Here is a 56,522-nt window from a genome sequence, read left to right on the forward strand (position 1 = left end):
CAAACAGTCGGCGGCGTCAAACCACATTAGTCAAGAACGCGGCGCACTGCGATCATCGGGCGCCTTGCCGAAAGGGGGTCTTTGACCTAAATCCCGCCTCAACAGTTTCAAAAAACCGCTCCGGGAGCCGTTATGCAGATTGAAGATATTTGGCCGACCGAAATTCGCCTCAAGAAGGATCGCCGCGGACTGGTCGTCGCGTTCGATACCGGCGAGACCTTTGACCTTTCGTCAGAGTATTTGCGGGTGATGTCGCCCTCGGCCGAGGTGCAGGGGCATTCGCCCGACGAGCGCAAGACCGTGCCGGGCAAGATCAACGTCGAGATCATGAAGCTCGAGCCGGTCGGCAACTACGCCATCAAGATCGATTTCGACGACATGCACGACACCGGCATCTACTCTTGGCAGACGCTCGCCGAGCTGGGTCGCCAGCACGATGCCCTGTGGGCGCGCTATCTGAGCGAGCTGCAGCAGCAGGGCATGTCGCGCGAGCCGGCTCCGGTACCCGGCGCCTGACCGCATCCACTCAGGAACACCTACAAACAAAAACGCCGGCGCGAGGGATCGCGCCGGCGTTTTCGTATTTGTGATGGTTCGCCCTATTTGCGGACGACGACGACCTTGGCGCCAACCTCGACGCGCTTGTAGAGGTCGATCACATCGTCATTGGCCATACGGATGCAGCCGGACGAAACGGCGGTGCCGATGGTCCAGGGCTCGTTCGAACCGTGAATGCGGTAGATGGTCGAGCCGATATACATGGCGCGCGCGCCGAGCGGGTTGTTCGGACCACCTTCCATGTAGTGCGGCAGGCCCGGCTGGCGTTTGCGCATTGCCGGCGGCGGGGTCCAGCCCGGCCACTCGGCCTTGCGGGACACGCGGTGGGTGCCCGACCACTGGAAGCCCGGACGGCCGACGCCGATACCGTACTTCAGCGCCTTGCCACGTTCCATGACGTAGTAAAGGCGGCGTTCCTTGGTGTTGACGATAATGGTGCCCGGCGAATAACGACCGTCATAGGACACCGTCTGACGACGGATCGGCGACTTGCCGCTGCCCATGTAACGGATCACGCCAGGTCCATCGACCTGAGTGCCGCTCGCGTCATAACGCGTCATCACGCCCGGATTGTATTCGGCCATGGCCGTACCGACAACGCCGAAGGCCATCGCAAAACCGGCCGCAAAAAGAGAAATCTTCCGCATCGCAAACCCTTTGTTGCTCGACTTGTCGCCCGAATCCCAGAAAAAACCCTGCATCGCCGCTCGGCCGATGGCAGTTTATGGCGGATAATGATGATGTGGCCAAATTGCGACAAGGTTAACGGGGCGGAATGTGAACACGGCCCCTAAGGGTTTTTGCGATGTGTTGTGATTTCGCCACGGTGTGCGCAACAATCTTTCGCTCGATACAATCAAAAGGCGAGGGGGCGAGGGCGTGCAGCCGGCAGGCAGGCCGGATCCAGCGGTTTCCCTGTTCCGGGGCGCTGCGGATCAACTCAGCGGAATCCGATTGCCGTCCTTCGATTCCTGATAGCTCTCGGAAAGCGCTGCATAGGCATCGCGGATGCGTGTCGCCTGCTCGGTGAGGGCGGTGCGCGCCGGATCGGTTTCCGCGGCGATCAGGTCGGCGATCGACTGCGCCTTCCAGAACGCATTCTCGTGCCGATAACCGCCGGGCTCCAGCGTGAACACCTCTTTGAGGATCTTGAGATCATGGGGGATCGCGAAGGCGTCGCGCGAATCCTCATGGCTGAAAAAATAGGTGAAGTTGTCGAAGCCGGCCCAGGTGATCGCCGACATGCACATGGTGCAGGGCTCGTGCGTCGACAGGAAGATGAGATCCTCCGTGTCCGGCGTCTCCGCCATCTCGTAGAAGCGCTTCAGCGTGTGGACCTCACCATGCCAGAGCGGGTTCTCGGTCTCGTTGTTGGTCTCGGCGATGACCAGCGACAGGTCGCTTTTCCTCAGGATCGCCGCGCCAAACACCTTGTTGCCGGCGGCGACGCCCTTTGCGGTCAGCGGCAGGATGTCGTGCTCGATCACATCGAGCAGGCGGGCGGCGAGCGACGTCGTTGTCATGCGCAACGTTTCCTTCGGGGGCAGGGCGCCGGCGGGCGTCCCCGCCGGCTATCCTGACTAGCTGAGATTGAGGTCCTGGAAGAAGTCGTTGCCCTTGTCGTCGACAATGATGAAGGCCGGGAAGTCCTCGACCTCGATGCGCCAGATCGCTTCCATGCCGAGTTCGGGGAACTCGACCACTTCGACCTTCTTGATGCAGTCCTTGGCAAGCCGCGCCGCCGGCCCGCCGATCGAGCCGAGATAGAAACCGCCATGCTTGTGGCAGGCGTCGCGCACGGCCTTCGAGCGGTTGCCCTTGGCGAGCATGACCATCGATCCGCCGACGGCCTGGAACTGGTCCACATAGGCGTCCATGCGGCCAGCCGTGGTCGGCCCGAATGAACCCGACGCATAGCCTTCCGGGGTCTTTGCGGGACCGGCGTAATAGATCGGGTGATTTTTGAAATAGTCCGGCAGTTCACCGCCCGATTCCAGCCGCTCGCGCAGCTTGGCGTGGGCCAGATCGCGCGCGACAATCATCGGTCCGGTCAGCGACAGTCGTGTTTTCGTCGGATGCTTGCTCAGTTCGGCAAGGATCTCCGGCATCGGCCGGGTAAGGTCGATCTTGACCACATGGTCGGACAGGCTTGCCTCGTCGATGTCCGGCATATACTTCGCCGGGTTCGCCTCGAGCGCTTCCAGGAAAACGCCGTCCTTGGTGATCTTGCCGAGCGCCTGGCGGTCGGCCGAGCACGATACACCGATGCCGATCGGCAGCGATGCACCGTGGCGCGGCAGGCGGATGACGCGCACGTCGTGGCAGAAATACTTGCCGCCGAACTGCGCGCCGACGCCGGTGCTCTGCGTCAGCTTGAAGATTTCCTCTTCCATCTGTAGGTCGCGGAAGGCGTGGCCGCTCTCCGAACCCGCCGTCGGCAGGCCGTCGAGATAGCGCGTCGAGGCGAGCTTGACGGTCTTCAGATTGAGCTCCGCCGAGGTGCCGCCGATGACGATGGCGAGGTGGTAGGGCGGACAGGCGGCGGTGCCAAGCGTCAGGATCTTCTCCTTCAGGAACGCCATCATGCGCTCCTTGTCGAGCAGCGACGGCACGCCCTGGAACAGGAACGTCTTGTTGGCCGAGCCGCCACCCTTGGCGACGAACATGAACTTGTAGGCGTCCTCGCCCTCGGCGTAGATCTCGACCTGCGCCGGCAGGTTGTTGCGGGTGTTCACTTCCTCGAACATCGACAGCGGCGCGAGCTGCGAGTAGCGCAAATTCTTCTTGAAGTAGGCGTCGCGGACGCCTTCCGCGAGCGCGGCTTCATCCTCGCCCGAGGTCCACACGCGGCGGCCCTTCTTGCCCATGATGATGCCGGTGCCGGTGTCCTGGCACATCGGCAGCACGCCTCCGGCCGAGATGTTGGCGTTCTTCAACAGGTCATACGCAACGAACTTGTCGTTCGGCGTCGCTTCCGGGTCGTCGAGGATCTTGGCGAGCTGGGCGAGGTGGCCGGGGCGCAGCAGATGGTTGATGTCGGCAAAGGCCTGTTCCGACAGGAGCCGCAGTCCCTCGCGCTCGACCTTGAGGATCTCCTGGCCCTCGAAGGTCGCCGTCGACACGAAATCGCCGGTCAGCTTCTTGTACGGGGTGGTGTCGAGGGCGAGCGGGAACAGCGGAGAATGGGAGTATTCGGACATCGGCGCCTCCGGTTGGTCGATCAGGCTCCGGTCCATGCCTTCATAGACGGGCATGTCGTATTGCGGGCGGTCCCGATCGCTCATGATGCTCTCCCTTTGTCGGCATGATGCAGTGCGGGAGAAACGCTGTCAGCCTTGTAACGCCGATGGCCGGCGCCGCCAAGCCATACCGATGGCGGGTTGCGCGGTCCGACACCGGCCGGCGATCTCCGAATGGGCCCGGACTGTCTTACCCGGCCTCGATGGGCTAGGGTTTCAGCCGCTACGCGGTTCTCAGACTCTTCAGCGAGAGCTGCAGCGACATCCAATCGGAATGAATCGGACATGTCATGACGCAGGAATCGGCTCTCGCCTTCGTGCTCGCACTTCTCCTATGGGTCGTCATACCCGGCCCGGCAATTGTGATGATCGTAGGGCGGGCGCTCGGCGCCGGCGCGCGCCACGCGGTGCCCCTGATCGCCGGTATTCTGGCGGGCGACGTGTTCTACATGATGATCGTGTTATTCGGCCTGGCCGCCATCGGCCAGCTCGTGGGCGAATTCTTCATCATCGTCCGCATGCTCGGCGCGGCATACCTGATCTATCTCGGCATCCAGCTCTGGCGCCGACCTGTATCGGCGATATCCGCACAGGCCGGAGACGAGAAACCGAACGGTATCAAAAGTTTCATCGCCGGGTTCGGCATAACCCTCGGCAATCCGAAGGCGATTCTGTTCCACCTTGGCTTCCTGCCGACCTTCTTCGACCTGTCGCGGATCGGCATCGTCGACGCCCTCGCCATCATCGGGCTTTTCCTTGCCGTGCTCGGCAGCGCGTTGGTGGGTTACGCATTGCTGGCGGGCAGGGCGCGGGCTCTGTTCGTCGAACCCGCGCGGCTGCGTCTCGTTAATCGAAGCGCCGGTGCGCTGATGGTCGGCGCCGGCGTCGCCATCCTGGCAAAGCGGCAGTAGACGCTTCGCCGTCGGAAATTGGCCTACTGCGCGCGCTTGGCGGCGACCGATACGGAGATGGTCACGCCATCGCCGACCATTTCGAGCGGCACGCCGGTGCCGACCCCGAAATCCGTCCGCTTGACCGTGGTTTCTCCCTTCATCGACGCCATGTCGCCGTCGATTTCGAGCGTGAACGGCAGCTGCACCGGCTTGTCGATATCGCGCACGGTCAGCGTACCCTCGGCGAGGAACCCGTCGGCGGTCTTCGAAAAGGTCCGCGCGGCAAAGGTCGCCATCGGCTGCGCCTTGCTGTTGAACCAGTTCGGCGTCGGCAGGTTGGCATCCTTCTGAACGTCACCCGTGGTGGCGCTGGTCACGTCTATCGATACCGTCACCTTGCTGTCGGCAAGGGTCTCCGGATCAAAAGAAATATTGGCAGTCCATGTTTGAAACGAGCCGGTGAACGGCGCGCCCGCCTGGGTGCCGGTGAAGGTCAGCGAACTGGCGGCAGGATCGACCTCCCAGCGGTCGGCCGCAAGCGCGGGCAATCCGGTTGCCAGTATCGCGGCAGCGGCCAGCCCGAGCGCAGTACGGCGCAGGTGCGGCGCCGGAGAGTACCGTAAAAACATGGTGTTATCCTTTATTGTTCGCGCGCGCGGGGACGGTAGAGACCATCCGGCGCAGCGTGTCGTCGCGGTCGATCATATGGTGCTTCAGCGCGGCCGCCACATGGGCGATGACGACGACGATCATGAGATTGGCGAGCAGTTCATGGATCTCGGCGAGCAGATCCGTTGCAGCTTGCGGTTCTCCGAGCAAGCCGGGCACCGGAAGGTGCGGAACCGTGAAGAGATTGAAATAGACCGTCGGCAGGTTCAGCGGCGAGGCCGACACCATGAGCCAGCCACTCAGCGGGATCAGCAGCATCAACCCGTAAAGGGCGATGTGCACGCCATGCGCGCCGAGCTTCTGCCACATCGGCATCAGCACCGGCATGACCGGAACCGTATTGCGTGCGCGCCAGAAAAAGCGCAGGAAAACCAGTGCCAAAGCCGTCAGGCCGAAGGATTTGTGCAACTGGTACAGCACAAACTTGTTGGGATCCGACAGCGGCAGGCCGTGCATGTATTTGCCGACGATGATCAGCGCGGCAAGAAGCAGCGCCATTGTCCAGTGGAAGGCGATCGAGACGGCGCCGTAGCCGGATTGGGTATTACGAAGCATGATGCCTCCACGAGAAAGATGTATGGGCCGGAGAGGTTTTCTCCGGCCCTGTGCCATGAGGCCGTGATTACTGCGCGGTCGCTTCGAAATCGATCACCACCGGAACCTCGTCGGAAATCGCCGGAACGAAAGTGTTCATGCCGAAATCGGTCCGCTTGATGGTCGTGGTGGCATGGAAGCCGACCGTCTTGGTGCCCGACATCGGATTCGGCGCAATCTTGGTGACCGTAACATCGAGGGTTACCGGCTTCGTGACACCGAGCAGCGTGAAGTCGCCGGTGACGGCGAGCGTCATGTCGCCGGTCTTTTCGACCGATGTGCTGGCGAAGGTGATTGCCGGATTGGCGGCGGCGTTGAAGAAATCCGGGCTCTTCAGATGCTCGTCGCGCGGGCCCCAGAATGTTGCGAGGCTCTCGACCGGGATGGTGACGGAGACGGACGAGGCGGACGGGTTTTCCTCGTCGAGCATCAGCGTGCCGTCGAAATCGTTGAAGCGGCCGTGGACCGTCGAAAAGCCGAGGTGGTTGACCGTGAAGGTCACATTGGCGTGCGACTTGTCGAAGGCGTAGGCGGCCGGTTCGGCCTGAGCCGGAGCGGTGAGGGCGGCGCCGGCAAGGGCAGAGGCGGCGACGGCGGCGAGGGCGAAACGTTTGATCATGTGTCAGTCTCCTGTTGGTGTTCGGCGTTCGATGTGCGACCTGGGAGGATGTCGTCTGCCCGAATAGGTGGCGGAGACGGCGGGTTTGATCAATCGGCCCGCCATTGACTGACTGTTCCGAAAAATTGAACAGTCACGCGCATTCACGGGTTTGTGTTCGCTGGATCGAACAGCGGAAAGGAAGTGCCATGTTCGATTATTCGCTGGTTCATTGGACGGCATTCCTGACCGCGGCAGTGCTGCTGAACCTCGCTCCCGGTCCCGACATGGCCTTCATCCTCGCCCAGACCGCGCGCGGCGGTCGTCGCGCCGGCTTTGCCGCGATGTTCGGCATCTGGTCCGGCGCACTGGTGCATGCGCTGATGGCCGCGCTCGGCCTGTCGGCCATTCTGGCGACCTCGGCGCTGGCCTTCTCAATGGTGAAGTGGGTCGGTGCGGCCTATCTCGTCTGGCTTGGCATCCAGGCGCTGTTGTCGAAGGGCGGCAGTTTCGCGGCCGAAAGCAGCGCTAAGGCGGCGTCCCCCGCGCGCATCTTCCGTCAGGGCGTGCTGGTTTCGCTGCTCAATCCGAAGGTGGCGATCTTCTTCCTTGCCTTCCTGCCGCAATTCGTCGTTGCCGGCGCCGGCCCCGTGCCCGCACAGCTCTTCCTGCATGGCGCGCTGATCATTCTGGTCGCGGCTCTGATCGAGCCGCCGCTGGTGCTTGCCGGCTCTGTGATCGCCAAGGCCTTTCGTAACAATCGCCGGCTCGGCCTGTGGCTCGACCGTGGGCTTGGCGCGCTGTTCGTCGCGCTTGGGGTGAAACTGGCGCTGACAGACCGCTAGTTCGGGGAGCCGGAGACCTCGGTCAACGGTAGAGGTGCTTCACCGCATCGTGATCCGCCGCCGTCATGCTGTAGCACCGGCACGGCACTCCGCCATACGTGCCATCGCGCCGAAAGACGAGGCCGGCCTTCTCCGCGACCCGCATCGACGCGGTGTTGTCCGGGTGAATATCGGCGATGATGATGTCGAGCTTCAGCGTCTCGAAGGCGTGGGCGACGACCGGGCGCGCGGCCTCGCTGGCGTAGCCCTTGCCCCAGGCGGAGCGGACGAGCCGCCAGCCGATCTCGATCTCCGGCCCGACCGCATCGACCGGGATCAGCAGCACCCAGCCGAGAAATGTCGCCGGATCCACCTTGGCGAAGATCGACCAGTAGCCGAGCCCGCTGTCGTAATCGCTCGCCATGCGCGCACGCACAAACTGCTCATGCGCCGCTCGGTCGGACCAGGGACCGGCGACGTAGCGCGTGACCAGCGGATCCCGGTCCATGGCTAGGCAGGCGTCGAAATCGTCCATCGTGCGCGGCCGCAGCAGGAGCCGCTCCGTCTCGAAGGTCGGAAGCTCTCCCATTGCCGCGCGTCCTATTCGGCGGCTTCGCCCGGCGGGGCGGCCTCGACCTTCGCCGCGCAATATTTGAACTCGGGGATCTTGCCGAACGGGTCGAGCTGCGGATTGGTCAGGATGTTGGCGGCCGCTTCGACATAGGCGAACGGGATAAACATCATATCGTCCTGCATGGCGCTGTCGGCGCGGGCTGCAAGCGTGATCGAGCCGCGCCGCGTCGTCACCCGCACGGGATCGCCGGCGGCAAGGCCGAGCCGGTCGAGCGTCGCCGGATTGAGCGCAACCGTCGGCCCGGGTTCGAGTGCATCGAGCACGCCGGCCCGCCGGGTCATTGCCCCGGTGTGCCAATGCTCGAGCTGGCGGCCCGTCGTCAGGACCATCGGGAATTCGTCGTCGGGCAGCTCCGCCGGATCGGTGACTTGCGCCGGAACCAGCTTCGCCCGGCCGCTCGCTGTCGGGAAGCCTTCCGAGAAGACGATGGAGAGCCCCGGATGATCCGGTGCCGGGCAGGGATAGGCAATCGCCGATTCCGCTTCGAGCCGCTCCCAGGTGATGTTATCGAGCGACGGCATCGCCTGTTTCATCTCGGCGAATACCTCGCGCGGATGGCTGTAGCTCCAGCCGAGCCCGAGCCGGTTGGCGAGCTCCTGAACGATCGCCCAGTCCTCGCGCGCCTCGCCCGGTGCGTCGATCGCCTTGCGGCCCATCTGGACCTGCCGGTTGGTGTTCGACGCCGTGCCGTTCTTCTCCGGCCACGCCGTCGCCGGAAGCACCACATCGGCGAACATCGCGGTCTCGGTGAGGAAGATGTCCTGCACCACGAGGTGGTCGAGCCGGGCGAGACCGGCGCGGGCGTGCTCCACATCCGGGTCCGACATCGCCGGGTTCTCGCCCATGATGTACATCGCCTTGATCGCGCCGTCATAGGCCGCGTTGACGATCTCGACTACGGTCATCCCCGGATCGGGCGCGAGCGGCATCGCCCACAGCGCCTCGAAACGATCCCGCACGGCGGGGTCCTTCACCGAACTGTAGTCGGGCAGGAACATCGGGATCAGGCCTGCGTCCGACGCGCCCTGCACGTTGTTCTGACCGCGCAACGGATGCAGGCCCGTGCCCGGACGGCCGATCTGGCCGGTCGTCATGGCAAGCGCGATCAGGCAGCGCACATTGTCCGTGCCGTGCGTGTGCTGCGACACGCCCATGCCCCAGAACACGATGGCGAGCTCGGCTCGGGCGTAAGTCCGCGCGACAGTGCGGATCGTCTCGGCATCGATGCCGCAGATCGGCGCCATTCGCTCCGGCGTGTAGGCGGCGACATTGGCGGCAATCGCCTCAAAGTTCTCCGTCTGCGCGGCGATATACTGGCTGTCGGTCAGCTCCTCGGTGACGATGACGTTGAGCATGGCGTTCAACAGCGCCACGTCGCTGCCGGGCCGGAAGCGCAGCATATGCGTCGCGTGGCGCTTCAGCGCGTGGCCGCGCGGATCCATCACGATGAGCTGCGCGCCGGCCTTCGCCGCCTGCTTGAAATAGGTCGCCGCGACCGGATGGTTCTCGGTCGGGTTGGAGCCGATGACGATGATGACGTCGGAGGAAAGGCACTCGGTGAAGGCGGCGGTCACCGCGCCCGAGCCGATGCCCTCCATCAGCGCCGCAACAGACGACGCGTGGCAGAGCCGCGTGCAGTGGTCGACATTGTTGGTGGCAAAGCCGGTGCGCACCAGCTTCTGGAACAGATAGGCTTCCTCGTTGGAGCATTTCGCCGAGCCGAAGCCTGCAAGCGCTTCCGGCCCGTACTCGGCCTTCGCCTTGGCGAGACCAGATGCGGCAAAGTCGAGCGCCTCTTCCCACGTCGCTTCGCGGAAATGGGTGAGGGGATTGGACGGATCGACGTTCAGCCCCTTCGGCGCGTCCGGCTTGCGGATCAGCGGTTTCGTCAGTCGCTGCGGGCTGTGCACATAGTCGAAACCGAAGCGGCCCTTGACGCAGAGCCGGTTCTCGTTCGCCGGCCCGTTACGGCCTTCCACATAGGCGATCCTGCCGTCGCGGACATGATAGGTGAGCTGGCAGCCAACGCCGCAATAGGGGCAGACGGAATCGATTTGGCTGTCGGAACCGCGCGTACCGGCCTGGCTGTCGGCATCGACGATGGATTTCGGCATCAGCGCCCCGGTCGGGCAGGCGGCAACGCATTCGCCGCACCCGACGCAGCTCGACGCGCCCATCGGATCGCTGAGGTCAAAGACCGGTGCGTGATGGTGGCCGCGATAGCCCATGCCGATGACGTCGTTGACCTGAACCTCGCGGCAGGCGCGCATGCACAGATTGCAGGCGATGCAGGCGTCGAGATTGACGGTCATCGCAGGGTGGCTGGCATCGGTCGTGGGTGCCGAATGGCCGGCGAAGCGGCTCGTTTTCGCGATCCCCATGCGCTCGACCCAGACCCAGAACGGCGAGGCCGCATCATGCGCGTCCGCCTCCGCCGGCTGGTCGGCAAGAAGCAGCTCGAACACCATCTCGCGCGCCTTTGTCGCCCGCTCGCTGGTTGTCGACACCACCATGCCCTCGCTCGGCGCACGTACGCAGGAGGCGGCAAGAGTTCGTTCGCCCTCGATGTCGACCATGCAGGCGCGGCAATTGCCGTCGGAGCGATAGCCGGGGCTGTCCTTGTGGCAGAGATGCGGAATGCCGATGCCTTCGCGCTTCGCCACCTGCCAGATCGTTTCGTCGGCACCAGCCGTGACCTCGCGCCCGTCGAGCGTGAAGGTGACCGTGGCTTTGGGCGTGTTATCGGATGCGGTCATGGGATCTCTCGCAGCCTCCTATCGTCCGGCCAGAAGCCGTGCGCCAAACAGGCAGAACAGGGCGCCGAAGGCCATTTCAAGCCGGTCGGCGAAGCGGTCGTAGCGGGTCCGCAGCGCCGGCAACGAGAAGATCGTCGCATAGGCGGCATAGACGGAAAACGAAATGAGCGTCGTGCCGGTGGCGAACAGCAGCGCGCTTGCCGCATTGATGCCCGGCGTGACGACGAGCGCGGCCATCGCGGTCCAGAACAGCAGCGCCTTCGGGTTGAGCGCGACGACGCCGAGCCCGCGCAGCCAGGATTGCAGCCGGGTCGACGAGCGATGGCCGGCGCGCGCCGACGCGACGCCACCTTTCAGCCCGGCGCGGATCGCCTTGATGCCGATGTAGATGAGATAGGCGCCGCCTGCGATCCGCAACACGTCGCCGAGCCAGGGATAGGCTGCAAAGGCGTAGGTGAAGCCGAGGATCGAGGAGAAAGCCCAGATAAACGAGCCCGTGGCGACGCCGGCGGCGACGAACAGCGCCTGCGAACGCCCCGCGCCGAGCGCGGTCGAGGCGACGGCGAGAAGGTTCGGGCCGGGCGCGATGGCGACTGCCGCAAAGGCCAGCCAACCGACAATCAGGACGTCATAGGGAATCGCCATCATCACACGCTGCCTTTCTTTTCGATCACCAGAATGCGCGCCGCGCCGACCGGGTGGGCGACATGCTCGGTGCCGACACCGGCGTGGAAGATGTCGCCGGCTTTCATGCGCATCACCGTCTCCGCGCCGTTCTCGCGCAGCTTCATGTCGACCGCGCCGTCGAGCACGACGAAGACTTCCTCGCCGTCGTTGACGTGCCAGCGATAGGGCTCGTCGGTCCAGTGAACGCGTACCGTCGCGCCTTCGATCTCGGCGACATCGAGCGCCGCCCAGGCCTTGTCCGGGCTGAAATCCCGCCAGTCGATCAGGCTCATGCGGTGTCCTCCTTGGCGAAGAAGGTCAACACGCTGCGCACCGGATTCGGGGCGGCCTGTCCGAGACCGCAGATCGAGGCGTCGCGCATCACCTGTTCGAGATCGCCGATCAGGGCCTCGTCCCAGGTGCCGGCCTCAAGCAGCGCGACCATCTTCTCCGTGCCAGCCCGGCACGGTGTGCACTGGCCGCAGCTCTCATGCATGAAGAAGCGCAGAAGGTTGAGCGCGGCGGCCTTCACGTCGTCCTGATCCGACAGGATGATGACGGCGTGCGAGCCCATGAAGCCGCCGTGCGGCTCGAATGAACCGAAATCGAGCGGTTTGTCGGCAAACGATGCCGGGAAGATGCCGCCCGACAGGCCGCCCGGCAGGAACGCCGCGAGGCTGTGGCCGTGCAGCATGCCGCCGCAATAGCGGTCGATCAGCTCGGTGAGTGTGATGCCGGCCGGCGCCACCTTGACGCCCGGACGCGCGACGCGACCCGACACCGAATAGGACCGCAGGCCCTTGTGGCCCTGTTTGCCAAGCCCGGCGAACCAGTCCGCGCCCTGCGCGACGATATCGCGGATCCACCACAGCGTTTCCACATTGTGGTTGAGGGTGGGGCGCCCGAAGAGACCCTTTTCGGCGATATAGGGCGGGCGATGGCGCGGCAGCCCGCGTTTGCCCTCGATGCTCTCGATCATCGCCGACTCTTCACCACAGATATAGGCGCCGGCACCGCGCCGGAGCTCGACCGGCGTTGCCGCCGTCAGCCCGGCCTCGTCGAGCAGCGCGATCTCGCGGGAAAGCGCTGCGCGCAGATGCGGATACTCGTCACGCAGATAGATGACGATGCGTTCCGCCTCGACCGCCCAGGCGGCAATCAGCGCGCCTTCAAGCATGCGGTGCGGATCACGCTCCAGATAGTGTCGATCCTTGAAGGTGCCGGGCTCGCCTTCGTCGGCGTTGATCGTCATCAGGCGGGGACCGGGATAGGTGCGCACGATCGACCATTTGCGCCCGGCCGGGAAACCAGCGCCGCCGAGGCCGCGAAGGCCGGCGTCGGACAGGATGGCGATCAACTCGTCGACCGGCAGCTTGCCATCGCGACAGGCCTCCAGCAGCTCGTAGCCGCCGGCCTCGCGATACATGTCGAGCCCGACCAGCGCTTGCGGCGCGATCGGATCGGTGTCGCCGGCTTCAACGGTTGCGATGACGGTGTCGGCGTCCGCGCGCTCGACCGGGTGCTGGCCGACGATCACGGCAGGCGCTTCGGCACACCGCCCGACGCAGGGTACGCGCTGGATGCGCACGCGCTCAGGGTCGGCCCAGTCCGAGAGTTTTGCGAGCAGATCTTCCGCGCCGGCAAGCGCGCAAGAAAGCGAATCACAGATACGGACCGTCAGCGGCGCGGGTGCGGCCTCGCCATCGGCGACGATGTCGAAATGGTGATAGAAGCTCGCGACCTCAAAGATCTCGGCTTGCGCGAGACCGGTATATTCGGCGAGCGCGCGCAGGTGCCGGTTATGCAGAGCGCCGAAACGGTCCTGCAGGCGGTGCAGATACTCGATCAGCAGATCGCGCCGCAGCGGCATATCCGAGAGCAGGGAGGAGACTTCCTCGAACGCGGCCGGGTCGAGCGGGCGTCCCTTGGGATGGCGCCGGGGTTTCTTTCGTGCGCCGTCAGCCGGCTTCGAAAGCGTCGAACTGTTCTTCATGGCCCGGTCCCGTCCTCGTCAGCATTCCCACAACACCCATGCCTGTTTGGCGAGCCGGCGCACCCCAGGCGAGCGATCAGTTTGCACGATTTGTAACGAAAGAGTGGTCGGGATGCGACAGTCGAACGTCGCCTGGAGTCGGCCGATTGTCCGAAGATCCCATCAGGCCAAAAAAAACGCCGCTCCGATTGGGAGCGGCGTTTAGTTGCCGAAGCGGAAAGACCGGTTAAAGGGGGGGGGAACCGCCTCGGTGTAGCAAGCTCGAATGCCAAAGGCATCGAAGGGACAAGGAAGGACGACGACCCGTCGCCCGAATTCTCCAACTCATCTTGTGCCGGCGCGACATTCGCGATGTCGGCGCACTGGCCGGGTGCCCTTGGGCGAAATCTCAAAATCGCTATTGCCGTCTCATTTCGGCGCCGCGATATCAGGAATATAAAATACTATTTTTATGTTGGCTAGAGGAAAATTCGCTCAAATGCATTTTTTTCTGGCAAGTATGCGCCGATGGTAAATAGGCGTCGGAAACGTCGCGTAACTGCGGTTAATCTACGTTATTTCAGGATGTTGCCGCATCTGCGAACGCTCCGCTGAGGCAGTGGCAAGATCCTGATTTGGGAATTTAACGGGTAAAATAAATATCCGTATTGATAAATGAGGCGGCGGAGCCCTATGCGGGCTCCACCGGTCTCGTTTATTCGGGCACGCAGATTTGCTTGGCGCCGATGGCCTTGATGGTGCGCAGGATCAGGATCGCGATCACGGCCACGAGCACCGCGTAGAGCACGAAACCGAACATGCGGAACGCGTCTGAGCCGATCTTCTCCGCATAGAGCAGGGTGGCGATGGTGATCGCGGCGAGCGGGAACGAATAGGCCCACCAGGAAAGCGCGTAGGGCAGGCGCGAGAAGCGCTGGATCTGCACGGCGACGACCAGCAGAAACAGGACGCCGGCATAGTAGAGAATGCGCGCAAAGCCATCGAGCGCGCCGCCATTGAGGTGCATGTAGGCGACGAAGCCGACGGCCGGCGGGGCCACCAGGATCACCAGCGTCGGATAGAGCCGTTCCGGCAGCGGGTTATGGAAGATCAGCCGGTTGAAGACGAGTGTCAGCAGCACGACCCAGAACACCATGCCGACGGAGAAGAAGAACCACGACACCTCGACGAAACCGAGCGACATGCCGGTGATCGGGACAATCACGTTACCGACGGCGGGAATGAACCATGCCGGGTTCATGTGCGGCGTCTCGAACGAACGATGCCCGATCCAGGCCGACACCACCGAAAGGGTGGCGATGATATGCAGCGTCGCGCCGACCGACCACATCGCAAGCGCCGCCGACTTGGAGAACGGGACGATTGCCGTCGCCAGAAGCAGCAGGCTGATGCTGATCGCCGGGAAGAAGCTGAGCCGGACCGGGTGATGCCACTCGGCCACAACGGCTGACCAGTAGCGGGTCGCCTTGGTGAGGTAGAAGGCGGCGATCACGACAAAGGCCGCGACCGCGGCGATCACCAGCCCGAGGCTGTAGAAATGCTCGACGCCAAGCGTCTTCTCGAGCCGCTCCGTTGCCAGCGTCAGCCCGCTGAGGCCCATGACCACGGCAAAGAAGCTGACCGGAAAATGCGAAAGTCGTTCACCACTTTGCGCTGTGCTCATTGAGGATCTCCCGAAGGGATGACGGGACCGCGCGGCGTGTCCCCGGTTATGGCTGGAAGCCGGTGTTATATGAGAATGTTCTCATATTGCAATGGAAGTGCGACAAAATATACCGCTTCACCACGGGAGCGAAATCGCCCGCTCCAAAGTGGACCATATTTTGCGCATTATTTGACATGGATGAAATACGCGCTAATCATCATCCGGTATAAAAGCGTGATTGTTCACCTGCTTTAACCCGATCGATTGAACGAGACGATTCCTATGCGGCTGACTCACCATTCCAACTATGCCATGCGACTCCTGATGTATTGCGCATTGATGGACAAGCCCGTCTGTCGCATCGCCGATGTCGCCGAGGCCTACGGGATTTCGGAAAATCACCTGACCAAGATCGCGCAGAAACTTGCCCAGATCGGTGTCATCGAGACGGTGCGAGGGCGTAATGGTGGTGTCTATCTCGCCAAGACCCCGGAAGAGATCAATGTCGGTGAGATCATCCGCGTCACCGAAGAAAATCTCGTTCTTGTTGAGTGCTTTGCGGACGATTCCAATACTTGTCCGCTGACCGCGGCCTGCCGCTTCAAGCGCATTCTGCATCAGGGTCTGACGGCTTTCCTGTCGGTGCTCGATGGCTATACGCTGGCCGACCTCGTCGCCGCCCCGGATCAGTTGAAGCCGCTGATGCATCTCGGCGACGACGAAATGGGTGCCGTGAAAGAATCGGCGCCTGCTGCCTGATCGAGCGGCCCGCGCCACAACGACCTTCCTATCGCTGCGAACCGGCCCGATGATCGGTACGCGCCAATTTCGGTGCGTCCGACGCCGGAGTCCGCATTTTTGCGGACAAGGCGCTTTTCATTTGCGACAAAATGCCATGGGTCAGGGCTGGTATTAGCCGCCTGACCTACAACGAACGGCGCAGGCGACTCGCGTTCCGGCCCCGTGCGCTCTGTCTGTTCGTTCAGGAAATTCCGACCAATCCGGCCCCCGAGCACCTGCTCGCGGTGGGGCATCGTGCCGCGCTAAAAGTGGTAAAACAAATATGGAAATACGGGCGGGGCGCCTATATTAGGGGAAACTAAAGCACCATTTATCGAGTTCGCACAGGAAGGCTTCCGACCCATGCGTTACCGTTCAGGCCTCGTCGAGGGCTACAGCCCTCTCTATTTCCTCGCCTCGCTCGGCGCCGGCGGCATGGCCGTCTCATTCTTCATGTATCTGATGTTCATGGTGCCGCATAAGACGCACCCGATCCCGACCTATGAGGATTGGACGGCGGCGTTTGCAAGCGGCAATCTCGGCTATCAGATCATGATCCCGATCGTTCTGGTGGCGGTCGTGTTCTTCATTCTGCTGCACATCCGGCTGTTGATCTGGAACATTCGCGAGTACCGTGCCTTCGCCAAGCACCCGGCGCATGACGATCTGAGCCGCTCCAATGCCGGCATCCAGCTGATGGCGATCCCGCTGACGCTCGGCATGACCGTCAATGCGGGCTTCATCGCCGGCGCGCTGTTCGTGCCGGGCCTGTGGAGCGTCGTCGAGTATATGTTCCCGGCGGCCATCATCGCCTTCGTCGCCATCGGTGCCTATGCGATGAAGCTGTTCCTTGCCTTCTTCACCCGCGCGCTGACCACCGGCCATTTCGACTGCGAGCGCAACAACTCGCTCGCCCAGATGCTGTCGGTCTTCGCCTTCTCGATGGTCGGCGTCGGGCTGGCCGCACCGGCGGCCATGAGCCACATCAAGGTGGTTTCGGCGATCGCCTTTTTCTTCTCGGTCGTGTTCCTGGCCAGCGCCGTCTTCTTCGGCATCATCAAGGTGGTGATGGGCTTCCGCTCGATGATGAACAACGGCGTTCAGATCGAGGCGAGCCCGACGTTGTGGATCATGATCCCGGTGCTGACGATCCTCGGCATCGCCTTCATCCGCCTGACCTTCGCGCTCGACCACAATTTCGGCGCGCCGGCCAGCACCGGTGGCCTGTTCGCGATGATCTCGGTCATCGTCTCGCTGCAGATCATCTTCGGCCTGCTCGGCTATTCGGTGATGAAAAAGGTCGGCTATTTCGAGCAATATCTCGCCGGGCCGGGCCGCTCGCCGGGCTCCTACGCGCTGATCTGCCCGGGCGTCGCCGGCTTCGTCATGGCGACCTTCTTCATCCAGTTCGGACTGGTCGCAACCGGCGTCGTACCGAAATTCTCGATCGCCTACTTCCTGCTCCACGTGCCGCTCGTCGTGCTGCAGGTGAAGACGGCGTCGCTGCTGCTGCGCCTCAACCGCAAGCTCCTGCACGCCTCGGCATCGGGCTCCATCGGCACGGCAGCCCCGGCGGAGTAAGTCGGAGCGTGTCTCCCAAAAGTGGGCACCGGTTTTAGGATAAAGACACGCGCCTAAACAAACAGACAGAGCCTGTCGCGCGCCTCCGACCAATCGCGACAGGCTCGAAGAACCACCAGCGGCGGCAGTATTCCTCCTTCTGCCGCCAGACAGGAAAACGGGGTCCGGCAACGGGCCCCGTTTTTTGTCAATCGAGGAACTGTGAGGGTTCGGCCAAATTCGTCTGGAAAAGCTCTGCCCCCGATTGGATTGGCGGCGTGAAAAGCGGTAAAATTGTAGCGCTATTTGCACTCAACATACAGGCGAACACATGCCCGGCGCTCAGATGCACAACGAGAAAAACGGGGCCTCCCACGCTTCCACTGGTGCGGCCGATCCTGAGAAGATGGAGCGGCTTGAGAAGCGGCGGGCTGAGCAGTTTGAGCACGCCGCAGCGACGACACGACAAACCATCGCGTTTGCCTTCAAGACGTTGCTCGTGATGAATGCGGGTGCATTGGTAGTCATGTTGGCGTTTCTCGGACATCTGTTCGGCAGCGACAACAGTCGGATGCCTTTGCCCGACACGAGCCAGTTACGACCTGGAGTACAATGGTTTCTTTGCGGGATAGTGTGCGCCCTGCTTGCGCTTTCCGCTACCTATGCAAACGCAGTCATCGCTCAACACGCTGCAATGGACGAAGTTCCGCGAAATGCTGAAGAGTGGAACAAAGGCAAGCCACGGAGAGATTGGCAGGACATCTCGTTGGTAGCCGGTCTGGTCTTGGCGTTGATGTCCGGTGTGTGCTTGGTATCCGGCATATGGAGTGTCGCAGATGTTCTTGCGCCCACTACCGGCACAACGACTCTCTTCGAGAAGTCGAGCCGCTAGGAAGACAGCGATTGCCTAAAATCGCATGGGCAAATTCGCTGCCACGCGCCACGACACTCAAATCGATTTTTCAAGGAAGGAAATGGTGGGCGATACTGGGATTGAACCAGTGACCCCTCGCGTGTGAAGCGAGTGCTCTCCCGCTGAGCTAATCGCCCTTCTCAATGAAGTTCGGGGATTTAATGGAGCAGGGTGGGGGAAGTCAAGCCGTTCACGTCAATTTCCCCCAACCGCCGGAGCCCGCTGGCTCAAACCTTCGCCCGCACCGATTCCACCGCGTCCCAGAGCTGGTCGAAATGCGAGATGATGATGTTCGGGTCGAGCTCGCTGACCGGGATTGGCGTGTAGCCGAAATCGACCGCGACGACCGGAATGCCGGCGCCCTTGGCCGCGTTGATGTCGGCAACCGAGTCGCCGACCATCACGGCGTTTTCGCGCACGCCACCGGCGGCCTCAACGGTCTTCAGAATGTGGTTCGGGTCCGGTTTGTGATAGCCGAACGTGTCCGGCCCGGCGATCACCGCAAAGCGCGACGAGACGCCGAGCGCGTCGAGCAGCTTCTTGCTCAGCACCTCGAGCTTGTTGGTGCACACGGCAAGCTTCCAGCCGGCGGCGGCAAAGCGGTCGAGCTGTTCGAGAACGCCCGGAAACGGGTGGCTGCCTTCGGCGATATGGTCCTGATAGTGCTCGAGGAATTCCGCGAACAGCTCGTCGGTACGCTCCTGCGTCAGTTCCACGCCGTAGTGGGCAAAGCCACGCTGCAGCATGACGCGGGCGCCCTGGCCGACCATGGCGCGGATGTCCTCCGGCGGGATCGCCGCATGCCCGTTCTTCACCAGCAGCATGTTGAGGGTGGCCGCGAGGTCCGGCAGCGTCTCGATGAGCGTGCCGTCGAGATCGAGGACGAGAACGGGAGTGGCGGTCATGCGGAAGGCTCCGAAACGTGAATTTTGGGCGGCTGGCCCGGACAATGACTGAACTGCGGCGTGACCGTAACGGCTCATCCAAGGGATGCAAGTGCCCCAGGCGCTGCAAGTGCCGCAGCCGACCATCAGATAGGTCGCGTTTCGGCGAAGGGCAGGGCGCATTTGCGAAAAGGTCTTGCGCCACAAAGGAACGAAAGCGGCCTGGCCCGCGGTTTTCCTGATCATTCTCCGCCATGCGCTACAGCGCCGCGCGTCTGACCGCCGTGCGCCCGTCGCCTGCGGTGGCACGCGGCCGACAGAAGTGGTAACGAGCATCAGGAACAAAAGCGACATTCGAACCGCCATGAGGCGGCGAACGCATGTCCGAACATGGAGGATGCCATGAAGCTCGCTGATCCGACTCTCCTCAAAGAACAGTGCTACATCGATGGCGCCTGGACCGGAACGCCGGTCACCAGCGTTACCGATCCGGCGACGGGCAAGGAAATCGCCCGCGTGCCGGCTTTCGGCGCCGACGAGACGCGCGCGGCCATCGATGCCGCGAAGGCAGCGTTCCCGGCCTGGGCCGCCAAGACCGCCAAGGAACGCGCCAACATCATGCGCCGCTGGTTCGACCTGATCATCGCCAACCGCGATGATATCGGCCTGATCATGACCACCGAGCAGGGCAAGCCGCTCGCCGAAGCCAAGGGCGAAGTCGACTACGCCGCCTCCTTCATCGAATTCTTCGCAGAGGAAGCCAAGCGCATCTATGGCGAGACGATCCCCTCGCACCGCGCCGATGCGCGCATCGTCTGCATCCGCCAGCCGATCGGTGTGATCGCCGCGATCACGCCGTGGAACTTCCCGGCGGCCATGATCACCCGCAAGGTCGGCCCGGCGCTCGCTGCCGGCTGCACCGCGGTCATCAAGCCGGCCGGCGACACGCCGCTGACCGCGCTGGCGCTGATCGAACTGGCCGAACGGGCCGGCATCCCGGCCGGCGTGCTGAACATCGTCACCGGCAAGGCTTCGGCGATCGGCGGCGAAATGACGTCGAACAAGGACGTCCGCGCCATCACCTTCACCGGCTCGACCGAGGTTGGCCGCATGCTGATGCGCCAGGCGGCGGAAAGCATCAAGAAGGTCGGGCTTGAGCTCGGCGGCAACGCGCCGTTCATCGTCTTCGACGACGCCGATATCGACGCCGCCGTCGATGGTGCGATGCTCTCGAAGTACCGCAACATGGGCCAGACCTGCGTCTGCGCCAACCGCCTCTATGTGCAGGACGCCGTCTACGACGCCTTTGCCGACAAGCTCGCCGCCCGCGTGAAGGCGATGAAGGTCGGTGCCGGCGTCGACGAGGGCGTCGAACAGGGCCCGCTGATCAACGAGGCCGCTGTCGAGAAGGTCGAGGAGCACATCGCCAACGCCGTCTCGAAGGGTGCCGAGATCGTCACCGGCGGCAACCGCCATGCACTCGGCGGCACCTTCTTCGAGCCGACGGTGCTGAAGAACGTCACGCCGGAAATGATGGTCAGCCGCGAGGAGACCTTCGGCCCGCTGGCGCCGCTCTATCGCTTCAAGGACGAGGAAGAGGTGATTCACCTCGCCAACGACACCGACTTCGGTCTCGCGGCCTATTTCTATGCCCGCGATCTTGGCCGCGTCTGGCGTGTCGCCGAGGCGCTCGAATACGGCATGGTCGGTATCAACACCGGCATCATCTCGACCGAAGTGGCGCCGTTCGGCGGCATCAAGCAGTCCGGCATCGGCCGCGAAGGCTCGTCGCATGGCGTCGAGGAGTTCGTCGAGATCAAATACCTTCTGATGGCCGGCATCAACGGCTGACGGCTCGAAATGCCGAATGGGCCGGGCGCTGCGGCATGCCGTTGCGCTTGGCCCTAGGCTGCGAAAATGCTAATCACCCGCCAGCGGCCCGCGACAGGGCCGGACGGGGACAGGAAACGATCGATGAGCGATGACCTCAAACGTGCAGCCGCCGCAGCGGCGCTGGAGGAAGTGACCGACGGCATGAAGCTCGGTATCGGCACCGGCTCGACCGCCGAACACTTCGTGCGTCTGCTCGCGGAAAAGGTGAAGAACGGCCTGACGGTCATCGGCGTGCCGACATCGGAGCGCACCGCCAAGCTCGCCGGCGAACTCGGCATCCCGCTGACCACGCTGGATGAGGAGCCGGAACTCGACCTGACCATCGACGGCGCCGACGAGGTCGACGGTGCGCTGCGTCTGGTCAAGGGCGGTGGCGGCGCGCTGCTGCGCGAGAAGATCGTCGCGGCGGCCTCGAAGCGCATGGCGGTCATCGTCGATGGCGCCAAGGTGGTCGACGCACTCGGCGCGTTCCCGCTGCCGATCGAGGTCAATCGGTTCGGTCTTGAATCGACCCGCCGCAAGATTGTCGCCGCGGCAACCGAGCTCGGTCTCGACGGCCCGGTCGAATTGCGCCGCACGGCTGATGGCGAAGCTTTCGTCACCGATGGCGGACATTTTATTCTCGATGCATCTTTTCGCCGGATTGCCGATCCAGAACGGCTGAACGAAGCCCTTCTGGCGATACCCGGCGTTGTTGAACACGGTCTTTTCATCGGCCTTGCAACGCTTGTGTTCGTTGCCCGGGCCGAGGGAACGGAAATCCTGCGGGCGTAAGCGGTCTTACGCCCGACGAAACGGAGATACACATGACGATGAATCTGATCGCGCGGATTTTCGCCGCCGCTCTGCCGCTGCTTCTGGTTTTCGGCGCTGTTGACGCCCGCGCCCAGGAGGAATTCTCCAAGGAGCACCTGCGCGCCGCCCAGAAGGTGATCGAGGTCGCCCGCGCCGCCGAAGGCTTCGACGAGATCCTGCCGGTCATGGCCGAGCAGACCAAGTCGCTGTTCATTCGCTCCAATCCCGCGATCACCCGCGAGATCGAGGAAGCCACCACCAACGTTGCGATCAAGATGGCCGCCCGCCGTCCGGAACTCGACCGCATCGTCCAGGAAATCTGGGCGCGCCGCTTCACCATCGAAGAGCTGGAGGAAATCAACACCTTCTATGCCTCTCCGACGGGCACCAAGCTGGCCAAGATGTCGCCGGAAATCATCGCGCTTTCCGTCGGTGCGGCCAAGCAGTGGGGTGATGCGCTCGCCACCGAGATGGTCACGCTGGTGCGTGAAGAGCTGAAGAAGCAGGGCCACAGCCTCTAGGGGCAGGGCACTGAACGCCGTGCGGGGGCGGTTTCGCTCCCCCACGCCGCTCACCTGAGCGGTTGACGACGGCATCGGCAACAGCAGACAGGGCCGGGCGATGGCTGATTACGATTACGACCTCTTCGTCATCGGGGCGGGTTCGGGCGGTGTCCGCGCGGCCCGCATTGCGGCCGGCTATGGTGCGCGCGTTGCCGTTGCCGAGGAATTCCGCGTCGGCGGCACCTGCGTCATTCGCGGCTGCGTGCCGAAAAAGCTGTTCGTCTACGCCTCCAAGTTCGCCGAGGAATTCGAGGACGCGGCCGGTTTCGGCTGGACGGTCGGTGACTCGTCCTTCGATTGGGCGACCCTGATCGCCAACAAGGATCGCGAGATCGATCGCCTCAACGGCATCTATATCCGCAATCTGGAAAAGGCCGGCGTCGAGATCCTCGAGAGCCGCGCCGTCGTGGTCGACGCGCATACCGTCCGCCTCCTGGCGCAGAACCGCACGGTCACCGCGGGCAAGATCCTCGTGGCGACCGGCGCGACGCCGTATCTCGATCCGACCGTTTCGGGCATCGAGCACGCGATCACCTCGAACGAAGCCTTCCACCTCGATAAGTTCCCGGAGAAGGTTGTTGTCTGCGGCGGTGGTTATATCGCCGTCGAGTTCGCCGGCATTTTCGCCGGGCTCGGCGCCAAGACCACGCTGCTCTACCGCGGCGAGGAAATCCTGCGCGGCTTCGACATGGATCTGCGCACCCATCTCCACCACGAGATGGAAAAGAAGGGCATCGAGGTCGTCACCGGCGACCGCTTCGTCGCGATCGAGGAAAAGGGTGCCGGCCTCGTCGGCTGGACCGAGGGCGGACGTACCATCGACGCCGACCAGATCATGTATGCGATCGGCCGCCGCCCGAACACGGTCGGCCTCGGTCTCGAGGAAGCCGGCGTGGCACTCGACCGCAACGGCGCGGTGATCGTCGACCACCAGTCGTGCACCAACGTGCCGTCGATCTATGCCGTCGGTGACGTCACCGATCGGGTCAATCTGACGCCGGTCGCGATCCGTGAAGGCCATGCCTTCGCCGACACCATTTTCGGCGGTCGTCCGGTCACCGTCGACCACAGCAACATTCCGACGGCTGTCTTCTCGCAGCCGGAGATCGGTACGGTCGGCCTGACCGAGGACGAGGCGCGTGACCAGTTCGCCGCCGTCGACATCTACAAGACCAACTTCCGCCCGATGAAGCACACGCTGTCCGGGCGCGACGAAAAGATCTTCATGAAGATCCTCGTCGATGCCGACAGCGATCAGGTGCTCGGCGTGCACATGATGGGCCCCGACGCCGGCGAGCTGGCGCAGGTGCTCGGCATCGCCGTCAAGATGGGCGCGAGCAAGGCCCAGTTTGACGCCACGATCGCGGTGCATCCGACGGCGGCGGAAGAGCTCGTCACCATGCGCGAACCAAGCGAACGGCACCGCGCCGATGCCGAAGCCCACGTCGACGCCCATGTCGTGCCGGAAGTGCCGGCGATCGGAGAGGCGATCGGCTCCGCGCTGGCTGGTCATGCCGGCCGCATCTTCGACGACATCGCCGTGCGCACCGCGCGCGATACCGACCACGAAATCCTCGGGCGTATCGGCCTGCATTCGTGGCAGGCGTCTATCGGTCCCTATGTTCCGGGCAATGCCTGGAAGCATGTGCGCGACAACAAGCCGTTCGACAAGATGCTCGAAGAACTCGGCGACCGGGTGCTGGTTGCCGTGTTCGAAGGCGAGCCGGTGGCCTTTGCCGCGCTTGCCGACGAGCCGTGCCGGCTGACCGATATCTGGGTGGCGCCGAACAGCTGGGCGCGCGGTATCGGTACGATCCTGCTGACTGTGGCCGAAGAAGTCGCCCACAATGCGGGCTGCGATGAGATGACCCTGCGTGTCTTCTCGGGCAACCGCCGGGCGCTACGCTTCTTCACCAGCCGTGGCTTCTCGGAAGTCGAGCGCGGCGGATGGCATCACCACATCGCCGACACCGAACTCGACATGGTCACCATGACCAAGACGCTGGGATAACAGGGCGTTCCGTTACAGCCAGCTCGCGCCGGCGTCCTTCAGCGCCGTGTCGAACAGCGCTTCCTCTTCCGCCGTGATGCGCACCGCACGCCGATAGCGCGGGTTATCGCGGTCGTTGTGGATCGGTGCCGACCAGCCGTCTGTGGTCTCGACGAAATGGCGTACGCCGGCGCTGCCCCAGCGCTCGAAGTAGCCGCGCAGCACGCAGTCGACATAGCTCTGGATGATCGGATGTTCGGCATCGCCCCAGCGCTCGTGCTCCGGTTTGACCCGGTAGACGATTGTGCTGATGTCGTTCCCGAGTTTCTCGCCCGACTCCGGTTCGAACTCGCTTGGGTCGAAGGCGTGTCGATCGTAGCGCCATTCGCGCTTGTCGAGCTCCGGCAGTTCGGAGACGGGGTAGAGCACGACGACACCGCGCAGCGTCGTGCGGGGACAGGGCTGGACGGTCAGCCCGCAGGTCCTCCCGATCGGCGTCTCGCCGGCAATGCGCCAGGCGCGCCGTACCCCGCTGAGTCGCCCGGCAATCGAGCGCGTACCGGCCGGCAGAGTTGCCTGCGTCACCAGCGATCCGTATCCGAATACCGCAATCGTTTCCGTCATTTGTCACTCTTGTTGTTCGGTCTCGCAGGCAAATTCATAGACGCTTTTGCCGCCCGCCGCTAACCTTCCGGCAAAGAGGGCCGGCTCATGAGCGAATGGAACCTGGACGCACTGCGCGCCGAGACACTCGGCTGCGCGAATGTGCTGCATTTCAACAATGCGGGCTCGGCGCTGCCGCCGTGCGCGGTCGTCGATGCGGTCAAATCCCATATCGACCGCGAGGCGGCTATTGGCGGCTATGAGGCAGCGGCCGAAGCTAAGGACACGCTCGCCGATTTCTACGCCGCTGCCGCCGAGCTGATCGGCGGTGCGCCTGACGAGATCGCCTATATCGAAAACGCCACCCGCGCCTGGGACATGGCGTTCTACGCGATCCCGTTCAAGCCCGGCGACCGGATCCTCACCTGCCATGCGGAATACGTCTCGAACTACGTTGCCTTCCTGCAGATGAAGAAGCGGGTCGGTGTCGAGATCGACGTGGTGCCGGACGGACCCGACGGCGCCACCGACGTCACCTCGCTCGAGGCGATGATCACGCCGCGTACCAAGCTGATCGCCATTACGCATGTGCCGACGCAAGGGGGGCTGGTCAATCCGGCCGCCGAGATCGGCGCGGTCGCGCGCCGGCACGGAATTCTCTATCTGCTGGACGCCTGCCAGGCGGTCGGCCAGCTCGATATCGATGTCGGCGAGATCGGCTGCTCCATGCTGTCGGCCACCGGCCGCAAATATCTGCGCGGGCCGCGCGGCACCGGTTTTCTGTGGGTGAAGCGCGACGTGCTCGCCGAACTGGAGCCGCCCTTCATCGATCTGGAGGCCGCCGACTGGATCGACGCTGATACCTATCGGCTGAAGCCCGATGCACGCCGGTTCGAGAACTGGGAACGCTATTTCGCCGGTCAGATCGGCCTCGCAGTTGCCATGCGCTACGCTCTGGCGCTCGGGACCAAGACCATCGAGCAGCGGGTCAAGCATCTCGGCGCAACCCTGCGCGCCGAGCTGTCGGACCTGCCGGGCGTTTCGGTGCATGATCTCGGCTCGGAAAAATGCGGCATCGTCACTTTCATCAAGGAGGGCGAAGAACCGCTCGCGACGCGGCAGCGGCTGGGCGCGAAAGGCATCAACGTCACCCATACGAAGGCATCGTCGTCGCGCCTCGACCTGCCGCGTCGCGGCTTCGAGGCGCTCGTGCGGGCGTCCGTGCACTACTACAACACGGATGAGGAAATCGCCGATTTCTGCCGCGCCGTGCGGGGTGACGCGTCGTGAACATCGCCGCCGTGGATACGCCGATCGGGCGGCTGGGTCTCGTGGAGGAGGGGGGCGTCATCATTCGCCTTCTGTGGCAGGCAGAGGACGAGGGCGAGAGAACCGAAGTGCTTGAAGAAGGGCTTCGTCAGCTCGAAGAGTATTTCGCCGGCACGCGTGAGACATTCGATCTGCCGCTCGCACCCGCCGGCAGCGACTTCCAGCAGCAAGTCTACCGCGCCATGCAGGCGATTCCCTTTGGCGAGACGCGCAGCTATGGCGATATCGCCAAAGACCTCGGCAGCCCGGCGCAGCCGGTCGGTCAGGCCTGCGGCGCCAATCCCATCCCCGTCATCATTCCCTGCCACCGGGTCGTCGGCACCAACGGTATCGGCGGTTTCTCTGGCGCCGGCGGCGTCGAGATGAAGATCAAACTGCTGAAGCTCGAAGGCGCTTATTCGCTTTTGCTTTAGCGGGTGGGGCCATGTTGTGTGTGCATGGCGGCCTCCGCCCGTTCCATCTGGCGGCGACCGGATAGCGGGCGTAGGCTCGAAACGTCGTTCCTCCAGCCGACTCCGGTGCCATGTCCCAAGCTGCCCCCGCCGCCAACGGTTCCCGCCTTGCCGTTGTCGATATCGCCCGACTTCTCGGGATTTTTCTCGTTTATCACGGCCATCTGGTCGAGCGGGCGATGTATCTCGGAAACGCCGCGGCGGCCGCGCAGTACAAGTTCATCTATTCCTTCCACATGCCGTTGTTCTTCGTCCTTTCCGGCTTCATCGCCAAGGATTGGGCGGCAGAGCAATCGCTCGGGCGGTTCCTCAAAACACGGCTGACCTCGCGCATCGTGCCGCTGATTTTCTTCAATTTGCTGCTCGTGGTGCTGTCGTTCATCGCGCCGCGCGATTTCCCGCCATTTCCGCTCGACAGCGCGGAACACTATCTCGGCGCGGCGATCAGCAGCCTTCTCAACCTGCCGATCTTCAACGTACCGACCTGGTTCCTGATGTGCCTGGTCTCGGTGGAGGTGCTTCACTTCATCTTCTTCCGCTTCCTGCGCGGATCGGACATGCGCATCGTCGCGGCCATTGTCGTCTTCTATGCGGTCGGATTCGTCGCCAACCGGGAGTTCGACTTCGTTCGTCTGATGGATCCGTTTCGCTGGAACTGGTGGTTCCTCAACGAGGCGGTGACGATGTACGCCTTCTACGTGCTCGGCGTGATGCTGCGCCGGCGCGGGGTCTTCGCTACGGGTGAGGGGAGCCGCTGGCTCTATGCGGGTTTCGCCGTCGCAGGGTTCGCAATCGTTGCCGCGACCTACGGCCTCAATGAAGGGCCGTTCCGGTTGAACATCGACGCGGTTGTCATTCTGGTCGCTGCCCATGGCGATGCGCTGTGGTTCCCGATCACGGCGGTTATCGGCTCGCTGGCGGTACTCTGCCTCGCCCGCGCGTTGCCGCCGTATCGATGGATCACCTATATGGGCGCGAATGCGCTGACCCTGTTCTGCCTAAACGGCGTTTTCTACCACCATATCAACGGGCCGCTGGCCGCATGGTTCACGGCCTCGCTTCCGCGGAGCGGCGTTTCCGTAGCGTTCTTCTTTGCAGCAGCAACGGCAGTGAGTCTGGCGCTCACCGTGCCGGTTGTCATTCTGCTGAACAGATATCTGCCGCAACTGATCGGGCGGCCGACTGTCAGCGGACCAATCCTGCCGCGCCTTCAGTGATCGGTTGAGCCAAACGGGTCGAGCCCGACGACGTCAGACGCAATCCGCGAGCGTTTCGTTGATCAGGTGGTCGACGACGGTCCTGAGCGCGGCATCATTGTCCGCGCCGTTTGCGATTGCCGCGTCGTAGACCGCGAGCTGCCGGTCCGCCGATGTTCCGTTCGCCGCGATCTCGCGAGCGTGTTCAACGGCGGCCAGGCACCCGAAATGCTCCGCGTCCGGGCGGATGAGTTCGAGCAGTTCCTCGACGAGTTCGTGATAGGGCACCCGCTCGCCACGGCCGAAATCGACCATGCCGCCGGACACGCCCTCGCGCTGCGCCAGCCAGCGATTCTGCGAAACAAGGAACGGCGAATATTGCCGCCAGCGCAGGTTCGAGTGGCGCAGCCGCCACAACATGCGGGTGATGCAGCGAAACAGCGCGGCAATGGCGATGGCGTCGTTCAGTCGGGTGCAGACGTCGGTGACGCGCATCTCAAGCGTCGGAAAGCGCGCCGAGGGGCGCAGGTCCCACCAGATCTTGGTGCCGTCCTCGATCAGGCCGGCTTTCACGAGGACATCGATGGTGCGCCGGTATTCGCCCGGGCTGTCGAAGCTCTGCGGCAGGCCCGTGCGCGGCAATTCGTTGAACACCGACAGACGGTAGGACTTCAGCCCCGATTTCCGGCCGCGCCAGAACGGCGAGGACGTAGACAGCGCCAAAAGGTGCGGCAGGAAATAGGTGAGCTGGTTGAACAGGTCGAAGCGAAGCGCCTCATCCTCGACCGCGACATGAACGTGCATGCCGCAGATCAGCAAGCGGCGAACGACCACCTGCATCGATTCGGCCAGCTCGTTGTAGCGGTCCTTGTCGGTATGCGGCTGCTGGTCCCATTCGGCAAACGGGTGAGTCGACGCGGCAATCGGCGCCAATCCATATTCCGCGGCCTTTTCCGCAATCGTCTTGCGCAGGCGGGAGAGCTCCTGGCGCGCATCGGCAATTGTCGGACAAACAGGTGTCCCGATCTCGATCTGACAACGCAGGAATTCCGGGCTGACCGAGCCGGGCGGCAGGGCGGCCTGACAGGCCTCCATCAAGCCCGGCGGAGGATCGCTGGCGAGATCGCGGCTTTCCTTGTCGACGAGGAGATACTCCTCTTCGATGCCGATTGTGAAACTGGGTTCGTTCGCGCTCATGCTCGCATCGTGCCTCAACATTCGCGCGAGGACCATACCGTTTTTTGGCGAAAAACGGCGGTTTGTCGCCGATCTGTCCGGTTCTTCTATGGGATTGAAAGTGGCGTGAAAACGCCCGTGAAGCCAGCCGGATAAGGCCATAACGAAAGTTAGACGGCAAAAAAGCGGAATTTAGAAAACCAAAAATGCCGCTCGCATGAAAATGCGCTCGGCATAGATTGGAACCTTTCTTTGAAGTATTCTAAAGAGTCAATGCGGGAGCGCAATGCGACAAAGTGAACGTCGGGATAAATTTCGTAGTGTTATCGACAACGCTACGAAACCAGGGGAGTTCCTAATGTCCCGAAAAGTAACGGGTTTGTGCGTGGCCTTTGCCGGCGCGCTTCTGGCTGCCACCTCGTTTGCCCATGCAGACGATGCCTTGCTCGCTGAAGCAAAGGAGATCTTCAAATCCATCCCGTCAGTCGTACCTGCCGTAAAAGATAACGCAGTGACCGGCGAAAAAGTCGAACTTGGAAAGATGCTTTTCTTCGATCCGCGCCTTTCCGCTTCGGCTTTGATCTCGTGCAACACCTGCCACAATCTCGGCATGGGTGGTGACGACAATCTCGAAACGTCGATCGGTCACGGCTGGCAGAAGGGCCCGCGCAACGCGCCGACCGTTCTCAACGCTGTCTTCAACACCGCCCAGTTCTGGGATGGCCGCGCCGAAGACCTGAAGGCCCAGGCCAAGGGTCCGGTCCAGGCTGGCGTCGAAATGGCGTCGACCCCGGCTCGCGTCGAAGAGACCCTTTCGAGCCTTCCTGAATATGTCGAACGCTTCACCAAGGCGTTCCCGGGTGAAGAAAAGCCCGTGAACTTCGACAACATGGCGAAGGCCATCGAAGCGTTCGAAGCCACCCTCATCACGCCGGCCTCGCGCTTCGACCAGTTCCTCGAAGGCAACATGGCCGTGATGACCGGTGAAGAAAAAGCCGGCCTGAAGCTGTTCATGGATAAGGGCTGCGCGTCCTGCCACAACGGCATCAACATCGGTGGCGACGGCTACTATCCGTTCGGCGTCGTCGAGAAGCCGGGTGCCGAAATCCTGCCGGCGAACGACAAGGGCCGCTTCGCGGTGACCCAGACGGCGGACGAGGAATACGTCTTCCGTGCAGGCCCGCTGCGCAACATCGAGCTGACCGCTCCGTACTTCCACTCCGGCATGGTGTGGGATCTCGAGCAGGCCGTGGCCATCATGGGCACCAGCCAGCTCGGCGAAGAGCTCACCGGCGAGGAAGTCAAGGCCATCACCGCGTTCCTGAAGACGCTGACCGGCGAACAGCCGACGGTGACCTATCCGATCCTTCCGGTCGAAACCAGCACAACCCCGAAGCCGGAAGCCATGGTCGCGCAATAAGCCGCGTCGAATATTCCCTCAGGCGGTCGCCGCCTGAGGGGCTTGATCTTCCGGGCTGCTCCGGGGTCCGCCCCGAAATCGAGAGCCATCGTTGGAGACGGCCCGGAAGCCAGACAAGACCTGCAGGCGGCCTCCCGCCTGCAGGTTTTTTCGTGTCGCGACCGGGTTTGCATGGCGAGCATCCGACCGCGCCCTGCCGGCACGTGGCGGTTTTGTTGCTATTCCTTCGCAGGAGTGGTCATTTCTGTCGCAGGCGTGTATAACCCGCGCGCGCAGAGCCGCATCACCGTCGAAGACGGGCGTTCGGCCTTGCCGCCCGCATGGTGCGGGCAATCGATCCCATCAACGCAACGGCTTGAAGGGAAGAGCCTGCCGGAGACGGCGGGGAAGAGCGTTTTCCCTGATGTGTGACGGTTGCGCACGAAAAGCGGAAACGCAGACGGAAAGAGTGACGGAAGAGTTATGACGGAGCAATGGTCCCCGAACAGCTGGCGTTCCAAGCCGGTCGTTCAAGTTCCCGCATACCCCGACGCAGACGCGGTACGGGATGTCGAACAACGTCTCACGTCGTATCCGCCGCTGGTGTTTGCCGGTGAGGCGCGCAAGTTGAAGAAGGCTCTGGCCGAGGTCGCGAACGGTCGCGGTTTCGTTCTCCAGGGCGGCGACTGCGCCGAGAGCTTTGCCGAACACCACGCGGATACGATCCGCGACTTTTTCCGCGTCTTTTTGCAGATGGCGGTCGTGTTGACCTATGCGGCGGCCTCGCCGGTCGTCAAGATCGGTCGCATCGCCGGCCAGTTCGCCAAGCCGCGTTCATCCGACTGGGAAGTCAGCGGCGACCTCAAGCTGCCGAGCTACCGAGGCGACATCATCAACGAAATCGGCTTCGACGAGTCCTCCCGCGCGCCCAATCCCGAGCGCATGGAGATGGCATATCGCCAGTCCGCGGCGACGTTGAACCTGTTGCGCGCCTTCGCGCAGGGCGGTTACGCCAACCTCGACCACGTCCACCAGTGGACGCTCGGCTTCGTCAAGGACAGCCCGCAGAGCCACCGCTATCAGGAGATCGCCGACCGCATTTCCGAGACGCTGGCCTTCATGCGGGCCTGCGGTGTCGAGCCCGACACCACGCCGCAGCTGCGTTCGACCGACCTCTACACCAGCCATGAAGCCCTGCTTCTCGGCTACGAAGAGGCGCTGACGCGCATCGACTCGACCTCGGGCGACTGGTACGCCACCTCCGGCCACATGCTGTGGATCGGCGACCGCACCCGCCAGCCGGATCATGCCCATATCGAGTTCTGCCGCGGCGTGAAGAACCCGCTCGGCATGAAGTGCGGTCCGAGCCTCGAACCGGATGAACTGCTGCGCCTGCTCGACATTCTGAATCCGAACAACGAAGCCGGCCGGATGACGCTCATCAGCCGTTTCGGCGCCGAGAAGATTCATGAATACCTGCCGCGCCTCGTTCGTGCCGTCGAGCGCGAAGGTCGCAAGGTCGTGTGGTCCTGCGATCCCATGCACGGCAACACGGTCAAGGCCGCGACCGGCTTCAAGACAAGGCCGTTCGATCGCGTTCTGAAGGAAGTGCAGGGCTTCTTCGAGGTGCACCGCGCCGAGGGCAGCCATCCCGGCGGCATCCACATCGAAATGACCGGCTCAAACGTCACCGAGTGCACCGGCGGCGCCAAGGCGATTTCCGAGGACGACCTGTCGGCGCGGTATCACACGCATTGCGATCCGCGGCTCAACGCCGATCAGGCGCTCGAGCTGTCGTTCCTGATTGCCGAGAACCTCAAGAAGGAACGCGACGAGCACCCGAACAAGGTGGTCGCCGGCGGTAGCCTCTAAGCAACGTCGCGCCCTTTAGGCCTGACATCAGAAACCGCGCCGGGACTTCCGGCGCGGTTTTTCTTTGCCCGGAGACGTGCGGGGATTCCGCTCGGGGGCTCTTTACGGCTATCGTTTGCTGATCCCATCGGGGCAGGGGAGTGCAGCATGTCGACATCCTTCCAGAACCAAACCGGCGACGACGACCGCCATACCGGGCAATGCCTGTGCGGTTCGGTTCGCTATTCCGTTGTCGGGCCGCTGCGCCCGGTGATCGGCTGCCATTGCCGTTCGTGCCGCCGACAGTCAGGCCATTTCGTTGCCGCGACCCAGGCACCGCGCGTCGCAATCGACATCGACGGCCTGAAAAACATCACCTGGTATCAGGCCACCGACGCCGCCCGGCGCGGCTTCTGCCGCAAATGCGGCAGCCTGATGTTCTGGGAACCGGTCGGCGGAGACGTGCTCTCGCTGATGGCCGGGTCGATGGATGAACCGACCGGCCTGCGCCTGTCGGCACACATCCATGTGTCGGAAAAAGGCGACTATTACGACATTGAAGACGACCTTCCGCAGTTCTCCGCGCGCTGACGGCAAGCTCTGTTGAACAATCTGTTTCTGGAAAGGCGTCTTTCGCCGCGCCGTGCCTCGCATACATTCCGGTCAACGAAGGAGATGACACATGACGTCTTTTGCACCGGTTTTCATTTCGCACGGCTCGCCCGCGCTGCTGCTCGGCCAGTCGGCCGCCCGCCAGTTCCTCGCCGATTGGGGCGCGGACCTGCCGCGCCCGCGCGCCATCCTGTCAATCTCGGCCCATTTCGAGACCGACCGCCCGGTCGTCGTCACCGACCCGGAACCGGAGATGATCTACGATTTTTACGGCTTCCCGCGGCCGCTCTACGAGATCGTCTATCCGGCGCCCGGCGACAAGGACCTCGCCGAGCAGATCGCGCTGCATCTGCACGAGGTCGGCCTCAAGCCTGCGATCACCGAAAAGCGCGGCTACGATCACGGCACCTGGGTGCCGCTCGTCGTCAGCCATCCCAAGGCCGATATCCCGGTCGTCCAGCTCTCGATCCAGCCCGACCTCGACCCGGCGCACCATTACCGCCTCGGTCAGGCACTGGCCGGTTTGAAGGACGAAGGCATCCTGATTTTCGCCACCGGTTCCATCACGCACAATCTGCGTGAGATGGTCCGCGAGGTGCCGGAGGAGGCTGGCACGAACGGGGTCTTCCCCTGGGTCGCCGAGTTCGCCGACTGGATCGCCGACAAGGTTGCGGCGGGCGACGTCGACGCGCTGCTCGACTACCGCGCAAAGGCGCCGCACGGTGTGCGCAACCACCCGACCGACGAGCACCTGCTGCCGCTCTTCGTCGCGCTCGGCGCGGCGGGCGAGGGCGCACGCGGCAAGTTGCTGCACGAATCCGGTCAGCACGGTGCGCTGCGCATGGACGCCTACGCGTTCGAGAAAAGCGCCGCATAACCGCGCGATCTCGCCGGAATCACTTCCTCAACATCACCGCCTAAACGACTCGCCGGACTCGTGAATTCGGGCCCGGCGAGCGCGTTTGCGCGCCCGGTCGTTGAATCTGCATGTGAAGACGTTGAATCAGTTTGTGAAGCGGTCGGACTAACCCCGCGGGGATGCGCGGCATGAGCGCCATGCATCTCGGCGATTGCGGGTCACCGTGCGGTCGGTTAAACCGGCGACTATGACCAACGCTCCTCTCGATACTTTGCGGCTGGCCGTTGCCCAGCTCAATCCGATCGTCGGCGACATCGCCGGCAACGCGGAAAAGGTGCGCGCTGCTCGTCGCGACGCGGTGGCGCTTGGCGCCGATCTGGTGCTGTTCCCCGAACTCTTCATCGCCGGCTACCCTCCGGAGGATCTGGTGCTGAAACCGTCCTTCGTTGCGGCCTGTCGCGAGGCGGTAGAGACGCTGGCGGCCGAGACCGCAGACGGCGGCCCCGGCATCATCCTCGGCACGCCGTGGACGGAGAGCGGCAAGCTGCACAATTCGGTGGCGCTTGCCGACGGCGGCAGGATCACCGCCATGCGCCACAAGGTCGAGCTGCCGAATTACGGCCCGTTCGACGAAAAGCGCGTCTTCGCGCCCGGTCCGCTGCCCGGACCCGCCGATTTCCGTGGCATTCGTCTCGGCCTGCCGATCTGCGAAGATGCCTGGGTCGAGGACGTCTGCGAATGCCTTGCCGAGACCGGCGCCGAGCTCCTGCTGGTGCCGAACGGCTCGCCCTATTGGCACGACAAGGCCGATCTGCGCCTGCAGGTGATGATCGCGCGCGTCGTCGAGACCGGTCTGCCGCTGGTCTATGCCAATCAGATCGGCGGTCAGGACGAGCTGATCTTCGACGGCGGTTCCTTCGGCCTTGCTGCCGACCGTACGCTCGCCTTGCAGATGGCCGACTTCGAGGAAGCGATCGCCCTGACCGTCTGGCAGCGCGGTGAGAATGGCGTCTGGCATTGCAGCGAGGGGCCGATGGTCCCCGCGCGTGAACGCTCCGACGCCGACTGGCAGGCCTGCGTGTTGGGCCTGCGCGACTACGTCAACAAGAACCGCTTCCCCGGCGTCGTGCTCGGCCTGTCGGGCGGCATCGACTCGGCAATCTGCGCGGCGATCGCCGTTGACGCGCTTGGACCCGACAAGGTCCACTGCGTGATGCTGCCCTACCGCTATACGTCGGAGGAAAGCCTGTCGGACGCCGCGCTCTGCGCCGAGGCGCTCGGCGTGCGCTACGACATCGTGCCGATTGTCGATCCGGTCGAGGGTTTCGAGCACGTGTTGGCCGGCCTGTTCGAGGGCCGCGAACGCGACGTGACGGAGGAAAACCTGCAATCGCGTGCGCGCGGCACGATCCTGATGGCGATCTCCAACAAGTTCGGCGACATGGTCGTGACCACCGGCAACAAGTCGGAAGTATCGGTCGGCTATGCGACGCTCTATGGCGACATGAACGGCGGCTACAATCCGATCAAGGATCTCTACAAGACCGAGGTCTACCGGCTCGCGGCCTGGCGTAACGACCATCTGCCGAGCGGGGTTCTCGGGCCCGCAGGCGAGGTGATCCCGGCGAACATCATCACCAAGGCGCCGACCGCGGAGCTGCGCGAAAACCAGACCGATCAGGACTCGCTGCCGCCCTATGACGTGCTCGACGACATCCTGCAGGGCCTCGTCGAGAACGAGGAAAGCGTCGCCCAGATCGTTGCGCGCGGCCACGATCAGGCCATCGTCAAGCGCGTCGAGCATCTGCTCTATATCGCCGAATACAAGCGACGGCAGGCGGCACCCGGCGTGAAGATCACCCGCAAGAATTTCGACCGCGACCGGCGCTATCCGATCACCAACCGCTATCGCGATCCCGCAGGGGCAGCGAAATGAGTGCGACCGTCCGCTTCGCGCCGTCGCCGACCGGCTACATCCATATCGGCAATGCGCGCACCGCGCTGTTCAACGACTTGCTGGCCAAGAAAACCGGCGGGCAGTTCATCCTGCGCTTCGACGATACCGACACCGAGCGCTCTCGGACTGAGTATGCCGACGCGATTGCCGAGGATCTCGGCTGGCTCGGCATTGTGCCCGACCGTGTCGAGCGCCAATCGGCGCGCATCGAGAGCTACGACGCCGTTGCCGAGGACCTGAAATCGCGCGGTCTGCTCTATCCCTGCTACGAGACCGCCGACGAGCTGGAGCGCCGCCGCCGTCTGCAGCGCGCTCGCGGTTTGCCGCCGGTCTATGACCGTGCAGCCCTGTTGCTGAGCGACGAAGAGCGTGCCGCCTTCGAGGCCGAAGGCCGCAAACCGCACTGGCGCTTCCTGCTGCCAAATTTCGACAGCGACCCGAAAGCGATCCGCCGCACCGACGTTACCTGGACGGATCTGTGTCGCGGCGAGCAGAGCGTCGATATCGGCTCGCTCTCCGATCCGGTTCTCGTGCGCGAGGACGGCAGCTACCTTTACACGCTGCCGTCGGTCGTCGACGACATCGATATGGGCGTGAACCACGTCGTGCGCGGCGACGATCATGTCACCAACACGGCGGTACAGATCGCGCTGTTCAAGGCACTCGGTGCCGAACCCGCCCATTTCGCGCATCACAATCTGCTGACCACGGCGAGTGGTGAGGGGCTCTCGAAGCGGGTCGGCTCGCTCTCGATCCGCTCATTGCGTGATGAAGGGTATGAGCCGATGGCAGTCGCCTCGCTCGCCGTGCTGATCGGCACCTCGGAGGCCGTTCACGCCTATCGATCGCTCGAAGACCTGACCGAGCATTTCGATCTTGCAGGCGTTTCGAAGGCGCCGGCGCGCTTCGATCCGCACGATCTTGTCGGGCTCAATGCGCGCCTGCTGCACGAAACGGATTTCGAGGAAGCGGCCACTCGGCTGGCAAAACTCGGCGTCGGTGGCGGAGAAGCGTTCTGGCTTGCCGTGCGCGGCAATCTCGCAACCTTCGCCGAAGCCGCCGACTGGTGGGCGATTGCCACCGGCGATGCCGTTCCTGCGTCATCGGCCGAGCGCGATGGCGACTTCCTCGCAGCCGCCCGCGAGACGCTGCCGGACGAGCCATGGGGCAATGAGACCTGGAAGGTCTGGACCAAGGCTGTGCGGGAGAAGACCGGCCGCAAGGGCAGGGAGCTGTTCCTGCCTCTGCGTCAGGCGCTGACCGGCCGCGATGCCGGCCCGGAACTGGCGCTGCTGCTGCCGTTTATTGGGCGGGAAAGAACGCTGGCCCGACTCGTCTGACCTTGCGTTCGCTCGGCTTGGCGGCGCTGGCGATGAGGCTCGACGGGTTGGCGGTCGCAAGCGGCATGAACTGGCCGCGCAGATTGGCCAGAGTGTCAGGATCTTCGCCAAGCGCGGGCTTGTCTTCAGGCACCGGCAGCTTGACCCGGATCGTGCCCGACTTTAGCGCATCGTCGTCGCTCAGCAGCGCGGTTTCGCCAGCCACCGTAACCGGTGAGGTGAGGCCGCTGGTGCTGATCGGCGTCATCGACGGCGTCACCCGACCGCAGCTGCACGACGAGTTGAACGCCTGACGGTAAGCGAAGGCGTAGTCCTTCTCGGCGTAGGGCACGCCCGAGACGGTGGTCATGTCTTCGGATTCCTCGCCCGGATTGCGGTGCACGAAGAGTTCGACCTCGGCGTCCGGGCACATCTTCTGGCAGACCAGCTTGTCGCGATAGAAGTTCCGTTTGCCGGTCGAGAAGCTGATCGGGAAATAGTAACCGTCGCAGGTGCGCACGCACAAAGTGCGGAACGTGCTGCCGTAGACGTTGACGTCGTCACTGAACCCGCCGTCGTCATAAGCGCGGTCATCGGGCCATTCCTGGCGGGCGCTTGTCGGCAGTGCGCGTTCGTCTCGGTAGCTGTCGCGGCGACCGTCATGGAAATCGTAACGCCGGTATTCCGCCATCGAACGATCGCGCGGCCGGTCGCGGAACAGCATGCCGAACAGGCCGTTCGACCGGCGTTCGCTGCGTGCTTCATAGCGCGCTTCGCGGACACGGACCTGCTCGCCGCAGCGCATCCGGCGCATGCGGGCTTTGATCGAGCGGATTTTGCTGGTGTTGCTACTTCCGCCGCCGGAGAACTTCCGCACGCCGGCATTCAGCTTGCGCAGATTGGCCTGCATGCGGCCGATCTTCTTGGTCAGGCCCTGACACAGCGGCGTGCCGCGCTTGGCCCCCGAACATCCCTGGCGATGGGCATAGGACTGGGTTTTCTTCAGCGCCGCGTCCTGCTGGCGCGATGCGCGCGACCACTTCTGCCGTTTTGCGGCATTCCCCGCGTTGCCGCCCTGATGCGCCCGGGCAAGCTCTGCCTCGAGCCGCGCACAAGACGCGCTCTGCGCGGTTGCTTCGCCGATCCCTGCAAGCGCGATCAACGCTGCTGCAAAGACTGCACCCGCTGTCGCCGAAATGGCGCGCCGTGAACTCATGACTGCGGCCTAACCCCAATACGCACTACATGTGGGCATGCGTCATGCGAAATGTCCCCGAAACGGCATAAACGCGCCGTTTCTACCCAGGATCACTATGACGAGGCGGCGATGCGAATTCAAACAAAGCCGCAGATTTAAGTAAACAGAGACCTATCGCGGTAAGCAGCCGTTAGGGCCTTTTTGTGAATTCACAGTGCGCGTCGACGTAGCAACGTGCCGCATGGCTGCTTCCAATCGGTGCCTTCGGTTTCGCTACTTCCTGACCACATAGTCGGCCGTTTTTCCGGTCCCGCGCTCACGCACGAGACGTGCCTTGTCGTCGGCCAGCGCCCATTGCTGGCAGTCTTCAGGGGCAGGGCGCGGGGCCGTCAGGACGCGGCAGAAGAACGCGTCGTCCCAGCGCCAGGTCCCTGTCAGCGTCTTGCCGTGCCAGGTACCGTTCAGCGTGCCGTCGTTGTTGACGACAAAGAAGTTCGCCTCGTCCTTCGGGTCGGTGATGCGCGGCCCGACGAGAAGCTCATTGAAGGTCTCGAGCTTCGAAATGACGGTGTAGCCGTCATCGGCGGCCAACAGCGTGCCGCCGCCGGGAAGCGTCATCGCCACGCCGATTGCGGCCGCTGCGGCCAGCAGACGAAATTTCTTCGACGTTTTCATGGTCTTTCTCCCCACACAAGCCATGGCAATCGCCATGGTGCAATTGACCGCTCTTGCGGCGGTCTGAAGAAGGAATAAAGGAAAAAACAAAGGAAGAATCGAGCTGCATCAGGTCCGCGACGCGCAAAAAAAGCACAACAGAAAGCAAATGCTTTCGAGGGGAGGCTCAATGCTGCGACCGCGATTGGGCCGACTTCGCAAGTTGGCGGAATTATAGCCTATTTTGCCGCGCCTGTTAAGAAACCAGCGGTGTACCATCGCCACCACTGCCGATGAATACCAGCAGGCAGGACGGGCGGCCATTCGTGACCGACCGAGCGCCGCTCAGGCCGCGTCGGGCTGGTTGTCCGGGTGGGCTTTGACGAAGGCCGGAAGGGCGGCGGCGGCTGCATCGATCGCGACGATCTTCGGGAAGGCTTCGAGCGGCACGTTGAAGCGGCGTGCGTTGAACACCTGCGGAACCAGATAGACCTCGGCAAGGCCCGGTTCCTCGCCACCCGCGAACGGCGTGTCGCCGAGCAGCGCCTCGATGGTTGCGAAGCCCTGCGTGATCCAGTGCGCGTACCATTCGCTGACGCCGGCCTCGTCGGCACCGAACTTGCCGCGCAACAGACCGAGCGAGGAGAGGTTGTTGAGCGGGTGGATATCGCAGGCGATCACCGCCGCGAGCGCACGCACATGCGCCCGTGCGACATCGTCCTTCGGCAACAAGGCCGGCTCGGGCCAGCGTTCCTCGATGAATTCGAGGATGGCCGGCGACTGGATGATCCGGGTGCCGTCTTCCAGCTCCAGCGTCGGCACGCGCCCCTGCGGGTTGACCGCCTTGTAGGCCGGCTTGTGCTGTTCGCCGCCGTCGCGCACCAGGTGCACGCCGACATGCTCGTAGCCGACGCCTTTCAGATTGAGCGCGATGCGGACCCGATAAGCGGCGGAGGAGCGGAAGTAGTCGTAGAGCTTGATCATGACGTCTGGCCGAGCGTTTCGCTGGCCAGCACCTCGGCCTGGTCGATCAGCCGGGCGAGGATGATGTCGAAGGTCTCCCGCTCCGCGTCGCTCAGCACCGAGGCCAGCGCATCGGAGAAGGTCAGCGCCGACGGCACGAAGGAGTCGTAGACCGACTGGCCCTTCGGGGTGAGACGGAGGAACGCCTCGCGCTTGTCCGACGGGTTTGCCTTGCGCTTGACCATACCCTTTTCTTCCAGCGCCGCGACGGCGCGCGACACCTTGGTCTTGTGCATGTGGCTGTGGGCGCCGACCGCCTTTGCCGTCATTGAGCTGAACTGCCCGAGCGTTGCGACGACGCGCCATTCGGGAATGCTGATGCCGTAGCGGTCGGAGTAGTGCCGCGAAAGCGACTGGCTGACCGTTTCGGCCAGAACGTTGAGTCGATAGGGGAGGAAGTTCTCGAGCTCAAGCGTGTCGGGGGCCGTTTCGGTGCCTGAATTTTTTGTCGTCATCGTCCGTTACCGGTTGTCGTTCCGCGCATCTGCGCCGCAGTCCTATGGCAGCATTTCGCGGTGTGCAAGTGCCCCGCAGGCGACTCATAAAACACCATTCAATGCAATATGCCGTGGGTGCGACGTATTGACTTTAGTTACATGTAAAACTAATTCTGACTCCACTGCAACGCCGCTGGCAAGAGCGCGCCGTCGAACAACGGCAAAGGCGCTCCCGAAAAGACCGGACGGCGAACGAAGAACCCGGGAGGACAGACGCATGGGCGCCAACTACATTTCATTCCCTCGCGTGGAAGGTCAGGCTTCGCGCCAGGCCCATGCCGATATCCCCGAAGGCACGTTCGAGCGCGAACTCGGCAAGGAAGGCTTCTTCGGCCCGGCCGCGATGATGTATCACCGCCACGCGCCGACCGAATGGACCAGCTGGTCCGGTCCGCTGCGCCCGCGCGCCTTCGATCTCACCAAGCTGTCCGAATGCGGCCCGACGTTGTGGGATGCGCCGTCGATCCTGCAGAACGCGGCGACCAAGATTCGTCTGTGGCGCGTCGACAGCAAGATGGATCATCTGGTCCGCAACGCCGACGGTGACGAACTGCTGTTCATCCATGAGGGTGCTGGCGAGTTCTATTGCGACTACGGCCGCCTGTCCTTCACCAAGGGCGACTACATCGTCATTCCGCGCTCGACCATGTGGCGCATTGAGCCCTCCGAGCCGGTGATGATGCTCGTCATCGAGAACACCAACGGCACCTACAAGCTGCCGGATCGCGGTCTGGTCGGCCGTCATGCCGTGTTCGACGAGGCGATCCTCGACACGCCGACCATCGACGATGCCTTCCTCGCCCAGCAGGACGAGAATGAATGGCATGTCGCCATCAAGCGGCTCGACGCGGTCTCCACCGTCGTCTACCCGTTCAACCCGCTCGACGCGGTCGGCTGGCATGGCGATCTCTCGGTGGTGCGGCTGAACGTCAAGGACATCCGTCCGCTGATGTCGCACCGCTATCACCTGCCGCCCTCGGCGCACTCGACCTTCATGGCGAGCCGCTTCATCATCTGCACCTTCGTGCCGCGTCCCTTCGAGACCGATCCGGGCGCGCTCAAGGTGCCGTTCTTCCACAACAACGACGATTTCGACGAAGTCATCTTCTACCACGATGGTGACTTCTTCAGCCGCGACAACATCCATCCGGGCATGGTCACCTTCCATCCTTGCGGCTTCACCCACGGTCCGCACCCGAAGGCGCTGCAGCGCATGTTCGAGCAGACCAAGCCGGGAACGGATGAATACGCCGTGATGATCGACACCCGCGACCCGCTCGAAGTGGGCGCCGGTGCATCGTCGGTCGAGTTCGGACCCTATGCGGAGAGCTGGCGCGTCACCGATGGTCCGGTGCGCCCGCCGGCCCGCCCGAAGGCCGAAGCCGCGGAATAGCGGGTCGCTGAGTAGGGGGGCATTTCGCTTCCCCGGCAGGCGGCAAAAACGCACGGTTGATGTCACGACGCTTCACAATGCGGTTATGCTGACCATCTTGTCCGGGAAATGGCGCAAACGTCCTCCATATCATGCGCCATCGTCACATCTGGCAAACAGGAAGGATGGTGGTTCATGATGACGAGACGCAATGTTGTGGCTTCGCTGGTGGCCGGCTTCGCCGGTCTCACCGCTGGTATCGGAACGGCTCTGGCTGAAGGGATCGAGAAATTGGTGTTGTCCAAGGATGAATGGAAGAAGCGCCTGAACCCGCAGCAGTATCACGTGCTGCGCGAGGCCGGCACCGAACGCGCCTTCACCAGCCCGCTCAATGACGAGAAGCGCAAGGGCACCTTCCACTGCGCCGGCTGCGATCTGGAGCTGTTCGCCTCGGACACCAAGTATGACAGCGGCACCGGCTGGCCGAGCTTCTTCGACACCATTCCGGGGCACGTCGAAACGTCACTCGACTTCAAACTGATCTATCCGCGCACCGAATATCACTGCGCCCGTTGCGGCGGTCACCAGGGCCACGTCTTCAAGGACGGCCCGCAGCCGACCGGCCTGCGTTACTGCAACAACGGCGTCGCACTGACCTTCAAGCCCGCGGATGAGGAAAAGACCGAAGGATAAGGCGCCGGCAGGCGCCGCAGGGAATATCAGGAGACCCGATGAAACTTGCCACTTTGCGCGACGGCACCCGGGACGGGCAGTTCGTCGTCGTTTCCCGCGATCTCAGCCGCTGCACACCGGCCGGCGCCGTTGCCGGCACGATGCAGAAGGCGCTCGACGACTGGGCAGCCTGTGAACCGGGCCTGCGCGATCTCGCCGAGCGTCTCGAACTCAAGCAGATCGAGGGAATGCCGTTCAACGAGGAAGACTGTCTGTCGCCGCTGCCGCGCGCCTATCAGTGGGCGGACGGCTCGGCCTACGTCAACCACGTCGAACTGGTGCGCAAGGCCCGCGGTGCCGAACTGCCGGCGAGCTTCTGGACCGATCCGCTGATGTATCAGGGCGGCTCGGATACCTTCATCGCACCGCGTGACGCGGTGCGGCTCGGTGATGAGGCCTGGGGCATCGACTTCGAGGCCGAACTCGCCGTCATCACCGACGACGTGCCGATGGGAACGCCGTCGGGCGAGATCGATGGTCACATCAAGCTGTTGATGCTGGTCAACGACGTCTCGCTGCGCAACCTGATCCCGGGCGAACTGGCCAAGGGTTTCGGCTTCTTCCAGTCAAAGCCGTCCTCGGCCTTCTCGCCGGTCGCGGTCACGCCCGACGAGCTGGGCGAGGCGTGGGACGGTGGCACCATCGCGCTGCCGCTCAATGTCGACCTCAACGGCAAGCCGTTCGGCCGCGCCCGCTGCGACGTCGACATGACCTTCGATTTCACCCAGATCGTCGCCCATGCCGCGCGCACCCGCCCGCTCGGCGCCGGTGCGGTCATCGGCTCCGGCACGGTCTCCAACAAGCTTGATGACGGGCCGGGCAAGCCCGTTGCGGAGGGCGGCGTCGGCTATTCCTGCATCGCCGAGATCCGCATGATCGAGACCATTCGCGACGGCAAGCCGTCGACCCCCTTCATGCATTTCGGCGACCGCGTGCGCATCGAAATGTTCGACGCCGACGGCACCTCCGTCTTCGGCGCCATCGACCAGGAAATCGCGAAGGCCTGAGGCCTCGCCAACAAGAACGACAAATTCAAGGAGTTCATCCATGGCCAAGGAATTCGCTTCCGTCGGCGACACCGAGCAGAAGACGGTCAGCTTCGATGAGATCGGCGAGGGCCTCTATGCCTTCACCGCCGAGGGCGACCCCAACACCGGCATCATCGTCGGCGACGACGGCGTGATGGTGATCGACACCCAGGCGACGCCTGCGATGGCCGATCAGGTCATCGAACGTGTCCGCAGCGTCACCGACAAGCCGATCAAATACGTCGTGCTGTCGCACTACCACGCCGTGCGCGTGCTCGGCGCCTCGGCCTACCAGCCGCAGGAAATCATCGCCTCCGACCTGACCCGCGCGATGATCGTCGAGCGTGGCCAGCAGGACTGGGAGTCCGAATTCGGCCGCTTCCCGCGCCTGTTCCAGGATGCCGAGTCGATCCCGGGTCTCACCTGGCCGACCATGACCTTTGCGACCTCCATGTCCGTGTGGCTGGGAAATCGCGAAGTGCGGCTGATGCATCTCGGCCGTGGTCACACCATGGGCGACACCGTCGCCTGGGTGCCGGATTCCCGCGTCATGTTCTCCGGCGACCTGGTCGAGTACCACTCCGCCTGCTATTGCGGCGACGCCCATCTCAACGACTGGCCGAAGACGCTCGACCGCCTCGCCACCTTCGAGCCTCAGGCTCTGGTGCCGGGCCGTGGCGACGCGCTGGCGAGCCCTGAGAAAGTGCAGGACGCGATCGCGCTGACCCGCGACTTCCTCGCCACGCTCTATGGCTCGGTCGCCCAGTCGGTGGAAGAGGGCCGCTCGCTGAAGGAAGCCTTCGATATCTGCCGTGATGCGATGGACCCGAAATTCGGTTCCTTCGCCATCCACGAGCATTGCCTGCCGTTCAATGTCGCGCGCGCCTATGACGAGGCCAACGGCATCGACCACCCGCAGATCTGGACCGCCGAGCGCGACCGCGAGATGTGGGAAGCTCTGCAGGCATAACGAAAAGCGCGCCCGGAGGCGGCCAAAACCCGCCCCGGGCAGTGCGGTATATCATTGTGGTACGGCGTGCCGTGCGGTTTGATCCGTGCGGTATGTGTTGGCCGGCGCGGGGGAGCGCCGGTTCCGGGCAGCGTCCCGATGCGTCATTTCTTGGGAGGGAAAGGTGCCAGATACCTACGAGCGCCATTCGGTATTTCAGTTCGGCTATTTGCGCAGTGAGGATCAGGACACGGCGAAGCCCGTCCGCCAGCCCGTCGTTATCGTCGGTGCTGGCCCGATCGGTCTTGCGACCGCGATCGACCTCGCGTCACGAGGCGTGCCCGTGGTGCTGCTCGACGACGCCAACCGCATCGGCGAGGGCTCGCGCGGCCTGTGTTATTCCAAGCGCGCGCTGGAGATCCTCGACCGCCTGGGCGTCGCCGCCCCGGTCATCGACAAGGGCGTGACCTGGCAGATCGGCAAGGTCTTCTTCCGCGACGACATGGTCTACCAGTTCGACCTGTTGCCCGAGGGCGGCTTCAAGATGCCGGCCTTCGTCAATCTGCAGCAGTACTATCTCGAGAAATTCCTCGTCGACCGCGCCCATCAGCTCGAAGGCGTCGATCTGCGCTGGTCAAACCGGGTCGCCGCTGTCGAACAGCTTGAGGATGGTGTCCGCCTCACCGTCGAGACGCCGGACGGACCTTATGTAATCGAAGCCGACTACGTGGTCGCCGCCGACGGCGCGCGCTCGACTGTGCGCGGTCTGCTAGGCCTCGATTTCGTCGGCCAGACCTTCCACGACCGCTTCCTCATTGCCGATGTGCGCATGCACGCCGACTATCCGGCCGAACGCTGGTTCTGGTTCGAGCCGCCGTTCCATGGTGGCCAGTCGACGCTGCTGCACAAGCAGGCCGACGACATCTGGCGCATCGACTTCCAGATCGGCTGGGATGCCGACCCGGAAGAGGAAACCAAGCCGGAGAACGTACACCGGCGGCTGTCGCGCATGCTCGAAGGCCGCGACTACACGCTCGAATGGGTCAGCGTTTACACCTTCCAGTGCCGCCGGCTCGAAAAGTTCGTCCATGGCCGGGTGATCTTCGCCGGCGACGCCGCGCATCAGGTCTCGCCGTTCGGCGCGCGTGGTGCAAACTCCGGTTTCGAGGACGCGGAGAACATCGGCTGGAAGCTGCCGCTGATCCTGCGCGGCGAGGCATCGGCCGCGCTGCTCGACAGCTACGACATCGAGCGCACTCACGCCGCCGACTACAATATCGGCCATTCGACCCGCTCGACCGACTTCATCACGCCGAAGAACAACGCCTCGCGCGATTTCCGCAACGCGGCGCTGGAACTTGCCCGCCGCGCGCCGTTCGCCCGCCGCATGGTCAACTCCGGCCGCCTGTCGGACCCGAGCGTCTACGAGACGCCGCTGTCGACGCCGGATGCGGCATCGTTCGGCGGCAGCGCGAAGCTCGGCTTCCCGGTGCCCGATGCGCCGATGTCGACCGCCGATGGCGCCGACAAGTGGCTGCTGAACGCGCTTGGCCATGACTTCACGCTGCTCGTGATGAAGGATGGTGAGCGGCCGGCAGGCCTTCCGCGCGACGTGTCCGTCGTCGTCATCGGTGAGGACATCCTCGACAAGGACGGCCTGTTCGCCAAGCGCTACGACGCGACGCCCGGCGCCTGCTATCTGGTCCGCCCGGACCAGCATCTCGCTGCCCGGTTCCGCCACTTCGACGCCGACAAGATCGACGCCGCGCTGTCGCGCGCCAAGGGAGGCCGCTCATGACCGCTCTCGTAACAGAATCCCGTTTCGACAATCCCGATCGCGCCTATAACGCCATCATCGATGCGCACCGCGATCTGGACGATGCCGCAAGCGCCTATTTCAACGCAAAGCTGGTGCTGATCCTCGCAAACCATATCGGCGACCAGACCGTGCTCGAGCAGGCGTTGCAATTGGCCGCCAGCGACAGCGAGTAACCTCGCCGCTCACGATTGAAAACAAGCTGGAAGCGCCGTCCGCTCGGGCGGCGCTTTCGTTTTGCACCCTCGCAAAGCGGGCGGTGGCTCCATATATGTGTGGCGACCGTTTCCAACCTGAAGGGAAGCATTTCGCAATGACTGCCATTGTCCGCACTGCACGCAATATCGTGTTGCTCGCGCTGTGCGCCGTGATCGGCGCGACCGCCGCCATGGCCGAAGAGCCCGACCTCATTTTCAAGAAATCGACCGTCTGGAAGATGCTGACGCCGGACCACAAACTCGCCGTCTACGGCGTCGACGATCCGCTCGTCGAGGGCGTCGCCTGCCACTACACCGTGCCGGAAAAGGGCGGTGTCGCCGGCATGTTCGGCGTTGCCGAGGAAGTCTCCGACATTTCGCTCGCCTGCCGCCAGGTTGGCCCGATCCAGTTCAAGGAGAAATTCGAGCAGGGCGACGAGATGTTCCGCGAGCGCCGTTCGCTGTTCTTCAAGAAGATGCAGATCGTGCGCGGCTGCGACGTCAAACGCAACGTGCTGGTCTATCTCGTCTATTCCGACAAGCTGATCGAGGGCAGCCCGAAGAACTCGACCTCGACCGTGCCGATCATGCCGTGGGGCGACGGCCCGGCGCCGAAATGCGCCGACTGGATCGACGACTGATCGCAAACAGACCGACACCGATAGAAAGCCCGGATCATCCCGATCCGGGCTTTTTTGTTGCTCGGTGAGGGGTTTGCGATCGTTTTCGCAAGGGCCGGCCTGCCGCCGCATTGCCAAGTCCGGTCGCGGCGGATAGGTGGGTTTCATGCACACCGACCGCACCACCCTTGTTGCCAGTCTGATCGTCATCGCGACCGGCGCGCTCTGGGGCTTTTACTGGCTACCGGTGCGCCGGCTTGCCGAGAGCGGTCTGCCGGGATCGTGGGGCACCTTCGCCATTGTCGCCGCCGCTGCACTGTTGCTGGCGCCGTTCACTTTTTGGCGCCGACGCCGGCTGCAGATGGCCGATCCGCTGGCGCTCCTGTCGGTGGCGCTCGGCGGCGCAGCCTTCGTGCTCTATTCGGTCGGCTTCGTCTATGGCCAGGTCGCCGTCATCATCCTGCTGTTCTTCCTGACCCCCGTGTGGAGCACGCTGATCGGCCGCTATGTGATGGGCTGGTCGACGCCGCGCCTGCGGATCGTGGCGATCGCGGTCGGGCTCGTCGGCCTCGTCGTGCTGCTCGGCGCCGATGGTGAGGTGCCTGTCCCGCGAGGAACAGGGGAGTGGCTCGCGCTGCTCTCCGGCTTGCTGTGGTCGTTCGCTACCACCGGCATTCGCGCCAAACCGGCGCTTGGCCCGGCGGAGGCGGCGTTCGTCTTCGCGGTTGGCGCGACACTCGGCGCGCTGGCGCTTGCTCCGGCTCTGGAGCCCTGGCCGGAAAGCTTTGGCGGGAGCGAGCTGGCAATATCGATTGCTATGGCAATTGCCGCGGGAGGTCTGTGGTGGGGGGTGTCGATGGCGAGCCTGATGTGGGCAACGGCGCGGCTTGAACCCGCTCGCGTCGGCATCCTGCTGATGACCGAAGTACTGGTCGGCTCGCTTTCGGCGGCGCTGTTTGCGGGCGAAAATCTCGGCCCGCTCGAGATCGTCGGCGGCGCGCTTGTCGTCTGCGCCGGTATTCTGGAAGTCTGGCCGGTGCGTCAACCGGGAAGGGAGGCACGATGACGGGCGTGGCCGGGCGGCGCTAGGCCGCCCGCTCGTTGTCCCGGCCGGTACGCGAGAGCGCCTCGTTGACGACCGACGGCACGGCCTCGCGCACTTCGCGCGACGTTTCCGTCATCTCGTTGACGATGGCGTTGACCTGATCGACGAAGGCGAACGCGTTCGAGGCGAGCCCCGAGATTTCCTCGATCCGCTGCGCCACGACCTGCATCGACTGGTTGGTCGCATCGATGATCGAGCCGAACGCATTGGTCGCCTCGCGCTGGCCCTCGACGCTGTCGGCGGCCTGTTCGATGGTCGCGCGCACCTGCAGGAATGCTTCGGAGATGGTCGACAGCGAGGCAGTGGAAGCCTTGGTCGCCGACTGGATTTCCGACACCTGGGTGTTGATCTCGATGGTCGATTTGGCGGTCTGCTCCGCGAGCGCCTTGACCTCGGAGGCCACCACGGCAAAGCCCTTGCCGGCTTCGCCCGCGCGAGCCGCTTCGATGGTCGCGTTGAGCGCCAGAAGGTTGGTCTGTTCGGCGATGTCGTTGATCACCTGGACGATGCCGCCGATTTCGTTGGCAGCCGCGACCAGCCGGTCGAACTCCGCCTGCGACTGGCGAGTGCGGTCTACTGCCTCGGCGATGAGGTCGGTGCTCTGGTGCATATTGGTGGCGATGTCCTCGATCGCGGCGATGATGTTGCCCGACGTCGAGGCGGCTTCGTCAGAGGTTTCCCGCGAACGATCCGCTTCGCCGGCCGCGGCCTGCGAGGCTTCGAGCACGGCGCCCATGCCTTCGCGCATCGAGTCGGACTGCGACAACAGCGCGTCGGAACTCTCGGTGATCTTCTGGAACGTGCTGTCGACCGAGCCGGTGATGTCGTTCGCCATTTTTTCCAGGATGCGCGTGCGCTCGGCGCGCTGTTCCGCTGCCTGTGCCGCGCGGGACGCCTCGTTTTCGATCCGGCTTTCGACGGCACCGCGGAACTCGTCAACATTGGATGCCAGAAGGCCGATTTCATCGCGTCGGTTGCCATAGGGGATGGTGACGGCGGTGTCGTTCTGCGACAGCCGGCTCATGATTCCGACCAGCCGGCGCATCGGTGTGCCGACCAGGTACATGATCAGCAGATAGATGCCGGCGACACCGACAATGCACACGACTATCGAAAAGACAGCGAGCTTGGTGCTGACCATGTCGACGATGGAGGAGACTTCCTCCATGCTCTCGGTCCGCGCGGCCGTGATCTTTTCGAACTGCTGGCGGTGTGCCTTCGCCTTGCGCGCGAGGATCGCTTCCTCCATGGCCTTGCTGTTTTCCAGCCGTTTCGCCATGTCGTCCGCCATGCTGGCCATTTCGGTGCGCAGCGGCGTGAAATTGTCGTCGACGATGGTCTCCAGAATGCCGTAGGGGGTCTCGATCGGACCGAGCTGGGTGATCACCCGCAGCGTGCCTTCGCCCTCGACCGGCGTGATGTGCGGATTGTCGGCGCGGGCCTTGGCGGCAAGCGCTGCGCGCATCGCGGCGATGCGGGCCTCGTCGAAGTCTTCCATCGAAGCGACGTCTTCGAGCGTCGCCTCGTCGACCACGGCCCAATAGGCGATGTCGCGCACGCCGCTGAGCAGCTCGGTATAGATACTCGCGGTGAGCTGGTACATCTCGCGGTCGTCGGACGTCATCGTGCCGAGGATCGAGCCGACCTGACTGCCGATCACCGTCAGAGCACCGCTCAGTTCGCCGTTGAGACGGGCGACCTTTTCCCTCAGCGCCGCTTCTTGCTCGAGAAGGCGCGCCTTGTTGCCTTCCTTGACCGACAGCAGCGACGCGCGCTTCTCGTTCGTCAGCGCCTGCTGCAGGCTTGTCTGCAACCCGTCGACATCGCCGGTCATCTGCTCAAGCGCAGAGCGGTTCACGTCGGCGACCGAGAGAAGACTCTGGTTCGAAATGTAATAGCTGACGACACCCCCGACCGACATCATCACGGCAACGGAGATTGCGATCTTTGCGCCGACAGAGGCCAGGCCGATACGCTTGAGTTGAGACAGCATTGAGCGATTTCCCCGCGATAAACTTTCCAGGGATCGTCAGTGTTTTGGGTTAACTAACGGTGTAAATGCTGGGTCTATGCCCGTATTACTTTCAGAAAGCGTATAGTCCGCATGTTCAAAAGAGCTCGTGTCTGCAAACAGGCGGCAAGCTGTGGACGAGTATTAGAAAATACAAAGATACGAAAACAGTATAATTATTGGTGCGGGTTCGAGGCGGCCGATTAAACTGGGGAGGGGCACCCGCCGCGATTGCTCAGCGGGTGCCGAGAGTGCCGGTAACGGTGTTGTCGCAGGCGCCACCGACCTTCTGGCAGAGATTCAGTTCCGTAAACGCGGTGGCTTCCTTTTCGCCGCCGCCATTGAGCCGCAGCAGCGCGACCGGCCCGGCGAAAAGCGCCAGCAGCAGGACCGACACGAAAAGCACCTTGGCGAAATCCCGCCATGCCGCGAAGGGCGCGCAGTTTTCTTCGCAGAACAGATGCACGGTCGAACGGCGATGCGGTGTTCTGATGTGTGTGTGTGCGGTGTCGGCCATCATGGCAACCTCATTGGACGCAATACGAGTATTGATCCGGGGTATAACAAACCGGCCCTGAACCGGTGCTGAGACCGGCGTTCACGAGCCATTCAGGCAGGTTAATAGTTCGTTACATTCTTTCCGCGAGAAAGAAAATACCGCCTCATGTCGCATCCGTAAGGGAAGGCACGAGCCAGTTTTGCCTTGACCAACCGGAACAAATCGGCAAAACCAAGGCCATGAAAACGGCCACGCCCTCGCGGGCGATCTGCATTTGCGGGATTTCGATTATTAGCTAGCGCTATCGCTGGCTGAGGCCGTTCCCTTTTCGAGACATCGATGAAACGAGAACGCCCCTGCCAGCCAGGCACGGTGGGATATGTCATGACGTTGACGCTCTACAACACGTTGTCTCGACAAAAAGAGGTTTTCGAGCCGCTCGATCCGGCCAATGTCCGGGTCTATGTCTGCGGTCCGACGGTCTATGACTTCGCCCATATCGGCAATGCGCGCCCGGCAATCGTCTTCGACGTGCTGTTCCGCCTGTTGCGCCATGTCTATGGCGCGGACCATGTCACCTATGTGCGCAACCTCACCGACGTCGACGACAAGATCAACGCCCGCGCGCTGCGCGACTATCCCGATCTGCCGCTGAACGAGGCAATCGCCAAGGTGACCGCCTCGACGGCGGCGCAGTATCACGAAGATATCGCCGCTCTCGGTTGCCTGCCGCCGACGGTGGAACCGCGTGCCACTGAGCATATCGGCGCAATGATCGAGATGATCGAAAAGCTGGTCGCGAGCGGCCATGCCTACGCCGCCGACGGCCATGTCCTGTTCGACGTGCCGTCGATGGCGGACTACGGCCAGCTGTCGCGTCGCTCGCTCGACGAGATGCAGGCCGGCGCTCGCGTCGAGGTCGCGCCCTACAAGAAGGACGCCATGGACTTCGTGCTGTGGAAGCCTTCGAGCGCCGAGGAGCCGGGTTGGGACAGCCCCTGGGGCCGCGGCCGTCCGGGCTGGCACATCGAGTGCTCGGCGATGAGCTGGAAGCATCTCGGCAAGGTCTTCGACATTCATGGCGGCGGCATCGACCTGCAGTTCCCGCACCACGAAAACGAGGTCGCCCAGTCGCGTTGCTGCCATGGCACCGAGGCGATGGCACGCTATTGGATGCACAACGGCTTCCTGCAGGTCGAAGGCGAGAAGATGTCGAAGTCGCTCGGCAACTTCATCACCATCCACGACGTGCTGGCCGACTGGCCGGGCGAGGTCGCCCGCTTCAACATGCTGCGCACCCATTACCGCCAGCCGATCGACTGGACCGTGAAAGGGTTGGAAGAAAGCCGCAAGGTGCTCGACGGCTGGTATGACGCGGTTGGCGACGACGTGGAAGCCGGCGAGCCCCATGCCGATGTGGTCGCCGCGCTTTCCGACGACCTCAACACGCCGAAGGCCATCGCCGCGCTGCATTCGCTGCGCTCGGCCGGTGACAGCGCCGGTCTGAAGGCAAGCGCCAATCTGCTCGGACTGCTCGGTGAAACGGCAAGCGAATGGGCGGCGCGCAAGACCCAGTCCGCCGATATCGATGCGGCCGCTGTCGAAGCACTGATCGTTGCCCGCGCCGACGCCCGCAAGGCGAAGGACTTCGCTGAAGCGGATCGGCTCCGCGCCGAACTCGACGCCATGGGCGTCGTCATAATGGACGGGCCGCAAGGCACGACCTGGGAGCCGAAGTGATGAGGGGCCCCCGAGGGGTGAGGGAAGAGATATGACGGAGCGGTTCCTCCTCGATCATCTCTCGCTCAATGTCGAAGACTTTGAGCGGGCCAAGGCCTTCTACGCCAAGGCGCTGGCGCCGCTCGGCATTTCGCTGCTGGCGGAAATCCCCGCCGAGGTGAGCGGAACGGTCGACCAGGCCGGCTTCGGGATCGGCGAGAGAGGTTTCTTCTGGCTGGCGTCGCAGTGGCGGCAGGCCCCGCCGGTGCATATCGCCTTCGGCGCGCAAAGCCGGGCCATGGTCGATGCCTTTCACGCGGCTGCGCTTGCCGCCGGCGGTGCCGACAACGGCGCGCCGGGCCTGCGCCCTCACTATAGCCCGACCTACTACGGCGCCTTCGTGCTCGATCCCGAAGGCCACAACGTCGAAGCCGTCTGTCGCGGGGCGAATTGAAATGCGGCAAGGAAAGCAAAGCCATGAGCGTTGAAACCGAGGTCCATACCGGCGGTTGCCAGTGCGGCGCCGTGCGCTTTGCGGTGATGGGAGCGCTCGGCCATGCCTCGATCTGCCATTGCCGCATGTGCCAGAAGGCATTCGGCGGCTTCTACGGCCCGCTCGTCTCGGTGCGTGGCGCCGATCTCGCGTGGAGCCGCGGCGAGCCGAAGCGCTTCCAGAGCTCGAACCATGTGCAGCGCGGTTTCTGTGCCGACTGCGGCACGCCGCTGACCTACGAGGCGCCGGACGGCGTGGCGATCGCCATCGGTGCTTTCGACGAGCCGGCCGGCATCGTGCCCGAAGTCCAGTTCGGCACCGAGGGCAAGCTGCCGTATGTCGACACGCTCGCCGGACTGCCGGGCATGATTACCGAGGCGGATGACGAGTCCGCCGCCTTCATTGCCACGCTGGTCAGCTACCAGCACCCCGATCACGACACGACACATTGGCCGCCTGAGGGCGGCGCACCCGAAAAGCAAACCGCGTCCCGCGACGGGACCGCCAAGGATGACGCGCGATGAGCAAGGAACGCCTCTATCTCTTCGACACCACGCTTCGCGACGGTGCGCAGACCAACGGCATCGACTTCTCGCTCGAGGACAAGATCGCCGTTGCCGAACTGCTCGACACCCTCGGCGTCGACTACGTCGAGGGCGGCTATCCCGGCGCCAATCCGCTCGACACCGCGTTCTTCGCCGAGCCGCGCTCGAAGGCCGCGACCTTCACCGCCTTCGGCATGACCAAGCGGGCAGGGCGTTCGGTGGAAAACGATCCGGGCCTCGCCGCACTGCTCAACTGCGCGTCGAGCGCCATCTGTTTCGTCGCCAAGTCGTGGGACTATCACGTCAAGGTCGCGCTCGGCACGACCAACGAGGAAAACCTCGTTTCGATCCGCCAGTCGGTCGAGGCGACGGTTGCCGCGGGCAAGGAAGCGCTGGTCGACTGCGAGCACTTCTTCGATGGCTACAAGGCCAATCCGGAATACGCGCTGGCCTGTGCCCGCACGGCTTACGAGGCCGGTGCGCGCTGGGTCGTGCTGTGCGACACCAATGGCGGCACCATGCCCGACGAGATCGAGGCGATCGTCAAGACGGTCATCGAAACCGTACCGGGCGATCATCTCGGCATTCACGCCCATAACGACACCGAACAGGCGGTCGCCAACACGCTCGCGGCCGTGCGCGCCGGTGTGCGTCAGGTGCAGGGCACGCTGAACGGCCTTGGCGAGCGCTGCGGCAACGCCAATCTGACGACGCTGATTCCGACGCTGATGCTGAAGCCGGACTATGCGGATCGCTTCGAGGTCGGCGTCAGCAAGGAAGCGCTGGCCGAATTGACCCACATCTCGCGCAGCTTCGACGAGATGCTGAACCGCTCGCCGGATCGCCACGCGCCCTATGTTGGCCTTGCGGCGTTTGCCACCAAGGCCGGCATCCATGCGTCCGCGATCCTCAAGGATCCGAAGACCTACGAGCATGTCGCGCCCGAAATCGTCGGCAACCGCCGTCACGTTCTGGTCTCCGATCAGGCCGGCAAGTCGAATCTCGTTGCCGAACTGGACCGGCTCGGTGTCGCCGTCGACCCGAAGGATCCGAAGCTCGACAAGCTGCTGACCCTCGTCAAGGAACGCGAATCCCAAGGCTATGCCTATGAGGCCGCCGACGCGTCCTTCGAACTGCTCGCCAAGCGCACGCTCGGCACCGTTCCGCGCTTCTTCGAGGTGAAGAGCTTCCGCGTCATGGTCGAACGCCGCTACAACGCGATCGGCGAACTGGTCAGCGTGTCGGAAGCCAGCGTCAAGCTCGAGATCGACGGCGAGACCCTGATGTCTGTCGCCGAAGGCAATGGCCCGGTCAACGCCCTCGACCTTGCCATGCGCAAGGATCTCGGCAAGTACCAGCCGCTGATCTCCGACCTCGAGCTGGTCGACTACAAGGTGCGTATCCTCAATGGCGGCACCGGCGCAGTGACCCGCGTGCTGATCGAGAGCATGGACAGCAGCGATGGCCATCGCTGGTTCACCGTCGGCGTGTCGTCGAACATCGTCGATGCCTCGTTCCAGGCGCAGATCGACTCGCTCGTCTACCAGCTCATCCGCAAGACCGAGGCCGAAGCCGAAAAGAACGCGCGCATCCGCGTCGTCAACGAATGAGCGCCGGCGGGGACGGCTCGCAGGCAAGACCCGGAATTTCGACCGATGCTGGCGCCGAGGCCACCCGCGAATTGCGCATCGGCATGACCGCTGCCCTCAGCGCCTATCTGCTGTGGGGCTTCGCGGTCGTCTTCTTCAAATGGGTCGAGCACCTTCCGGTCTGGGAAATCGTCGCCAACCGCATCGCCTGGTCGGTCGTCTTCGTCGGCCTGTTCCTGTTCGTGCGCGGTCGCTTCGGTGAGGTGCGCGCCGCGCTTGCAACCCCCAAGGTGCGCATGGCGCTCGTTGTCAGCACGTTGCTGATCGCCACCAACTGGACTGTCTATATCTGGGCGGTGACCAATGCGCAGGTGCTGCCGGCGAGCTTCGGCTATTTCATCAATCCGCTGGTCAACGTGCTGCTCGGCTTTCTTCTGCTCGGCGAACGCCTGACCCGCAATCAGTCGGTCGCGGTCGGCATTGCGGCGGTGGCGGTTGCCATCCAGGCGCTGATGTTGCCGGGCTTTCCCTGGATTTCGCTGACGCTCGCCTTTTCCTTCGGCTTCTATGGCTATATCCGCAAGCTGACCCCGGTTGGTGCGTCGCCGGGGCTCTTCATCGAGACTGCGTTCCTGCTGCCTGTCGCGCTCGCCTACATCGCCGTTCTCGGCGCAAACGGGGAAGGGCACCTGTTCACCGCGCCGCTGACCAGCCTGCAACTGGCGCTGACGGGCATTGTCACGGCACTGCCGCTGATCCTGTTTGCCGTCGGTGCGCGACGCCTGAAGCTCGCCACCATCGGCCTGCTGCAATATCTCGCGCCGTCGATCCAGTTCCTGCTCGCGGTGCTGGTCTACGGCGAGCCGCTGTCGCCGATCCGCTTCGCGACCTTCGCTCTGATCTGGCTGTCGCTGGCGATCTACACGGCGGATTCCTGGCGCAAGCGGGGCTGAGCCGGATTTCAAGGCGATATCAGTTCGGGGAAATCAGAGGCGCTTGATCGCTTCGGCGTCGGCGGCGATGTCGAGCGCGGCCTGCGCGGTGTCCTTCACCGCTTCGGCCAGTCGCGGAACGATATCCTCGACATGGTCGACGACCAGATAGGACACCATATAGGGCTCGCCGATAAACGACTCGCTGCGCATATGGGCCAGCAGATCGATCAGCGGGTTCCAGAAGCCGGCGACATTGGCCAGAAGCACCGGCTTCTTGTGTTGGCCGAGCTGCGCCCAGGTCATCATCTCGACCACTTCTTCCAGCGTGCCGACGCCGCCG

Annotated in this window: 53 protein-coding genes, 1 tRNA gene and 1 pseudogene (1 of these 55 cut by a window edge); 32 read left to right on the top strand and 23 right to left on the bottom strand. The window is 63.6% G+C overall.

The features are described from left to right. Positions 1-138: 138 nt before the first annotated feature. Positions 139-516, top strand: coding sequence for a hypothetical protein (locus tag C0606_01100; GenBank protein PLX39635.1), 378 nt, complete (start codon positions 139-141; stop codon positions 514-516). A gap of 83 nt (positions 517-599) precedes the next feature. Here C0606_01100 and C0606_01105 read toward each other — a convergent pair whose 3' ends face one another. The 3 genes from C0606_01105 to C0606_01115 all read right to left on the bottom strand — a co-directional run bounded on the left by C0606_01105 (position 600) and on the right by C0606_01115 (position 3,758). Further along, positions 600-1,205: a L,D-transpeptidase gene (locus C0606_01105; protein PLX39636.1), complete on the bottom strand. Its 606-nt coding sequence runs from the start codon at positions 1,203-1,205 to the stop codon at positions 600-602. A gap of 288 nt (positions 1,206-1,493) precedes the next feature. Then, on the bottom strand, positions 1,494-2,081 hold the full coding sequence (locus C0606_01110; protein PLX39173.1) for a tRNA-specific adenosine deaminase: 588 nt from the start codon (positions 2,079-2,081) through the stop codon (positions 1,494-1,496). A 57-nt stretch (positions 2,082-2,138) separates the two neighbouring features. Then, positions 2,139-3,758 (bottom strand): fumarate hydratase, encoded by a 1,620-nt coding sequence (locus C0606_01115; GenBank protein ID PLX39637.1) that lies wholly within the window; start codon positions 3,756-3,758, stop codon positions 2,139-2,141. A gap of 329 nt (positions 3,759-4,087) precedes the next feature. Here C0606_01115 and C0606_01120 point away from each other — a divergent pair, with 329 nt between their 5' ends. Continuing rightward, positions 4,088-4,708, top strand: a complete 621-nt coding sequence (locus tag C0606_01120; GenBank protein ID PLX39174.1) for a hypothetical protein — start codon at positions 4,088-4,090, stop codon at positions 4,706-4,708. Between the two features lie 23 nt (positions 4,709-4,731). Here the strand turns inward: C0606_01120 and C0606_01125 are convergent, their stop codons facing one another. From C0606_01125 to C0606_01135, 3 genes are all read right to left on the bottom strand, one after another. After that, complete coding sequence (locus tag C0606_01125) at positions 4,732-5,319, bottom strand: polyisoprenoid-binding protein (protein PLX39175.1); 588 nt, start codon at positions 5,317-5,319, stop codon at positions 4,732-4,734. A gap of 4 nt (positions 5,320-5,323) precedes the next feature. Beyond that, positions 5,324-5,914: a cytochrome B gene (locus C0606_01130; protein PLX39176.1), complete on the bottom strand. Its 591-nt coding sequence runs from the start codon at positions 5,912-5,914 to the stop codon at positions 5,324-5,326. 67 nt (positions 5,915-5,981) lie between these two features. Further along, positions 5,982-6,569, bottom strand: a complete 588-nt coding sequence (locus tag C0606_01135; GenBank protein ID PLX39638.1) for a polyisoprenoid-binding protein — start codon at positions 6,567-6,569, stop codon at positions 5,982-5,984. A 191-nt stretch (positions 6,570-6,760) separates the two neighbouring features. Between C0606_01135 and C0606_01140 the strand changes: the two genes are divergently transcribed. Beyond that, complete coding sequence (locus tag C0606_01140) at positions 6,761-7,396, top strand: lysine transporter LysE (protein PLX39177.1); 636 nt, start codon at positions 6,761-6,763, stop codon at positions 7,394-7,396. A 22-nt stretch (positions 7,397-7,418) separates the two neighbouring features. On the opposite strand, the gene C0606_01145 is transcribed toward C0606_01140, so the two are convergent. The 6 genes from C0606_01145 to C0606_01170 all read right to left on the bottom strand — a co-directional run bounded on the left by C0606_01145 (position 7,419) and on the right by C0606_01170 (position 15,087). Then, a complete protein-coding gene (locus C0606_01145; GenBank protein PLX39178.1) occupies positions 7,419-7,964 on the bottom strand; it encodes a GNAT family N-acetyltransferase in 546 nt (181 codons plus the stop codon). Between the two features lie 11 nt (positions 7,965-7,975). Further along, the gene (locus C0606_01150) at positions 7,976-10,765 is read right to left on the bottom strand and encodes a formate dehydrogenase subunit alpha (GenBank protein PLX39179.1); all 2,790 of its coding nucleotides are present in this window, start codon (positions 10,763-10,765) and stop codon (positions 7,976-7,978) included. An 18-nt stretch (positions 10,766-10,783) separates the two neighbouring features. Continuing rightward, positions 10,784-11,413 carry a LysE family translocator gene (locus C0606_01155; GenBank protein PLX39180.1) on the bottom strand — a complete coding sequence of 210 codons (630 nt, stop codon included), beginning with the start codon at positions 11,411-11,413 and terminating at the stop codon, positions 10,784-10,786. Further along, complete coding sequence (locus C0606_01160) at positions 11,413-11,724, bottom strand: cupin (GenBank protein ID PLX39181.1); 312 nt, start codon at positions 11,722-11,724, stop codon at positions 11,413-11,415. Before C0606_01160 ends, C0606_01155 begins: the two co-directional genes overlap by 1 nt. After that, on the bottom strand, positions 11,721-13,424 hold the full coding sequence (locus C0606_01165; protein PLX39182.1) for an NADH-quinone oxidoreductase subunit F: 1,704 nt from the start codon (positions 13,422-13,424) through the stop codon (positions 11,721-11,723). Before C0606_01165 ends, C0606_01160 begins: the two co-directional genes overlap by 4 nt. A 694-nt stretch (positions 13,425-14,118) precedes the next feature. Then, complete coding sequence (locus C0606_01170; GenBank protein PLX39183.1) at positions 14,119-15,087, bottom strand: C4-dicarboxylate ABC transporter; 969 nt, start codon at positions 15,085-15,087, stop codon at positions 14,119-14,121. A gap of 264 nt (positions 15,088-15,351) precedes the next feature. On the opposite strand from C0606_01170, the gene C0606_01175 reads away from it, so the two are divergent. The 3 genes from C0606_01175 (at position 15,352) to C0606_01185 (ending at position 18,301) form a co-directional block, all read left to right on the top strand. Next, complete coding sequence (locus tag C0606_01175) at positions 15,352-15,828, top strand: Rrf2 family transcriptional regulator (protein ID PLX39184.1); 477 nt, start codon at positions 15,352-15,354, stop codon at positions 15,826-15,828. 384 nt (positions 15,829-16,212) lie between these two features. Continuing rightward, positions 16,213-17,430, top strand: a complete 1,218-nt coding sequence (locus C0606_01180; protein ID PLX39185.1) for a hypothetical protein — start codon at positions 16,213-16,215, stop codon at positions 17,428-17,430. Between the two features lie 310 nt (positions 17,431-17,740). Continuing rightward, on the top strand, positions 17,741-18,301 hold the full coding sequence (locus C0606_01185; protein PLX39186.1) for a hypothetical protein: 561 nt from the start codon (positions 17,741-17,743) through the stop codon (positions 18,299-18,301). An 83-nt stretch (positions 18,302-18,384) separates the two neighbouring features. On the opposite strand, the gene C0606_01190 is transcribed toward C0606_01185, so the two are convergent. Continuing rightward, positions 18,385-18,459 (bottom strand) — tRNA-Val (locus C0606_01190). Between the two features lie 90 nt (positions 18,460-18,549). Continuing rightward, positions 18,550-19,227: a phosphoglycolate phosphatase gene (gph, locus tag C0606_01195; GenBank protein ID PLX39187.1), complete on the bottom strand. Its 678-nt coding sequence runs from the start codon at positions 19,225-19,227 to the stop codon at positions 18,550-18,552. Between the two features lie 381 nt (positions 19,228-19,608). Between gph and gabD the strand changes: the two genes are divergently transcribed. The 4 genes and pseudogenes from gabD to gor all read left to right on the top strand — a co-directional run bounded on the left by gabD (position 19,609) and on the right by gor (position 23,889). Beyond that, on the top strand, positions 19,609-21,057 hold the full coding sequence (gene gabD / locus C0606_01200) for a succinate-semialdehyde dehydrogenase (NADP(+)) (GenBank protein ID PLX39639.1): 1,449 nt from the start codon (positions 19,609-19,611) through the stop codon (positions 21,055-21,057). 123 nt (positions 21,058-21,180) lie between these two features. Beyond that, positions 21,181-21,873 (top strand): ribose 5-phosphate isomerase A, encoded by a 693-nt coding sequence (locus tag C0606_01205; protein PLX39188.1) that lies wholly within the window; start codon positions 21,181-21,183, stop codon positions 21,871-21,873. A gap of 32 nt (positions 21,874-21,905) precedes the next feature. Further along, complete coding sequence (locus C0606_01210) at positions 21,906-22,415, top strand: hypothetical protein (protein ID PLX39189.1); 510 nt, start codon at positions 21,906-21,908, stop codon at positions 22,413-22,415. Between the two features lie 100 nt (positions 22,416-22,515). Continuing rightward, positions 22,516-23,889: pseudogene (gene gor / locus C0606_01215) on the top strand (glutathione-disulfide reductase). Positions 23,890-24,480: 591 nt separating this feature from the next. Here gor and C0606_01220 read toward each other — a convergent pair. Further along, positions 24,481-25,071, bottom strand: a complete 591-nt coding sequence (locus tag C0606_01220; GenBank protein ID PLX39190.1) for a gamma-glutamylcyclotransferase — start codon at positions 25,069-25,071, stop codon at positions 24,481-24,483. Between the two features lie 87 nt (positions 25,072-25,158). Here C0606_01220 and C0606_01225 point away from each other — a divergent pair, with 87 nt between their 5' ends. The 3 genes from C0606_01225 to C0606_01235 all read left to right on the top strand — a co-directional run bounded on the left by C0606_01225 (position 25,159) and on the right by C0606_01235 (position 28,048). Next, on the top strand, positions 25,159-26,340 hold the full coding sequence (locus tag C0606_01225; GenBank protein PLX39191.1) for an aminotransferase: 1,182 nt from the start codon (positions 25,159-25,161) through the stop codon (positions 26,338-26,340). Continuing rightward, on the top strand, positions 26,337-26,792 hold the full coding sequence (locus C0606_01230) for a cysteine methyltransferase (protein PLX39192.1): 456 nt from the start codon (positions 26,337-26,339) through the stop codon (positions 26,790-26,792). The genes C0606_01225 and C0606_01230 overlap by 4 nt, the downstream gene beginning before the upstream one ends. A 110-nt stretch (positions 26,793-26,902) precedes the next feature. Further along, positions 26,903-28,048, top strand: a complete 1,146-nt coding sequence (locus C0606_01235) for a hypothetical protein (GenBank protein PLX39193.1) — start codon at positions 26,903-26,905, stop codon at positions 28,046-28,048. A 33-nt stretch (positions 28,049-28,081) separates the two neighbouring features. On the opposite strand, the gene C0606_01240 is transcribed toward C0606_01235, so the two are convergent. Further along, positions 28,082-29,224, bottom strand: a complete 1,143-nt coding sequence (locus C0606_01240; protein PLX39194.1) for a carboxylate-amine ligase — start codon at positions 29,222-29,224, stop codon at positions 28,082-28,084. Between the two features lie 337 nt (positions 29,225-29,561). Between C0606_01240 and C0606_01245 the strand changes: the two genes are divergently transcribed. The 6 genes from C0606_01245 to C0606_01270 all read left to right on the top strand — a co-directional run bounded on the left by C0606_01245 (position 29,562) and on the right by C0606_01270 (position 37,221). Then, the gene (locus tag C0606_01245) at positions 29,562-30,623 is read left to right on the top strand and encodes a cytochrome C peroxidase (protein ID PLX39195.1); all 1,062 of its coding nucleotides are present in this window, start codon (positions 29,562-29,564) and stop codon (positions 30,621-30,623) included. A 462-nt stretch (positions 30,624-31,085) separates the two neighbouring features. Continuing rightward, entirely contained in the window at positions 31,086-32,474 is a 1,389-nt protein-coding gene (locus tag C0606_01250; protein PLX39196.1) for a 3-deoxy-7-phosphoheptulonate synthase class II, read from the top strand. Positions 32,475-32,621: 147 nt separating this feature from the next. Next, the gene (locus tag C0606_01255) at positions 32,622-33,044 is read left to right on the top strand and encodes an aldehyde-activating protein (protein ID PLX39197.1); all 423 of its coding nucleotides are present in this window, start codon (positions 32,622-32,624) and stop codon (positions 33,042-33,044) included. A gap of 91 nt (positions 33,045-33,135) precedes the next feature. Next, on the top strand, positions 33,136-33,942 hold the full coding sequence (locus C0606_01260) for a dioxygenase (protein ID PLX39198.1): 807 nt from the start codon (positions 33,136-33,138) through the stop codon (positions 33,940-33,942). 229 nt (positions 33,943-34,171) lie between these two features. After that, a complete protein-coding gene (locus C0606_01265) occupies positions 34,172-35,860 on the top strand; it encodes an NAD+ synthase (GenBank protein PLX39199.1) in 1,689 nt (562 codons plus the stop codon). After that, positions 35,857-37,221: a glutamate--tRNA ligase gene (locus C0606_01270; protein PLX39200.1), complete on the top strand. Its 1,365-nt coding sequence runs from the start codon at positions 35,857-35,859 to the stop codon at positions 37,219-37,221. The genes C0606_01265 and C0606_01270 overlap by 4 nt, the downstream gene beginning before the upstream one ends. Here C0606_01270 and C0606_01275 read toward each other — a convergent pair. The 4 genes from C0606_01275 to C0606_01290 form a co-directional block, all read right to left on the bottom strand. Further along, a complete protein-coding gene (locus tag C0606_01275) occupies positions 37,184-38,416 on the bottom strand; it encodes a hypothetical protein (protein PLX39201.1) in 1,233 nt (410 codons plus the stop codon). The two genes, C0606_01270 and C0606_01275, sit on opposite strands and share 38 nt — an antisense overlap. 255 nt (positions 38,417-38,671) lie before the next feature. Beyond that, the gene (locus tag C0606_01280; GenBank protein ID PLX39202.1) at positions 38,672-39,073 is read right to left on the bottom strand and encodes a hypothetical protein; all 402 of its coding nucleotides are present in this window, start codon (positions 39,071-39,073) and stop codon (positions 38,672-38,674) included. 324 nt (positions 39,074-39,397) lie between these two features. Further along, positions 39,398-40,033, bottom strand: coding sequence for a maleylacetoacetate isomerase (gene maiA, locus C0606_01285; GenBank protein PLX39640.1), 636 nt, complete (start codon positions 40,031-40,033; stop codon positions 39,398-39,400). Further along, positions 40,033-40,530, bottom strand: coding sequence for a transcriptional regulator (locus C0606_01290; GenBank protein PLX39203.1), 498 nt, complete (start codon positions 40,528-40,530; stop codon positions 40,033-40,035). Before C0606_01290 ends, maiA begins: the two co-directional genes overlap by 1 nt. A gap of 259 nt (positions 40,531-40,789) precedes the next feature. On the opposite strand from C0606_01290, the gene C0606_01295 reads away from it, so the two are divergent. The 8 genes from C0606_01295 (at position 40,790) to C0606_01330 (ending at position 48,352) form a co-directional block, all read left to right on the top strand. Next, positions 40,790-41,965 carry a homogentisate 1,2-dioxygenase gene (locus tag C0606_01295; protein ID PLX39204.1) on the top strand — a complete coding sequence of 392 codons (1,176 nt, stop codon included), beginning with the start codon at positions 40,790-40,792 and terminating at the stop codon, positions 41,963-41,965. Between the two features lie 177 nt (positions 41,966-42,142). After that, positions 42,143-42,637: a peptide-methionine (R)-S-oxide reductase gene (gene msrB, locus C0606_01300; protein PLX39641.1), complete on the top strand. Its 495-nt coding sequence runs from the start codon at positions 42,143-42,145 to the stop codon at positions 42,635-42,637. A 38-nt stretch (positions 42,638-42,675) separates the two neighbouring features. Next, entirely contained in the window at positions 42,676-43,683 is a 1,008-nt protein-coding gene (locus tag C0606_01305) for a 2-keto-4-pentenoate hydratase (GenBank protein PLX39205.1), read from the top strand. A 40-nt stretch (positions 43,684-43,723) separates the two neighbouring features. Beyond that, positions 43,724-44,674 (top strand): MBL fold metallo-hydrolase, encoded by a 951-nt coding sequence (locus C0606_01310; protein ID PLX39206.1) that lies wholly within the window; start codon positions 43,724-43,726, stop codon positions 44,672-44,674. Positions 44,675-44,837: 163 nt separating this feature from the next. Continuing rightward, the gene (locus tag C0606_01315) at positions 44,838-46,451 is read left to right on the top strand and encodes an FAD-dependent oxidoreductase (GenBank protein ID PLX39207.1); all 1,614 of its coding nucleotides are present in this window, start codon (positions 44,838-44,840) and stop codon (positions 46,449-46,451) included. Next, positions 46,448-46,645, top strand: coding sequence for a DNA topoisomerase IV (locus C0606_01320; protein ID PLX39208.1), 198 nt, complete (start codon positions 46,448-46,450; stop codon positions 46,643-46,645). The genes C0606_01315 and C0606_01320 overlap by 4 nt, the downstream gene beginning before the upstream one ends. 137 nt (positions 46,646-46,782) lie before the next feature. Further along, on the top strand, positions 46,783-47,307 hold the full coding sequence (locus tag C0606_01325) for a hypothetical protein (protein PLX39209.1): 525 nt from the start codon (positions 46,783-46,785) through the stop codon (positions 47,305-47,307). 145 nt (positions 47,308-47,452) lie between these two features. Then, positions 47,453-48,352 carry an EamA/RhaT family transporter gene (locus C0606_01330; GenBank protein ID PLX39210.1) on the top strand — a complete coding sequence of 300 codons (900 nt, stop codon included), beginning with the start codon at positions 47,453-47,455 and terminating at the stop codon, positions 48,350-48,352. 19 nt (positions 48,353-48,371) lie between these two features. On the opposite strand, the gene C0606_01335 is transcribed toward C0606_01330, so the two are convergent. After that, complete coding sequence (locus C0606_01335) at positions 48,372-50,384, bottom strand: hypothetical protein (protein ID PLX39211.1); 2,013 nt, start codon at positions 50,382-50,384, stop codon at positions 48,372-48,374. A gap of 253 nt (positions 50,385-50,637) precedes the next feature. Then, positions 50,638-50,922 (bottom strand): hypothetical protein, encoded by a 285-nt coding sequence (locus tag C0606_01340; protein ID PLX39212.1) that lies wholly within the window; start codon positions 50,920-50,922, stop codon positions 50,638-50,640. A 363-nt stretch (positions 50,923-51,285) separates the two neighbouring features. Between C0606_01340 and C0606_01345 the strand changes: the two genes are divergently transcribed. The 5 genes from C0606_01345 to rarD are packed head-to-tail and all read left to right on the top strand — an operon-like array spanning position 51,286 to position 56,200. After that, positions 51,286-52,641, top strand: a complete 1,356-nt coding sequence (locus tag C0606_01345) for a cysteine--tRNA ligase (GenBank protein PLX39213.1) — start codon at positions 51,286-51,288, stop codon at positions 52,639-52,641. Positions 52,642-52,672: 31 nt separating this feature from the next. After that, entirely contained in the window at positions 52,673-53,074 is a 402-nt protein-coding gene (locus C0606_01350; GenBank protein PLX39214.1) for a glyoxalase/bleomycin resistance/extradiol dioxygenase family protein, read from the top strand. 23 nt (positions 53,075-53,097) lie between these two features. Next, positions 53,098-53,637: an aldehyde-activating protein gene (locus tag C0606_01355; protein ID PLX39642.1), complete on the top strand. Its 540-nt coding sequence runs from the start codon at positions 53,098-53,100 to the stop codon at positions 53,635-53,637. Continuing rightward, positions 53,634-55,268: a citramalate synthase gene (locus C0606_01360; GenBank protein ID PLX39215.1), complete on the top strand. Its 1,635-nt coding sequence runs from the start codon at positions 53,634-53,636 to the stop codon at positions 55,266-55,268. Before C0606_01355 ends, C0606_01360 begins: the two co-directional genes overlap by 4 nt. Then, the gene (rarD, locus tag C0606_01365; protein PLX39216.1) at positions 55,265-56,200 is read left to right on the top strand and encodes an EamA family transporter RarD; all 936 of its coding nucleotides are present in this window, start codon (positions 55,265-55,267) and stop codon (positions 56,198-56,200) included. Before C0606_01360 ends, rarD begins: the two co-directional genes overlap by 4 nt. A 33-nt stretch (positions 56,201-56,233) precedes the next feature. Here the strand turns inward: rarD and C0606_01370 are convergent, their stop codons facing one another. Next, on the bottom strand, positions 56,234-56,522 hold the 3' end of the coding sequence (locus C0606_01370; protein PLX39217.1) for a TIGR00730 family Rossman fold protein. The gene runs 323 nt beyond the window's last position; 289 of the gene's 612 nt are visible here — the last part of the coding sequence; the start codon falls outside the window, past its right edge — the gene reads right to left on this strand; the stop codon is at positions 56,234-56,236.

The sequence above is a fragment of the Hyphomicrobiales bacterium genome (assembly GCA_002869065.1).
Classification (GTDB): Bacteria; Pseudomonadota; Alphaproteobacteria; order Rhizobiales; family Rhodobiaceae; genus Rhodobium.

What these genes read in the sequence shown, in the direction of transcription:
- C0606_01265 (PLX39199.1), top strand. Translation starts at nt 34,172, where the DNA reads ATGACCAACGCTCCTCTCGATACTTTGCGGCTGGCCGTTGCCCAGCTC.
- C0606_01305 (PLX39205.1), top strand. Translation starts at nt 42,676, where the DNA reads ATGAAACTTGCCACTTTGCGCGACGGCACCCGGGACGGGCAGTTCGTC.
- C0606_01180 (PLX39185.1), top strand. Translation starts at nt 16,213, where the DNA reads ATGCGTTACCGTTCAGGCCTCGTCGAGGGCTACAGCCCTCTCTATTTC.
- C0606_01320 (PLX39208.1), top strand. Translation starts at nt 46,448, where the DNA reads ATGACCGCTCTCGTAACAGAATCCCGTTTCGACAATCCCGATCGCGCC.
- C0606_01125 (PLX39175.1), bottom strand. Translation starts at nt 5,319, where the DNA reads ATGTTTTTACGGTACTCTCCGGCGCCGCACCTGCGCCGTACTGCGCTC.
- C0606_01110 (PLX39173.1), bottom strand. Translation starts at nt 2,081, where the DNA reads ATGACAACGACGTCGCTCGCCGCCCGCCTGCTCGATGTGATCGAGCAC.
- C0606_01155 (PLX39180.1), bottom strand. Translation starts at nt 11,413, where the DNA reads ATGATGGCGATTCCCTATGACGTCCTGATTGTCGGTTGGCTGGCCTTT.
- C0606_01130 (PLX39176.1), bottom strand. Translation starts at nt 5,914, where the DNA reads ATGCTTCGTAATACCCAATCCGGCTACGGCGCCGTCTCGATCGCCTTC.
- C0606_01350 (PLX39214.1), top strand. Translation starts at nt 52,673, where the DNA reads ATGACGGAGCGGTTCCTCCTCGATCATCTCTCGCTCAATGTCGAAGAC.
- C0606_01290 (PLX39203.1), bottom strand. Translation starts at nt 40,530, where the DNA reads ATGACGACAAAAAATTCAGGCACCGAAACGGCCCCCGACACGCTTGAG.
- C0606_01160 (PLX39181.1), bottom strand. Translation starts at nt 11,724, where the DNA reads ATGAGCCTGATCGACTGGCGGGATTTCAGCCCGGACAAGGCCTGGGCG.
- C0606_01270 (PLX39200.1), top strand. Translation starts at nt 35,857, where the DNA reads ATGAGTGCGACCGTCCGCTTCGCGCCGTCGCCGACCGGCTACATCCAT.
- C0606_01165 (PLX39182.1), bottom strand. Translation starts at nt 13,424, where the DNA reads ATGAAGAACAGTTCGACGCTTTCGAAGCCGGCTGACGGCGCACGAAAG.
- C0606_01280 (PLX39202.1), bottom strand. Translation starts at nt 39,073, where the DNA reads ATGAAAACGTCGAAGAAATTTCGTCTGCTGGCCGCAGCGGCCGCAATC.
- C0606_01255 (PLX39197.1), top strand. Translation starts at nt 32,622, where the DNA reads ATGTCGACATCCTTCCAGAACCAAACCGGCGACGACGACCGCCATACC.
- C0606_01150 (PLX39179.1), bottom strand. Translation starts at nt 10,765, where the DNA reads ATGACCGCATCCGATAACACGCCCAAAGCCACGGTCACCTTCACGCTC.
- C0606_01205 (PLX39188.1), top strand. Translation starts at nt 21,181, where the DNA reads ATGAGCGATGACCTCAAACGTGCAGCCGCCGCAGCGGCGCTGGAGGAA.
- rarD (PLX39216.1), top strand. Translation starts at nt 55,265, where the DNA reads ATGAGCGCCGGCGGGGACGGCTCGCAGGCAAGACCCGGAATTTCGACC.
- C0606_01340 (PLX39212.1), bottom strand. Translation starts at nt 50,922, where the DNA reads ATGATGGCCGACACCGCACACACACACATCAGAACACCGCATCGCCGT.
- gabD (PLX39639.1), top strand. Translation starts at nt 19,609, where the DNA reads ATGAAGCTCGCTGATCCGACTCTCCTCAAAGAACAGTGCTACATCGAT.
- C0606_01325 (PLX39209.1), top strand. Translation starts at nt 46,783, where the DNA reads ATGACTGCCATTGTCCGCACTGCACGCAATATCGTGTTGCTCGCGCTG.
- C0606_01220 (PLX39190.1), bottom strand. Translation starts at nt 25,071, where the DNA reads ATGACGGAAACGATTGCGGTATTCGGATACGGATCGCTGGTGACGCAG.
- C0606_01235 (PLX39193.1), top strand. Translation starts at nt 26,903, where the DNA reads ATGTCCCAAGCTGCCCCCGCCGCCAACGGTTCCCGCCTTGCCGTTGTC.
- gph (PLX39187.1), bottom strand. Translation starts at nt 19,227, where the DNA reads ATGACCGCCACTCCCGTTCTCGTCCTCGATCTCGACGGCACGCTCATC.
- C0606_01250 (PLX39196.1), top strand. Translation starts at nt 31,086, where the DNA reads ATGACGGAGCAATGGTCCCCGAACAGCTGGCGTTCCAAGCCGGTCGTT.
- C0606_01260 (PLX39198.1), top strand. Translation starts at nt 33,136, where the DNA reads ATGACGTCTTTTGCACCGGTTTTCATTTCGCACGGCTCGCCCGCGCTG.
- C0606_01310 (PLX39206.1), top strand. Translation starts at nt 43,724, where the DNA reads ATGGCCAAGGAATTCGCTTCCGTCGGCGACACCGAGCAGAAGACGGTC.
- C0606_01115 (PLX39637.1), bottom strand. Translation starts at nt 3,758, where the DNA reads ATGTCCGAATACTCCCATTCTCCGCTGTTCCCGCTCGCCCTCGACACC.
- C0606_01295 (PLX39204.1), top strand. Translation starts at nt 40,790, where the DNA reads ATGGGCGCCAACTACATTTCATTCCCTCGCGTGGAAGGTCAGGCTTCG.
- C0606_01225 (PLX39191.1), top strand. Translation starts at nt 25,159, where the DNA reads ATGAGCGAATGGAACCTGGACGCACTGCGCGCCGAGACACTCGGCTGC.
- C0606_01105 (PLX39636.1), bottom strand. Translation starts at nt 1,205, where the DNA reads ATGCGGAAGATTTCTCTTTTTGCGGCCGGTTTTGCGATGGCCTTCGGC.
- C0606_01330 (PLX39210.1), top strand. Translation starts at nt 47,453, where the DNA reads ATGCACACCGACCGCACCACCCTTGTTGCCAGTCTGATCGTCATCGCG.
- C0606_01335 (PLX39211.1), bottom strand. Translation starts at nt 50,384, where the DNA reads ATGCTGTCTCAACTCAAGCGTATCGGCCTGGCCTCTGTCGGCGCAAAG.
- C0606_01210 (PLX39189.1), top strand. Translation starts at nt 21,906, where the DNA reads ATGACGATGAATCTGATCGCGCGGATTTTCGCCGCCGCTCTGCCGCTG.
- C0606_01275 (PLX39201.1), bottom strand. Translation starts at nt 38,416, where the DNA reads ATGAGTTCACGGCGCGCCATTTCGGCGACAGCGGGTGCAGTCTTTGCA.
- msrB (PLX39641.1), top strand. Translation starts at nt 42,143, where the DNA reads ATGACGAGACGCAATGTTGTGGCTTCGCTGGTGGCCGGCTTCGCCGGT.
- C0606_01175 (PLX39184.1), top strand. Translation starts at nt 15,352, where the DNA reads ATGCGGCTGACTCACCATTCCAACTATGCCATGCGACTCCTGATGTAT.
- C0606_01240 (PLX39194.1), bottom strand. Translation starts at nt 29,224, where the DNA reads ATGAGCGCGAACGAACCCAGTTTCACAATCGGCATCGAAGAGGAGTAT.
- C0606_01345 (PLX39213.1), top strand. Translation starts at nt 51,286, where the DNA reads ATGACGTTGACGCTCTACAACACGTTGTCTCGACAAAAAGAGGTTTTC.
- C0606_01360 (PLX39215.1), top strand. Translation starts at nt 53,634, where the DNA reads ATGAGCAAGGAACGCCTCTATCTCTTCGACACCACGCTTCGCGACGGT.
- C0606_01185 (PLX39186.1), top strand. Translation starts at nt 17,741, where the DNA reads ATGCCCGGCGCTCAGATGCACAACGAGAAAAACGGGGCCTCCCACGCT.
- C0606_01145 (PLX39178.1), bottom strand. Translation starts at nt 7,964, where the DNA reads ATGGGAGAGCTTCCGACCTTCGAGACGGAGCGGCTCCTGCTGCGGCCG.
- C0606_01355 (PLX39642.1), top strand. Translation starts at nt 53,098, where the DNA reads ATGAGCGTTGAAACCGAGGTCCATACCGGCGGTTGCCAGTGCGGCGCC.
- C0606_01170 (PLX39183.1), bottom strand. Translation starts at nt 15,087, where the DNA reads ATGAGCACAGCGCAAAGTGGTGAACGACTTTCGCATTTTCCGGTCAGC.
- C0606_01140 (PLX39177.1), top strand. Translation starts at nt 6,761, where the DNA reads ATGTTCGATTATTCGCTGGTTCATTGGACGGCATTCCTGACCGCGGCA.
- C0606_01120 (PLX39174.1), top strand. Translation starts at nt 4,088, where the DNA reads ATGACGCAGGAATCGGCTCTCGCCTTCGTGCTCGCACTTCTCCTATGG.
- C0606_01245 (PLX39195.1), top strand. Translation starts at nt 29,562, where the DNA reads ATGTCCCGAAAAGTAACGGGTTTGTGCGTGGCCTTTGCCGGCGCGCTT.